The 57671-nt window shown below is 67.8% G+C and carries 39 protein-coding genes, 1 tRNA gene and 1 pseudogene; 22 read left to right on the forward strand and 19 right to left on the reverse strand.

The window, feature by feature from the left end:
- Window positions 1-287: 287 nt before the first annotated feature.
- From RISW2_RS05970 to RISW2_RS05995, 7 genes are all read right to left on the reverse strand, one after another.
- Window positions 288-2621: a heavy metal translocating P-type ATPase gene (locus RISW2_RS05970; protein ID WP_043767991.1), complete on the reverse strand. Its 2334-nt coding sequence runs from the start codon at window positions 2619-2621 to the stop codon at window positions 288-290.
- A 67-nt stretch (window positions 2622-2688) separates the two neighbouring features.
- A complete protein-coding gene (locus RISW2_RS05975) occupies window positions 2689-3999 on the reverse strand; it encodes an APC family permease (RefSeq protein ID WP_043767993.1) in 1311 nt (436 codons plus the stop codon).
- Complete coding sequence (locus RISW2_RS05980; protein WP_043767996.1) at window positions 3996-4670, reverse strand: TVP38/TMEM64 family protein; 675 nt, start codon at window positions 4668-4670, stop codon at window positions 3996-3998. Before RISW2_RS05980 ends, RISW2_RS05975 begins: the two co-directional genes overlap by 4 nt.
- 1 nt (window position 4671) lies before the next feature.
- The gene (locus RISW2_RS05985) at window positions 4672-5058 is read right to left on the reverse strand and encodes a DUF302 domain-containing protein (RefSeq protein ID WP_043767999.1); all 387 of its coding nucleotides are present in this window, start codon (window positions 5056-5058) and stop codon (window positions 4672-4674) included.
- 16 nt (window positions 5059-5074) lie between these two features.
- Entirely contained in the window at window positions 5075-5200 is a 126-nt protein-coding gene (locus RISW2_RS25800) for a hypothetical protein (RefSeq protein ID WP_280113159.1), read from the reverse strand.
- Window positions 5201-5327: 127 nt separating this feature from the next.
- Window positions 5328-6857, reverse strand: coding sequence for a multicopper oxidase family protein (locus RISW2_RS05990; RefSeq protein WP_043768002.1), 1530 nt, complete (start codon window positions 6855-6857; stop codon window positions 5328-5330).
- Window positions 6858-6929: 72 nt separating this feature from the next.
- A complete protein-coding gene (locus RISW2_RS05995) occupies window positions 6930-7328 on the reverse strand; it encodes a hypothetical protein (RefSeq protein WP_043768004.1) in 399 nt (132 codons plus the stop codon).
- Window positions 7329-7463: 135 nt separating this feature from the next.
- Between RISW2_RS05995 and RISW2_RS06000 the strand changes: the two genes are divergently transcribed.
- The 5 genes and pseudogenes from RISW2_RS06000 to RISW2_RS25915 all read left to right on the forward strand — a co-directional run.
- Window positions 7464-7871, forward strand: a complete 408-nt coding sequence (locus RISW2_RS06000; RefSeq protein WP_051491831.1) for a c-type cytochrome — start codon at window positions 7464-7466, stop codon at window positions 7869-7871.
- A gap of 116 nt (window positions 7872-7987) precedes the next feature.
- Window positions 7988-8293: an IS66 family transposase gene (locus RISW2_RS06005; RefSeq protein WP_084615270.1), complete on the forward strand. Its 306-nt coding sequence runs from the start codon at window positions 7988-7990 to the stop codon at window positions 8291-8293.
- Between the two features lie 698 nt (window positions 8294-8991).
- Entirely contained in the window at window positions 8992-10125 is a 1134-nt protein-coding gene (locus RISW2_RS25620; RefSeq protein ID WP_244437511.1) for a LysR family transcriptional regulator, read from the forward strand.
- Window positions 10126-10581: 456 nt separating this feature from the next.
- Window positions 10582-10722: a hypothetical protein gene (locus RISW2_RS25455; RefSeq protein WP_211238674.1), complete on the forward strand. Its 141-nt coding sequence runs from the start codon at window positions 10582-10584 to the stop codon at window positions 10720-10722.
- Between the two features lie 558 nt (window positions 10723-11280).
- A pseudogene (locus RISW2_RS25915) lies at window positions 11281-12279 on the forward strand (recombinase family protein); the annotation flags it as partial.
- A 502-nt stretch (window positions 12280-12781) separates the two neighbouring features.
- Here RISW2_RS25915 and RISW2_RS06015 read toward each other — a convergent pair.
- Window positions 12782-12871, reverse strand: a tRNA-Ser gene (locus tag RISW2_RS06015).
- Between the two features lie 222 nt (window positions 12872-13093).
- Here RISW2_RS06015 and RISW2_RS06020 point away from each other — a divergent pair.
- The 8 genes from RISW2_RS06020 to RISW2_RS06055 all read left to right on the forward strand — a co-directional run bounded on the left by RISW2_RS06020 (window position 13094) and on the right by RISW2_RS06055 (window position 20389).
- Entirely contained in the window at window positions 13094-14071 is a 978-nt protein-coding gene (locus RISW2_RS06020; RefSeq protein WP_043768009.1) for an SPOR domain-containing protein, read from the forward strand.
- A 93-nt stretch (window positions 14072-14164) separates the two neighbouring features.
- Complete coding sequence (locus tag RISW2_RS06025; RefSeq protein ID WP_043768010.1) at window positions 14165-15343, forward strand: D-alanyl-D-alanine carboxypeptidase family protein; 1179 nt, start codon at window positions 14165-14167, stop codon at window positions 15341-15343.
- On the forward strand, window positions 15343-15981 hold the full coding sequence (tmk, locus tag RISW2_RS06030; protein ID WP_043768011.1) for a dTMP kinase: 639 nt from the start codon (window positions 15343-15345) through the stop codon (window positions 15979-15981). Before RISW2_RS06025 ends, tmk begins: the two co-directional genes overlap by 1 nt.
- The gene (locus RISW2_RS06035; protein WP_043768012.1) at window positions 15981-17117 is read left to right on the forward strand and encodes a DNA polymerase III subunit delta'; all 1137 of its coding nucleotides are present in this window, start codon (window positions 15981-15983) and stop codon (window positions 17115-17117) included. The genes tmk and RISW2_RS06035 overlap by 1 nt, the downstream gene beginning before the upstream one ends.
- 99 nt (window positions 17118-17216) lie before the next feature.
- Window positions 17217-18020 carry a TatD family hydrolase gene (locus RISW2_RS06040; RefSeq protein ID WP_211238675.1) on the forward strand — a complete coding sequence of 268 codons (804 nt, stop codon included), beginning with the start codon at window positions 17217-17219 and terminating at the stop codon, window positions 18018-18020.
- A complete protein-coding gene (locus RISW2_RS06045; protein ID WP_043768013.1) occupies window positions 18017-18817 on the forward strand; it encodes an MBL fold metallo-hydrolase in 801 nt (266 codons plus the stop codon). Before RISW2_RS06040 ends, RISW2_RS06045 begins: the two co-directional genes overlap by 4 nt.
- Before the next feature lie 19 nt (window positions 18818-18836).
- A complete protein-coding gene (locus RISW2_RS06050) occupies window positions 18837-19766 on the forward strand; it encodes an AEC family transporter (protein ID WP_043768014.1) in 930 nt (309 codons plus the stop codon).
- Between the two features lie 149 nt (window positions 19767-19915).
- Window positions 19916-20389: a hemerythrin domain-containing protein gene (locus tag RISW2_RS06055; protein ID WP_043768015.1), complete on the forward strand. Its 474-nt coding sequence runs from the start codon at window positions 19916-19918 to the stop codon at window positions 20387-20389.
- A gap of 98 nt (window positions 20390-20487) precedes the next feature.
- Here RISW2_RS06055 and RISW2_RS06060 read toward each other — a convergent pair whose 3' ends face one another.
- On the reverse strand, window positions 20488-21405 hold the full coding sequence (locus RISW2_RS06060; RefSeq protein ID WP_084615271.1) for a formate/nitrite transporter family protein: 918 nt from the start codon (window positions 21403-21405) through the stop codon (window positions 20488-20490).
- A 194-nt stretch (window positions 21406-21599) separates the two neighbouring features.
- Here RISW2_RS06060 and glgB point away from each other — a divergent pair, with 194 nt between their 5' ends.
- Window positions 21600-23792: a 1,4-alpha-glucan branching protein GlgB gene (gene glgB / locus RISW2_RS06065; RefSeq protein WP_043768018.1), complete on the forward strand. Its 2193-nt coding sequence runs from the start codon at window positions 21600-21602 to the stop codon at window positions 23790-23792.
- A gap of 85 nt (window positions 23793-23877) precedes the next feature.
- Here glgB and RISW2_RS06070 read toward each other — a convergent pair whose 3' ends face one another.
- Window positions 23878-39468 (reverse strand): carbohydrate-binding protein, encoded by a 15591-nt coding sequence (locus RISW2_RS06070; protein ID WP_043768022.1) that lies wholly within the window; start codon window positions 39466-39468, stop codon window positions 23878-23880.
- A gap of 577 nt (window positions 39469-40045) precedes the next feature.
- Here RISW2_RS06070 and RISW2_RS06075 point away from each other — a divergent pair.
- The 5 genes from RISW2_RS06075 (at window position 40046) to RISW2_RS06095 (ending at window position 45616) form a co-directional block, all read left to right on the forward strand.
- Complete coding sequence (locus RISW2_RS06075) at window positions 40046-41119, forward strand: ABC transporter ATP-binding protein (protein ID WP_084615272.1); 1074 nt, start codon at window positions 40046-40048, stop codon at window positions 41117-41119.
- 4 nt (window positions 41120-41123) lie between these two features.
- On the forward strand, window positions 41124-42011 hold the full coding sequence (locus RISW2_RS06080; protein WP_043768028.1) for an ABC transporter permease: 888 nt from the start codon (window positions 41124-41126) through the stop codon (window positions 42009-42011).
- A complete protein-coding gene (locus tag RISW2_RS06085; protein ID WP_043768030.1) occupies window positions 42004-42804 on the forward strand; it encodes an ABC transporter permease in 801 nt (266 codons plus the stop codon). Before RISW2_RS06080 ends, RISW2_RS06085 begins: the two co-directional genes overlap by 8 nt.
- Before the next feature lie 53 nt (window positions 42805-42857).
- The gene (locus tag RISW2_RS06090; protein ID WP_043768033.1) at window positions 42858-43883 is read left to right on the forward strand and encodes an ABC transporter substrate-binding protein; all 1026 of its coding nucleotides are present in this window, start codon (window positions 42858-42860) and stop codon (window positions 43881-43883) included.
- A gap of 65 nt (window positions 43884-43948) precedes the next feature.
- Window positions 43949-45616: an amidohydrolase gene (locus tag RISW2_RS06095; protein WP_043768036.1), complete on the forward strand. Its 1668-nt coding sequence runs from the start codon at window positions 43949-43951 to the stop codon at window positions 45614-45616.
- Window positions 45617-45626: 10 nt separating this feature from the next.
- Here the strand turns inward: RISW2_RS06095 and RISW2_RS06100 are convergent, their stop codons facing one another.
- From RISW2_RS06100 to RISW2_RS06125, 6 genes are all read right to left on the reverse strand, one after another.
- Window positions 45627-47120, reverse strand: coding sequence for an amidase (locus RISW2_RS06100; RefSeq protein WP_043768039.1), 1494 nt, complete (start codon window positions 47118-47120; stop codon window positions 45627-45629).
- A gap of 75 nt (window positions 47121-47195) precedes the next feature.
- On the reverse strand, window positions 47196-47888 hold the full coding sequence (locus RISW2_RS06105) for a fumarylacetoacetate hydrolase family protein (RefSeq protein WP_043768042.1): 693 nt from the start codon (window positions 47886-47888) through the stop codon (window positions 47196-47198).
- A 137-nt stretch (window positions 47889-48025) separates the two neighbouring features.
- Window positions 48026-48817 (reverse strand): FAD binding domain-containing protein, encoded by a 792-nt coding sequence (locus tag RISW2_RS06110; protein WP_043768045.1) that lies wholly within the window; start codon window positions 48815-48817, stop codon window positions 48026-48028.
- A 102-nt stretch (window positions 48818-48919) separates the two neighbouring features.
- Complete coding sequence (locus tag RISW2_RS06115; protein WP_043768048.1) at window positions 48920-51283, reverse strand: xanthine dehydrogenase family protein molybdopterin-binding subunit; 2364 nt, start codon at window positions 51281-51283, stop codon at window positions 48920-48922.
- A 127-nt stretch (window positions 51284-51410) separates the two neighbouring features.
- The gene (locus tag RISW2_RS06120; protein WP_043768051.1) at window positions 51411-51896 is read right to left on the reverse strand and encodes a (2Fe-2S)-binding protein; all 486 of its coding nucleotides are present in this window, start codon (window positions 51894-51896) and stop codon (window positions 51411-51413) included.
- A gap of 75 nt (window positions 51897-51971) precedes the next feature.
- Window positions 51972-52499 carry an SRPBCC family protein gene (locus RISW2_RS06125; RefSeq protein WP_043768054.1) on the reverse strand — a complete coding sequence of 176 codons (528 nt, stop codon included), beginning with the start codon at window positions 52497-52499 and terminating at the stop codon, window positions 51972-51974.
- A gap of 191 nt (window positions 52500-52690) precedes the next feature.
- On the opposite strand from RISW2_RS06125, the gene RISW2_RS06130 reads away from it, so the two are divergent.
- Entirely contained in the window at window positions 52691-53461 is a 771-nt protein-coding gene (locus RISW2_RS06130) for an ABC transporter ATP-binding protein (protein WP_043768056.1), read from the forward strand.
- Complete coding sequence (locus RISW2_RS06135) at window positions 53458-54249, forward strand: ABC transporter permease (protein WP_043768058.1); 792 nt, start codon at window positions 53458-53460, stop codon at window positions 54247-54249. The genes RISW2_RS06130 and RISW2_RS06135 overlap by 4 nt, the downstream gene beginning before the upstream one ends.
- A gap of 94 nt (window positions 54250-54343) precedes the next feature.
- Here the strand turns inward: RISW2_RS06135 and RISW2_RS06140 are convergent, their stop codons facing one another.
- The 3 genes from RISW2_RS06140 to RISW2_RS06150 form a co-directional block, all read right to left on the reverse strand.
- Window positions 54344-55471, reverse strand: a complete 1128-nt coding sequence (locus RISW2_RS06140) for an aminotransferase class V-fold PLP-dependent enzyme (protein WP_043768061.1) — start codon at window positions 55469-55471, stop codon at window positions 54344-54346.
- Between the two features lie 72 nt (window positions 55472-55543).
- Window positions 55544-56005, reverse strand: coding sequence for an Lrp/AsnC family transcriptional regulator (locus RISW2_RS06145; RefSeq protein WP_043768062.1), 462 nt, complete (start codon window positions 56003-56005; stop codon window positions 55544-55546).
- On the reverse strand, window positions 56002-56457 hold the full coding sequence (locus RISW2_RS06150; protein WP_043768064.1) for an Lrp/AsnC family transcriptional regulator: 456 nt from the start codon (window positions 56455-56457) through the stop codon (window positions 56002-56004). The genes RISW2_RS06145 and RISW2_RS06150 overlap by 4 nt, the downstream gene beginning before the upstream one ends.
- Window positions 56458-56614: 157 nt before the next feature.
- On the opposite strand from RISW2_RS06150, the gene ilvC reads away from it, so the two are divergent.
- Complete coding sequence (ilvC, locus tag RISW2_RS06155) at window positions 56615-57637, forward strand: ketol-acid reductoisomerase (protein WP_043768067.1); 1023 nt, start codon at window positions 56615-56617, stop codon at window positions 57635-57637.
- The last annotated feature ends 34 nt before the right edge of the window (window positions 57638-57671 follow it).

The following is a 57671-nucleotide window of genomic DNA, read 5'->3' on the forward strand; positions in this document are numbered from 1 at the left end:
AGGCGTTTTTCAACGGCATCGGCCGGAAGCGACAGTAGACTTGGCCAAGACAGTCGGAATTGGTTGCCGCCCCGCCGCATGACCGCTTCGACCCCATTGCAGAAGTGCCAAATCCTTGCTGCGTCGCAGCAGCGAACACTTCGGACATTCACGCGGCGTGGCAGCTGCACAAGATGATAGGTTCGCGCAGAACTCTGGAGGCCATAATGACCGATGAGCCGAACGATCATTGGGAACGCGTCTACGCAACGAAAAACGAATCCGAAGTCAGCTGGTGTGCTGTCGGGTCAAAGATCGATCCGGCGCAGCCGCAGGGCGTTGGTGATCACTGAGACCGACGACAGGCTCATCGCCGCCGCCGCGATCATCGGCGAGAGCAGCAGGCCGGTCACGGGGTAGAGCAACCCGGCAGCAATGGGGACGCCAAGGGCGTTGTAGGCGAAGGCGAAGAACAGGTTCTGCTTGATGTTGCGCAGGCTGGCGCGGGCCAGCTTGCGCGCCCGGACTATGCCCATCAGGTCGCCGCCCAGCAGGGTAATGCCGGCGCTTTCCATCGCCACATCCGCGCCCGTGCCCATGGCGATGCCGACATCGGCGGCGGCAAGTGCCGGTGCGTCGTTCACCCCGTCGCCGGCCATCGCGATCTTGTGGCCCTCTCGGCGCAATTGGTCGATCAGCTCCTTCTTCGCCTCGGGCAGGATGCCCGCGCGCACTTCGTCGATGCCAAGCTTGCCCGCCACCGCCTGTGCCGTGCGCTCGTTGTCGCCGGTCGCCATGATGACCCGCAGACCTTGGGTATGAAGTTCCCTGATGGCTTGCGCGGTGCTGTCCTTGATCGGGTCGGCGACCGCCACGATGCCAACGAGCGCGCCGTCAAGAGCGACGAACATTGCCGTCTTGCCCTCGGTGCGCAGGGTGTCGGCGTTTGCCTCGGCCTGCGCGGTATTAAGCCCCATCTCCTGCATCATCGCCGCGTTGCCGAGCGCCACCGCGCGCGCGCCGACGCGGCCCTGCACGCCCTTGCCGGTGACGGCTTCGAAGTCCGTGGCCTCTTGGCGCGCGGCGCCCCGTGTCTCGGCTCCCTCGACGATGGCCTCGGCCAGCGGGTGTTCCGAGCCGCGCTCGAGCGCCGCAGCCAGCGACAGCAGTTCCGTCTCGGTGATGTCGCCAAGCGCCACAACCTCCGTCAGCTTCGGCTTGCCCATGGTCAGCGTGCCGGTCTTGTCGACGATGAGCGTATCGACACCCGCCATACGCTCCAGCGCCTCGGCGTCCTTGATCAGCACGCCCGACTGTGCGCCGCGCCCCGCGGCCGTGGTGATGGAAATCGGCGTCGCAAGGCCAAGCGCGCAGGGGCACGCGATGATGAGGACGGACACTGCAGAGGCGATGGCGAAGACCAGCGCGGGTTCCGGACCGAAGATCATCCAGACGATGAAGGCGATGATGGCGATGGCGACCACGGTCGGCACGAACACCGCCGACACCTGGTCGGCCAGCCCCTGGATCGGCGCGCGCGAGCGTCGCGCGTTCGACACCATGGCGACGATCTGCGCCAGCACGGTGTCGGACCCGACCTTGGCCGCCTCCATCACGAGGGAACCGTTCTTGTTGATCGTGGCGCCGGTCACCGCATCGCCCGGGCCCTTTTCTACGGGCATCGACTCGCCGGTCAGCATGCTTTCGTCCAGCGACGAGCGGCCCTCGATCACCGTGCCGTCGACCGGAACAGCGTCGCCGGGACGGACGCGCAGCCGGTCGCCCTCCATGATGTTCTCCAGCGGCGCATCGTATTCAGTGCCGTCCGGCAGGATCCGCCGCGCGGTCTTCGGCGCCAGATCCAGAAGCGCGCGGATCGCATCGCCGGTGCGTTCGCGGGCGCGCAATTCCAGCACCTGGCCCACGAAGACCAACGCGACGATCACCACCGCCGCCTCGAAATAGGTGCCGACGCCGTGGCCCATCCGGTACTGTTCCGGAAACACCCCCGGCAGGAACGTCGCGACGAGCGAGTAAAGGTAGGCCGCCGCCACGCCGATGCTGATCAGCGTCCACATGTTTGGGCTGCGGTTCACAATGGAGTCCCAGCCGCGCCGGAAGAAAGGCAAGGCGGCCCAGAGGATGATCGGCGTTGCCAGCACGAACTCGAGATAACTTGCGGTCTGATGCCCGATCCAGTCGCGCACTGGCAGCGCGACCAGTTCACCCATCGTCAGGATGATGAGCGGCACCGCCGCCGCCGCCGAAATCCACATCCGACGCGTGAAGTCGGTCAACTCCTCGCTGGGTTTGTCCGATGGGACCATCGGCTCCAGCGCCATGCCGCAGATCGGGCAGGACCCTGGCGCATCGCGAACGATCTCCGGATGCATCGGGCAGGTGTACTGGACGTTGGCCGGAGCAGCCTTCTTCTGCCGGGCGGCCCGGCCCGAAGCGTAGAACCACGGATCCGCCTTGAACTTCGTCTGGCACTTCTCTGAGCAGAAATGAAAGGTCTCGCCCTGGAACGCGGCGTGACGCCCGTCCGGTTTGACCGCGACCGTCATCCCGCAGACCGGATCCTTCGCCGTCTCGGTCCCCGCCGGAATGTCGGGCGCCGCGTGATGATGATCGTGCTCCATGGTCTGCCAGCCTTTCGGTATCTCGTTTCAGCTTGCGGCCTCCAGCCGTTGGAAGCTCAAGCCCTTTTCAATGGTGGTCGTGAGCGCCTTCCGGGGCGGGATTGCGTGCGAGGAAGATCCCGACGAACAGGAACACCAGCGCCATGCCGATCGCACCCAGGACGACGATCAAGGGGTCGGACTGCCATTTCATCGCGGCGAAGGCGGCCAGCACCACGGCATCAAGTGCGATTGCCGTCAGCAACACCCAGCCCCGAGCGCCGATTTCTTCGCGCAGATGCCGGAACACGCCGAAGTGGATGATCATGTCCATCACCAGATAGAAGAAGGCCCCGAGCGAGGCGATGCGGCTGAGGTCGAAGAAGACCGTCAGGAAGCCTGCGATCACGACGGTGTAAACGAGCGTGTGGTCCTTGATCGTGCCTGGCATCCCGAAATGGCTGTGCGGGATCATCTTCATGTCCGTCAGCATCGCCAGCATCCGCGAGACGGCAAACACGCTGGCGATCAGGCCCGAGGCAGTTGCCACCAGCGCCAGCGCCACCGTCAGGTAGAAGCCGGTTTGCCCGAGGGCTGGTTGGGCCGCTTCAGCCAGCGCGTAGTCCTTCGCCGCCACGAGGCGATCGAGCGGCAGGCTGGAGCCGACCGCGAATGCGACCAGCAGGTAGACGACGACGCAGATGGCGATGGACAGGACTATGGCCCGGCCCACGTTCCGATGCGGATTGGTCACCTCGGCGCCGCTGTTGGTGATGGTCGTGAACCCCTTGAAGGCGAGAATGGACAGCGCGACCGACGCTACGAACCCACCCGCACGAAAATCTCCGCCCGACGCTTCGAACGAGATGCCGCTGGCCCACAGACCGGCCGCCCCGAACAGCGCAATGCCGCCCACCTTGAGAATGGCCATGATAACGGACAGCAGCCCGACCGACCGGTTGCCAGAGACGTTCACGAGATAGGCGAAGACGATCAGCCCCACGCCGAGGACCGGCACGAGAATGCTGTCCGGATCGCCGCCGAAGGCTCGCAGGGTGTAGGTTCCGAAAGTGCGAGCGACGAGGCTTTCGTTGATGACCATCGACAGCGCCATCAGAAGGGCTGCGCCCGCCGCGACCGTCGTCGGTCCGTAGGCTTTCTTCAGGATCATCCCGATGCCGCCCGCAGAAGGGTATACGTTCGACATCTTGATATAAGTGTAGGCGCTGAAGGCGGTCACGATGGCGCCGACGACGAACGAGAGCGGGAAGAGAGGCCCGGCGAGTTCGGCGATCTGGCCGGTCAGCGCGAAGATGCCCGCGCCGATCATCACGCCGGTGCCCATGGCTACCGCACCAGGAAGGGTGATGCTGTTCTTCTCGTAGTCGCTTTTCTTCATGGGTTTCCCTTTTCAGGCTCTTGCCGCAGCGCCAGCCAGAGCAGCGGCAACCCCGTCAGAAACCCGAGTCCGAGCACCGCCCATGTCGCGCGCCCGAGGTCTCCGCTAACCGCCTCACCGCCGAAATGCGCCAGCAGGAAGCTTGCCGGTATGATCCCCGCCAGTGTTGCGACGGCGAAACGCCAGGCGTGCAATCGGCTCAGTCCGGCCGCGTAGCTGATCATGTCGAAAGACACGAAGGGCATCAGGCGGCTGGCAAAGACCGTCGCCGTTAGAGCGTTCTGCGAGCCGAGCAGCCCGGCATCGACGCGGGCGCCGAACACCCGCCGCAGAGCGTCATGCCCCAGAACCCGCGCCAGCCCAAAGGCGATCAGTGCCCCGAGCTCGGCGCCGATGACAACCTGCACGGTTCCCCAGAGATGTCCGTAGGCCGCTCCGGCCGCCAGTGCGATCGGCGCGCTCGGGATGGGGCTGGCCACGACCGCGATGGTCATAAGCGTGACGATCAGGACCGGCCCCCAGAGACCCGCACGCGCCACCAGCGTTTCCAGACGTTCGCCGTCCAGAAGTCCGCGAGCCTCGGCGAACACCGAGGGCGCGACCAACCAGATGCCGAGCAGTCCGATCCCGAGGATCGCAAGGCCCGTGAGGATGGCGGCGCGCAGGCTCATCTCAGATCGCCTCGACGGCTTTCGCCAGGAGGGCGCGCACCTCGCCCGCCACGGCCGTCAGTTCGGCGTTCTCGATCGCCTGCATCGATGCCACAGGATCGATGGCGCTGACTTCCACGCCACCGTCGACCTCGCGCAGGATGACGTTGCATGGCAACATCGCACCGACGCGCGGCTCGATCCCGATGGCCTGATGCGCCATCTTGGGGTTGCAGGCGCCGAGGATGCGATAGGCTGGCATCTCGACATCGAGCTTCTTTTTCATTGTCGCCTTGACGTCGATCTCTGTCAGGACACCAAAGCCATGATCCGCCAGCGCCTTTCGTGTGCGAGCGTCGATGTCGTCGATACCCGCGTCGGCGATCATTCGATTGATCGTGTAGGTCATTTCCAAGTCCTTTTTCTCACTTCCGAAGGTATTTGATCAGTGCCGCTATGGCCAAAACCACCAGCACGAGGATCAGCAGGCCGAAGAGCCAGCCAAACCCCATTCCGAAACCCATTCCAGAGCCCATGTCGTTCCAGGTCATCATCTCATCCTCCTGATTTTCACCCGCAAGGTGCGCCTTTTGACCGGCCCTCACGACAACCTGGGGCAGGACAGCACAGGATCGGTGTCGGGACGTCGGGGCGCCCTGTCTGGACGCCCCGCCCGGATCAGACCGACGCCGTGACCGCGAACTCGGTCATCATCCCCGTCGCAAGGTGCGGCATGTGATGGCAATGCAGCATCCAGCGCGCGGCTTCGCCCGCGTCGAGCGCCACGTCGACCATCGACATCGGCGGCACGTGAACCGTGTCGCGCAGCGCACCGGCGACACGCCGTCCGTTCAGGCCGACGACCTGGAACACATGCCCGTGCAGATGCATCGGGTGGGCCATCATCGACATGTTGTGGAACGACAGCACGACCCGCTCGCCCCTGCGCGCGGCGACTGGCTGGTGTTGGCCCCAGACTGCCCCGTTTATCGTCCAGACGTACGGCTGCATCGAACCGCCCAGCATCAGCATCTGGCTGCGGTCCACGGGTCGATCCGGCAGGGCGTCCAGCGCGATGAGGCGCGCCTCCTGCGCAAGATCGGTGTCGAACGCGGGAGCCGCGGTCTCCGCCATGTCATCGAGGCGCCGAACCTCGGCACCCTGCGTGGCGAGGATAAGGCCGGTGCGCTCCCGCGCGCCTTCGCGCAGTGCAAGGATCGGCCAGGCGCCGCCTTCGTTCGGCAGGTCGATCTCGATGTCGAGCCGCTGGCCCATCGCCAGCCCGAACCGCGTGCCCGATAGAGGCTGGACAGCGTGCCCGTCCGCCGCAACCAGGCGTGCCTCGGCACCGCCGGTGTCGATCCAGAACACGGTCGCTGCGGCGGCGTTGATGACCCGGAGCCGGATGCGCCCGCCACGCTCGACCTGCACCACCTCGGGGTCCGACAGGGTCCGGTCATTGGCGAGATAGGCGTCCCAGTCGTAATCGTTCAGGTCCATGGCCATGCCGCCCATCTGGCCGCCCATGCCCATCATCCCACCCATGTTGCCCATGCCGCCATGGCCCATCGCGCCATGATCCATGCCCTGCATCGCCCCCATGCCTCCCATGGGAGCGCCTTGATCGGGTTGCACACCTGCACCGTGGCCAGCGCCGTGCCCGCCGCCATGGCCCGCGCCGATTTCGGCGAGAACCTCCTCGGGAGCCTTGAACGAGAAGTCATGCAGGAACATCACGACGTCCTGCCGGTCGGCAGCAACGTCCTCGGCCGAGCGCACGATTAGCGGCGCGGCGAGCAGCTGCATCTCCTGGGTGGGCACATGGCTGTGCATCCAGTGGGTGCCCGGCCGTGCCTCGAAGTCATAGGATCGGGTTTCACCCGGTGCGAGAAGGGGCATCGGCATGTCCGGCACGCCGTCCTGCGCATTCGGCGGGATCTGGCCGTGCCAGTGGATGATGGTGCCGACATCGAGATCGTTGGTCAGATCGATCCGGAACCTCTGGCCGGGGTTGAGGATCAGTCCCTGACCGCCGAGGCCGGCAAGGCCAAAGACCGTTGCCGCGCGCCCGTCGATATCGAGGGTCCGGGTCGCGGCGGAGAGGCTGATCGGCGCCATCCCTTGCGCGAAGGCGATGTGGGGCATCTGTGCCGCGCCAAGGGCGGCGGCGCTTGCGGCAAGAAAGCCGCGGCGTGAAAGCGTGTTCATTGTCGTCTCCTCGGGACTTATGTCCCGTTCATCAATACCGATGGGACGCCGCGGGCGTCGGCCCGGGCGCGCTCAGAGGAGACGGAGTTTCGGAGGGCGTTCGTTCAGTCCCGGCGCACGGCTGACGTGGATTGCCGCGGACGGGACGTCATGACTGGCGGCGCCGTGAGCTTGCCCGGCTTCCCCGCCTGCCGAAGTCAGGAAGGCCGAGAGGCCTGCGCAGACGAACTCGCACATCTCGGCATCGGCCGACCCAGAGTGCTCTCCAGCTTCACAGCCGAGGCCCGAAATGACCGGCGAGTGCATCATGTCGGCGACATGCACCGCGTGATCCACACCGGAATTCATGCTCATGCGTGTCGCATGCGCGGAGGTCACCGTCGTCACCACGGTGATCGCGAGTATGGCAAGCATGGTGATGACACGTGCGATCATGCTGCAAAGATAGGCATTGCTCACGAGAATGTCCATTGTGACAGGCGCCTCGCCGCTGGCACAACGTGGTCTCGACCAAACGCGAATGTTATTCCGCAGTGATCGGGGACAGACGTCTTGAAAAAAGCTCTCCGAAATACTGTCGGGATCGGTCTGGTCGTCGGAGGTGTGATCTTCGCGGTCTTTGCTGGCTGGCGTTATGCCGGTACCGCATCCACCGCCGTGGCGTCGGCGGACATCATCGCGCAAGGACGCCAGATCTATGCGGATCAGTGCGCCGCCTGCCACGGCGCGGACCTGGAGGGCCAGCCCGACTGGCGTACGCCGCTCGCATCCGGCCGGTTGCCCGCACCGCCGCACGACGAGAGCGGCCACACATGGCACCATCCCGACGAGGTCCTGTTCCGGATCGTTAAGGAAGGCACCGCCGCCGTGGTCGGTGGCGGATACGAGAGCGACATGCCCGGCTTCGCAGACGTACTGAGCGATGCGGAGATCCGTGCCGTGCTCGACTACATCAAGAGCACATGGCCGGAGCGCGAGCGCACCTATCAGTTGGAAGTCTCGCGCTCCGGATGAGGGGGGCACGAAACGGAGGCCGCATCCGGTATCCTTCTCGTCCGGTTTCAAGGACAAGAAGGGGCCCTGTAACGTTACTTGGAACAACGGATTTGTAACACTGAACTTCAGTCGTAATTGGATCTTTTGCGGTCTTCGACCGCGACGAACCGGAGTTCGCCGCCAAGAGACTGCACCGGATTGCCGAGCCTTACCGCATTGAGACGGAGATCCGTGGCATGGGTGTCTACCAACGACTGTCCGCTCGTGACGCCCGTAGCGGACTCTTCGTCGCTGAGTTCGGAGCCTGGCTGCAGGCACAACGTCTCCGAATTTCGGCCAAGTCACGCCTCGGCGAGAAGCTGACCTACATCCATCGCCAGTGGGGCGGTCAGCAGACATTCATCGATGACGGCCGCGTCGACCCCGACGCCTACCTGTAGGCCTGCCTCGAAGCCATCTCTGCTGACCACCCGGCGAGCAGGATTGGCTCACTGCTCCCCTGGGATGTTAAGCCGTCTGCTGATCCCGCGTGAGGCGGAGACATCGCTTGCGAGGCCGAAATCTAAGAGCGTCCGTTCGTTCAATTGCGGAGAAAGCTCGCTTTGCCCGTATGGGCGGCGCTGCGACGAGGCGCAGCGAAAGGTGGGATTAGGTTCCTTGGTCCGGCGCAGCCTTCAACGACCGCTTCCGTGATCTGCGCCGCGGCGCAGAACCCTGCGTGCTGCGGCTGCGAGCGACTCCATCGTCAAGCTGCAGTTGCATCGGTAAGTCGCCGAACGACCGGAAAGTCCGCACTGCTGACCTTGGGCTGCCAGAACATGCTGCACTTGGCCGCGAATGACTGGTTCGGGGTAGCTGCGCGGCAGCGATGGGCCGGCCCTCGAGCGGCAGCTCAGGGCCGTTCTTGATGAAGTGGCGGCCCACAGCCTCGACAGCGGCCACTGGATCCAGCAGGAGAAGCCCAACGAGACCATTCGGGCGATCCTGCACTGGCCTACGGTTCGGCAGGCGGCCTGGCCGGCAGTCAGGGTCTTTCGGCGGGCGGGGACGCAATCCGTTCGCGCCTTGCCGTGCCCGTGATAGGGTCGGGGTGCATGCGACCCTCAAGGGGCGCTCGCGCGAGAAACGACCGAGACGAATGGACAAACTTTCCGTCATGCACGCCTTCCGCCGCATCGTCGAACGCGGCAGCTTCGCGCGTGCGGCGGAGGATCTTGGCGTGTCGCCTGCGCTTCTGAGCCGCGAGATCAAACTGCTCGAAGAGAGTCTTGGCACGACGCTGCTCACCCGCACGACCCGCTCCATGTCGCTCACTGATGCCGGGCGGCTCTACTACGACGAGGCGACAGGCATTCTGGATGCCGTAACCCAGGTCGAGACGCGCATCCGAGATGGCGCCGGGGCCGTGCAGGGGCACCTCAAGGTCAACGCCTCCAGCTCCTTCGGGCAGACGGTGATCGCGCCGATCCTGCCCGGATTTCTCGACGCCTATCCCGATCTGCGTCTGACGCTGTCCATGGACGACCGGGTGGTGGACATGGTCGAGGGCGGGTTCGACGTCTCGATCCGTATTCGGCCTGCCATGCCCGACTCGGCGCTGGTGGCGCGGAAGGTCGGGACGATGCGGCAGCGGATCTTCGCATCCCCCGCCTATCTGGACCGGGCGGGCGTGCCGGTTGTCCCGCAGGACATCGCCCGGTATCGGGTGGTCGGCTTCCTGCTCGCGGACCACCTGACTTCATGGGCGCTGACTGGCCCTTCCGGCACGATCACGATCGACCTCGATCCGCCGGTTCGTGTCGGCAACAGCCTCGTCCTGCGCGACCTCCTGATCGCGGGCCAAGGCATCGGCACCTTGCCGGACTTCTTGCTCATAGGGACGTCCACGCCGTTTTTGCGCACTACGGCCGCGACGCTGGCCACGCTGCGGACCGAGGTCTTGGCGTTCGGAAACTTGGCCACGACCCTATCCCCAATAGGCAAGTACCCGAGGTCGGGCTCTACAAGGATTTCGTTCATCGGCGAGCCGATGGTCCGCCTCGGCTCGAGGCCGTGCATCTTGGTCGCCGCCGCAAATTTTCTTGGGGGTGTTCTTCGACGCCGGCCCGCAGAACGGCTTGACGAACCTGTCGTAACGTGTGCGCAGCGAGTTGACGTTGTGAATGTGGTAGCAGCCTGCCGCGACGCGGGTGCCTGGATCGCTGCCCACGACAAAGTGCTCCACGCCGCGCGCCGCTGCGAGATCCTTGTATCCATTGCCTCCAGAGTCTGACGGCCCATCAGGCATCACCGACCTTGCCGCTAATGAGACCAAGGTGTGGGCGCAACCCCATCAAGGCCAGGGCCCGCGAACCGATCAACAGGCCGGATACATATGAGCGATTTCCGATGCCGCGCCGCTTTCTCGATTTCGAACAGCAGCCGGCACATGCAAATGGGCCGAACGCGACAGGCATGCCATGCTGCAACTACGGAGGCTACTACGGCCAGCGCGGTCGGTGTGGGGTTCTTGACCTGGCTACAGTTATTTCGTCCTGCCACATCAATTTGCCAAAGCACTGATGACCGACCTCCAAGCCAATCACCTTCAGTTTTTTCCGTCATCCGAGGTCACCCATCCGGACAGGCATTTCAACATCAAAGCGTCATCATCTTCGACGAACGACCCCGTTGCGAGAAAATCAGGAGTTGGCGAAATTTTCTTCTTCGTCAGTCGAGAAGACGGCCAATGTCCAACTCGACCGGCCTGAAAGACCAGCCCTTTGCTCAAGGCGCATCACGCTCGAAGGAACATCCTATGACGATCTTCTGGAAATTGCCCCCCGGGATGCTTGCGGAAAAAACTTCGAATCGCCTGTCGAACACATGACTGACAGGGTGAAACCCGGTGCCTCGGAAAAAACTATCTCATGATCATGCTACTCGAGGTAGTAATTGAGGGGAAACCATATGCTTCGACGTGAATTTCCCTTGACTCTGCGTGGCTGCCGTTCGCTCCATTATGTCAGATCGTCCGCATGAAGCTTGAAGAGGTTATGAGCGCCTCATCTCGGCAAGGAGATGTCTCCGTGCTGATCTGGAATATTTGCTTTTGGAGGTCCAACTCGTGGATTACTCAGATACTTCACGTGACAATATAGATTCTCAAATTCCCTCAAGGGAGTCCAGTCCAAAAGTAATTGAAATAGACTGGGAAATCTATGCAAGGCAATTAGACGATTCAAATCTCAGCGAGGCGCGGAAAGAAGAATTTGTCTCGGCACTCTGGTCCATCCTCATCTTCCTATGGGGCGCGGGCTACACTACAAAAGCTGTGGACTTGGAAGACGGCGTTGATCAGGACGCGTAGATGGAGTGCTGTGCAACATCTCGCTAAGAAAATGGCCCAAAATTCTCAATAGTATAAGCAAATCTAAGGAGGTAAGCGATGAGGACGGGTTCAAAGGCAGCCATCTACGCCCGTGTTTCCACAAAGCGACAAGTACAACAGGGCAACGGTCTCAATTCTCAAATTAGCTCCTGCCGAGAGTATTGTCGTCAGAATGACTTTGAGGTCGTTGAGACATTCACTGACGATAGCACCGGCGGGTCAGACAATCGAGAGGGTTTGAAAGATCTGAAAAACTGGATCAAGAAAAATAGGAAAGACAGTATTGTAATTGTCGTCGACGCTATCTCACGTGTGGCTCGTGATGTCGCGATCTATCAAAATATCAAAAGATATGCGACTGACCATGGAGCGATTTTTAGGTCACCCACATTTACATTCGAAGATTCTCCTGCTGGCCGCTTCATGGAGACGATCCATGTTGGGATGGGCCAATTTGAGCGAGAAGACAATGCTGCGCGTGTTAAACGTTGCCAGAAGGCACGACTGTCTGACGGCTACTGGTGCCTGGCGGCCCCGATCGGCTATCGGTCAGCCGGAAAAGGCAAACCCATAGAACCCGATGGCCTCTCTGGCATTGTCCGCGAGGCACTCGAAGGCTTCGCCAGCGGTCGCTTCGAGACCGCTGCATCGGCAAAGCGGTTTGTTGAAGCTCAACCGGAGTTCATAGCGACCCGAAAGAGCCCCGTACTCGGGAACGGAAGAATGGAAGGGATGCTGCGCAATCCACTCTACGCTGGATACATCGACTATCCAAAATGGTCGATTTCCCTTCGAAAAGGCAAGCACAAGCCCTTGATCAGCTACCCGACTTTTCAGCTCATCCAAGAGCGGCTCGACGGAAATTCGCGCGTACATTCTGGGAAGGAGACAAGCGAAGATTTTCCTTTGCGCGGCTTCGTGCTGTGCGATGATTGTGGCCGACCGCTAACCGCAGGCTGGAGCCGGAGCAAGAGCGGCAAAATGTACCCCTATTACCGGTGCTTCAACAAGCGTTGCGACAGGCAGGGCAAATCAATCAACGGCGACAAACTTGAGGCGAATCTTGTCAGTCTCCTATCCGAGTTACAACCGCATGAAACCGTGGCCAAAGTTATGAAAAGGATGTTGCGTGACCTCTGGGAGCATAATCAAGCCGCTACCTTGGATCGGCGCCGTGACTTGGAGAAGCAAATCAAGCTTCTTCAACAAGAGCAGGAAAAGCTCCTCGATCGGATCGTCGAAACCGAAAACGACTCGGTCGCCTCAGCATACGAGAAGCGCATAGCACAATGTCAGAAGAAACAGGTGATCTGCAAAGAGAAGCTCTCAGATCTTGGCAAGAGTATCGGCAGCTTTGATGAGATGTTTGAACACACTTTGAAAGTAATCTCAACCCCCTGTGATATATGGAAAAAAGAGAGCTATGAGTGGAGGATTGCGGTCCTGAAAGTCGTGTTCTCTGAAAGGCTCAGGTACTGCCATAAATCAGGACTTAGAACACCGGAAACCACCTTTCCCTTCAAAGTGTTACGGGGTGAAGAGACCGCAAAAGATAATCTGGCGGAAGCGGTGGGATTCGAACCCACGAACGGCTTGCACCGTTGCTGGTTTTCAAGACCAGTGCCTTCAACCACTCGGCCACGCTTCCCTGCCTTCCCTGCGGGCGGGTTCCGGACACCTAGCGGGCCGCGGTCGATTCTGAAAGCGGCCGGCCGCCGAAATGCCGCGCCCGGGTCCAAGAGACTTTCCTCGGGAACCGCCAGCCGCTACACTCCCGCGCAAGCGGCAGCGCGGGTCGGCCCGTCGCTCGGATGCGGCGGAGCCGGCGAGCGACGAGGACGCGTCAAGAACCGTAGAGGCAAGGGCGAGCATGAGCAGACAGGTGGGCTTCGTCCGCCGGAACGTATCCGGCTTCCGGCAGGGCATCTGCATCCCCCGCCGCACCGCGCGGGGTGCGGGGCTTGCCGCGCTCTGCCTCGCGATCGCGCTTGCCGGGTGCGGCGAGGGCGGCGGCAGGCCGGGCTTCCTCAAGGGCGGGACGGACGGCGAAGAGGCCACGCTCGATTCAGGCGGCGCGCGCGGCGGCCGCATCGTCGAGCGCGACATCGAGGCGCCCGAGGTCTTCGAGGCGTCCGAGAACGGTCTCTGGGACGGCCGGCCGTCGCTCGGCGGCGTGTGGGTCGCCCATCCCGAGGTGCGCGAGCCCGAGCGTGTGATCATCCGCAACGAGACCAACGGCCAGTTCGTGATCGGCGCGCTCTTCAAGCGCGAGCGCGAGACGCCGGGCCCGCGGCTGCAGGTGTCCTCGGACGCCGCGGCGGCGCTCGACATGCTGGCGGGCCAGCCGGTGCCGCTGAGCGTCGTGGCGCTGCGCCGCGAGGAGGTCGACGGGGACCCCGACGCGGTCCCCGCGCCCGACGCGTCCGCCGGCGCGGCGAGCGCCACCGCCAGCGACGTCGAGAACACCGAGACAGGAACGCTCGCCCCCGCGGGCCAGGTCGACGCGGCGCCGCTTGCGCCGGCGGTGCCCGACCCGCGTCCCGAGCCCGCGCCCGCCGCGTCCCCCGTGCCGACGCCGGCGCCGGTCGAGACCGCGCAGCGCGCGGCCTCGCCGCTGTCCCGGCCCTACATCCAGATCGGCATCTTCAGCGTCGAGGAGAACGCCGAGAACACCGCGACAGCCATGCGCCAGGACGGGATGGTGCCCACGGTCAAGCGCCAGAGCTCGAGCGGCAAGACGTTCTGGCGGGTCCTCGTCGGCCCCGCCCAGTCGGCCTCCGAGATCGACGCACTCTTGAAGAAGATCAAGGCGAACGGCTTTACTGACGCCTACGCCGTGACCGATTGACATGGGCCCCGTGACGCTGCGGGGGCTTTGACGACCGGGCGCGGATCTGCAAGTCCGCGCCCGTAATCCTTCGAGCGACCCGAGGAGCTGCCGATGATCCCCTTCCTGCGTTCCTGCCTCGCCGGGCTGGCCGCGAGTGCCCTGCTCGCCCTGCTCGCCCTGCCCGCCGCTGCCTTCGACACGAGCGCCAGCGCCGCCTTCGTGCTCGACCAGAAGACCGGCACCGTGCTTCTGGCCAAGAATGCCGACGAGGCGCTGCCGCCGGCGTCGATGTCCAAGCTCATGACGCTCTACATGGCCTTCGAGGCGATCGAGGAAGGCCGGCTGTCGCTCGACGAACGGCTGCCGGTGTCGAGCCACGCCGCGAGCTACGGGGGATCGACCATGTTCCTCGACACCACCGACCGGGTGCGCGTCGAGGACCTGCTGCGCGGCATCGTTGTGCTGTCGGGCAACGACGCCTGCGTCGTGCTCGCAGAGGCGCTGAGCCCGAACGGCACGGAGGCGGGCTTTGCCGAGCTGATGACGCGGCGGGCGCAGCAGATGGGGCTCACGAACTCGGTTTTCAAGAACTCGAACGGCTGGCCCGCCGAGGGGCACGTGATGTCCATGCGGGACCTCGCGCTGCTCGCGAACAGGCTGATCCTCGACTACCCCGAATACTATCCGATGTTCGCGGAGCAGCGGTTCGAGTTCGACGGCCGCGCGCCCGCAAACGTCAGCAACCGCAACCCGCTCCTCGGGCTCGGGATCGGTGCGGACGGGCTCAAGACCGGGCACACGCAGGAAGCGGGCTACGGGCTCGTGGGTTCGGCCAAGCAGGGCGACCGGCGCGTGATCTTCGCGCTGACCGGCATGGATTCGACCCGCGTGCGCGCCGAGGAGAGCGAGTCGATCGTCAACTGGGCCTTCCGCCAGTTCGCCGAGAAGACCATCACCACCGCCGGCCAGCGCGTGGCGACCGCCGATGTCTGGCTCGGCGCCACCGAACAGGTGGGTCTGGTCGCGCAGGAGGACCTGACGCTGCTCGTGCCGGTCCTGACCGGCGCGCCGCTCGAGGCGGAGGTGGTCTATACCGGCCCGCTCGAGGCGCCCATCGCGCAAGGCCAGCAGCTGGCAGAGCTCATCATCCGCCCCGAGGGCCTGCCCGAGCACCGCGTGCCGCTCGTGGCCGAGAACGCCGTGCAGGGGGCGGGCTTCGTTAACCGGGTGATGACGGTTGCGGGGGTACTGCTGCGGAGGTTCGGGACGAGTCCGCAGGAAGTCATGTGATGGGAACTGCCAGACGCTACGGTGCCTTCCTCACGTTCGAGGGCATCGACGGAAGCGGCAAGTCGACGCAGTCGCGCCGGCTGGCCGAGGTGCTGCGCCAGGACGGGCACGACGTCGTCCTGACCCGTGAACCGGGCGGCAGCCCGGGGGCGGAGGAGATACGGTCGCTGCTTCTGCACGGCGCGCCGGACCGCTGGTCGGCCGAGACCGAGCTCCTGATGTTCACCGCGGCCCGGCGCGACCACGTGGAACGCACGATCCAGCCCGCGCTCGACGCGGGCAAGGTGGTGATCTGCGACCGCTTCGTGGACAGCACCCGCGCCTACCAGGGCATCACCCGCGGCGACCTGCGCGCCAAGGTCGACACCCTGCACGCGCTGATGATCGGCCTCGAGCCCGACCTGACCTTCCTCATCGACATGAACCCGGGCGTCGCGCATGCGCGCGCCACGAAGCGTGTGGGCGCCGAGGCGCGGTTCGAGAATTTCGGCATCGAGCTGCACGCGACCCTGCGCGCGGGTTTCCTCAACCTCGCGCACCGCTCGCGCCGGTTCCGCGTGATCGACGGCAACAAGTCCGAGGACGAGGTGTCCGGCAACATCGTCGGAATCGCGCGGAAGTTTCTCAAGGAATCCTGATGGCCGAGGTCGAGCTGCCCGAACCGGACCGCGTCGAGGGCGCACCGCACCCGCGCGAGACGCGCGCGCTCGTCGGGCAGGCCGCGGCAGAGGCCGCGTTCCTGAACGCCTGGGCGACGGGGCGGATGCACCACGGCTGGATGCTGACCGGGCCGCAGGGCGTGGGCAAGGCGACGCTCGCCTGGCGGATCGCGCGGTTCCTCGTGGCGACACCGCCGCCCGCGGACGACGACGGCCTCTTCGGCGCGCCCGAGCCGCCCGCGACGCTCGACATCAGCGAGGACCACCCGGTGGCCCGGCGCAGCCGCGCGCTGTCGGAACCGGGCATCCTGCTGTTGCGCCGGGGCGCCAACGACCGGGGCGACCGGCTCGCCGCCGAGATCCGCGTGCAGGACGTGCGCGACCTCAAGCGACGCATGACGATGTCCGCCGCCGATGGCGGGCGCCGCGCGATCATCGTCGACGCGGCCGACGACATGAACGTGAACGCGGCGAACGCGCTCCTCAAGCTGCTGGAGGAGCCGCCGGCGAACACGGTCCTGCTGCTCGTCTGCCACCAGCCCGCGCGGCTCCTGCCGACCATCCGCTCGCGCTGCCGCGAGCTGCGGCTTTCCCCCCTCGGGCCCGACGACATGGCGCGTGCGCTCGGCGGCGCGGGCGCCGACATCGATCCCGCCCGCACCGACGCGCTGGCCGAGCTCTCGGCGGGATCGGTGGGCGCGGCGCTGCGGCTTCTGAACCTCGACGGGCTCGCGCTCTATGCCGAGTTCATGGACATCCTCGGCGGCATGCCCGACCTCGACCGCCCGCGCGCCCTGCGGCTGGCGGAAGCGGTGTCGGCGCGGGGCCGCGAGGCGCATTTCGACCTCCTCCTCGCGCTCGCGGATCTCGCGCTCGCGCGCCTCGCGCGCACCGGCGTCACCGGCGCGCCGCCCGATCGCGCCGCCCTGCCCGACGAGAAGCGCACGCTGAGCCGGCTCGCCCCCGACCTGCGGGCGGGCCGCGCCTGGGCCGAGGTCGCGCAGGTGACGGCCGAGCGCGCGCGACACGGCCGCGCGGTGAACGTCGACCCCGCGAGCCTCGTCTTCGACATGATGGGACACCTGCGCGACACCGCCGCCGCCGTCCTGCGCTGAGGCGCGCGGGCGCGCGCGGCGCGCCGCCTTGACCCTCCCCGCACGATGCTGGATACCCGGGTCGCGCACGCCCCCTCAGAGAGCGGAGAGATCGCACCCTTGGCCGACACCCGCATCACCGACAGCCACTGCCACCTCGACTTTCCCGACTTCGACGGCCGGCAGGCAGAGATCGTCGCGCGCGCGGGCGAGGCCGGCGTGCACCGCATGGTCACCATCTGCACCCGGCTCCGGAGCGAGCCCGCGGTGCGCGCCATCGCCGAGGCGCACGCGCCGGTCTTCTACGCCGCGGGCACCCATCCCATGAGCGCCGCCGAGGAGCCGATGGCCAGCGTCGCGGACCTCGTGGCGCTCGCGCGGCACCCGAAATTCGTGGGCATCGGCGAGACCGGGCTCGACTACCACTACACCGCCGACAGCGCCGCGGTGCAGAAGCGCTCGCTCGAGATCCACATCGAGGCGGCGCAGGAAACCGGCCTGCCGCTCATCATCCACGCCCGCGACGCCGACGACGACGTGGCCGCGATCCTGACCGAAGGCTATCGCCGGCAGCCCTATTCCTGCGTCATGCACTGCTTTTCCTCGGGGGCCGAGCTTGCGCGCATCGCGCTCGACCTCGGCTTCTACCTGTCGATGTCGGGCATCGCCGCCTTCCCGCGGTCCGAGAACCTGCGCGAGATCTTCGCGGCCGCCCCGCTCGACCGCGTGCTCGTCGAGACCGACAGCCCCTACCTCGCGCCGCCGCCCCATCGCGGCAAGCGCAACGAGCCGGCCTATACCGCGCACACCGCGCGCGTCGGCGCCGAGGTCTTCGGGCTGAGCTATGCCGACTTCGCCGCCGCGACCGAGGCCAATTTCGAGCGTCTCTTCGCCAAGGCCGCCGCCTGGTCGGAGGCCGCATGACGGGCGAGCTGCGCCTGACCATCCTCGGCTGTGGATCCTCGGGCGGCGTGCCGCGACTCGGCGGGCTCTGGGGCGCGTGCGACCCGCAGAACCCCCGCAACAGCCGCCGGCGCTGTTCGCTGCTGGTCGAGCGCGAGACCGAGGGCGGCGTCACCCGCGCGCTCATCGACACCTCGCCCGACCTGCGCGCGCAGCTGCTCGATGCCGGGATCGGGACGCTCGACGCGGTGCTCTACACCCATGCCCACGCCGACCACGTGCACGGCATCGACGACCTGCGCATGATCGTCTTCAACCGGCGCGAACGCCTCGCGGTCTGGGCCGACGGCCCGACGCAGGACAGCCTCTATTCGCGCTTCGGCTACGCCTTCGTGCAACCCGAGGGCAGCCCCTATCCGCCGATCCTCGACATGCACACGATCGACGGCCCGGTGACCGTGGACGGCGCCGGCGGCCCCATCCGGCTGACGCCGTTCCGGGTCCATCACGGCAGCATCGACGCGCTCGGGTTCCGCATCAAGGACGTGGCCTATGTCCCCGATGTCGTTCAGATTCCGGATGAAGCCTGGAAGCATCTCGAGGGCCTCGACTGCTGGATCCTCGACGCGCTCCGGCGCGATCCGCACCCCACGCATACCCATCTCGCGCAGTCGCTCGACTGGATCGCGCGGATGGCGCCGGCGCACGCGGTGCTGACCAACATGCACATCGACCTCGACTACGACGCGGTCGCCGCCGAGACGCCGGACAACGTCGTGCCGGCCTATGACGGGATGGTGCTGAGATACCCGCTGTGACCGCCCGCGCGGCCCCGCCATGCAGTCGCTGATCGAGGTCATCCTGCCGGTCTTCCTGCTGATCGGCGCGGGCTACGCCGCGGTCTGGCGCGGGCTCTTCGCCGACAGCGCGGTCGACGGGCTCATGGTCTTCACCCAGCAATTCGCGATCCCCTGCCTGCTCTTCCGCGCGATCTGGACGCTCGACATCGGGCAGAGCTTCCACCCGGCGCTCCTCCTGTCGTTCTACGCCGGCTCGGCCAGCTGCTTTGCCGCCGGGCTTCTCGCGGCGCGCGTCGTCTTCGGGCGCGACTGGGAGGACGCGGTCGCCATCGGCTTCTGCTGCCTTTTCGCGAACTCGCTGCTGCTCGGCATCCCGATCACCGAACGCGCCTACGGCCCGGACGCGCTCGAGGCGAACTACGCCATCATCGCGATGCACGCCCCCTTCTGTTACGGCCTCGGCATCACCGCGATGGAGATCGTCCGTGCCCGCGGCGCGCGCCTCACCTCCCTGCCGGGCAAGGTCGTGGGGGCGATGTTCCGCAACGCGCTGGTGATCGGGATCGCCTTCGGCGCGGTGTTCAACCTCTTCGGGCTGGGCCTGCCCGGCCCGGTGACGGACGCGCTCGACATGATGATCCGCACCGCCCTGCCCGCCGCGCTGTTCGGCCTTGGCGGGGTGCTCTACCGCTACCGTCCCGAGGGCGACCTGCGGATCGTGGGCTTCGTCTGCGCGGTCACGCTGCTCCTGCACCCGGCGATCACCTGGTCGCTCGGGCGCTCGCTGGCGCTCAGCACGGTCGATCTGCGCTCGGCGGTGGTGACGGCAGCCATGGCGCCGGGCGTGAACGCCTACGTCTTCGCCAACATGTACGGCCGTGCCCGCCGCGTCGCGGCGTCCTCGGTGCTGCTGGCGACGGCGCTCTCCATCGTCACCGCGTGGTTCTGGCTCTCGGTCCTGCCCTGAGGCGCGCGCGCCGGGAACCCGGCGCACCGGTCGCGCCTTGTGCTCTGGGGCACCCCCGACAGCCGACCGTCCCGCCCGCGCGCGGTGGTCCGCCCGCGGGCGTCCCGGCTCCTCGGGCGACCGACCACAAGGGTGAAAGGAAAGCTTACATGTCCATCTACGACGCCATCCGCGCCGACCACGCACGCCACCGCGAGCTCCTCGCCACGATCGCAGATACCGAAGGGGCGAGCGAGGCGCGCAAGGACGCCTGGTCCGAGTTCTTCCGCGACGTGAAGAGCCACGCCGCAGCCGAGGAGGAGACGTTCTATTCCAAGCTCATGTCGAAAACCTGGGGACAGGACGCCGCGCGCCACTCGGTCGAGGAGCACGCGCAGATGGACGACATGATGGAGGAGCTGCACGGGATGGACATGTCGAGCCCCGAATGGCTCAAGACCTTCAACAAGCTGCGCGACGAGTACGAGCACCACATGGAGGAGGAGGAGGACGAGGTCTTCGGCCGCGCCCGCGAGGTCATCCCCGAGGAAGAGATCGAGGGCTACGGCGAACGCTTCCGCGCGCGCAAGGAGCGCGAGCTCGACCTCGTCGAGGCCAAGCGCGAGGACCAGCTCGAGGATTGACGCCTCCGCGGGTCCCCGACGGGCCCGCGTCGCCCAAAGGAAAGCCCGGACCGGTCTCCCCGGTCCGGGCTTTCTTCATGCCGCGAGGCGGCGGCGCGTCAGACGCTGCGCCCGCCCCCCGCGCCGCGCTCGGCGGCATGGGCGCGCAGGCCCTCCTCGGTCGGCGAGGCGCGCGCGGGCCCGATTTCGGCCGCCACCTGCCCGTAGGCCAGGAGCGCGAAGAGGCCCGTACCGCCCAGCACGTTGCCGGCAAAGCTCGGCAGGATGAGCCCGAGCCACGCCTTGCCCGCGCCGATCTCGCCGCTCATCCACAGCAGGAACGCCTCGTGCGAGCCCGCGACCACGTGGGTGAAGTCGCCCATGGCGATCAGGTAGGTGAACAGAAAGATCACGAAGATCTCGAAGCCCTCGGACGAGGGCAGCATCCAGACGATCGCCGCGATGAAGAAGCCCGCCGGCACCCCGTACTTGAAAGCTTCGGCCGCGCTGTTCTCGGCGAAGTGGCGGCCCACCTCCTTCATGCCCTCGACATATTCGGGGCCGACCGTGCCCCCGTGCACCGTCAAGAGCGCGACGAAGGCCGTTCCGAGAAGATTCGCCGCGAAGACCACCGCCCAGAGGCGCGCGGCGCATCCGAAGGTCGTGAGCGACTTCTCCTTCAGCACCGGCAGGACCACGGTGATGGTGTTCTCCGTGAAGAGCTGCAGCCGCCCGAGGATCACCAGGATGAACCCGACCGTGTAGCCCATGTTCTCGATCGCGCCCCGGTAGGGATGGTCGAGGAAGGTCTGGTGCAGGATGCCCTCGGACAGGACCGAGGCCGAGATGCCGATGCCCGCGGCGATGCCCGACCACCAGAGCGACCAGAGCGGGCGCAGGATTTCCTCCCGCCCCTCCTGGCTCACCACCTCGTAGACGGCGCGGGGAGACAGGCTGCGGTGGCGGTCGATCTGCTGGACTTCCTTGTCCGAATACCCGGACTTCTCCGGCTCGGCGTCCTCGGGACGTTCGGTCATGCGGTGTGATCCTCGTACACTGCCTGCGCCGTGAAGGGTCCGACCCGCGCGCAGGTTTACATGCAGCAACGTCGATCATGCCGCCGCGGTTCCGGCGCGGAGCCGCCCGCCGACGCGGCAGCGCGGTCGGCTCCGCGCGGTCGCGGCAGGTGCCGGCTATTGAACCACGGGCGCGCGCGCCTAAGCTGTCGGGCATGGCACAGAACCCCGACGTCCCCCCGCTCGAGCTCCTGAAACGCGTTGCCGACGGCACCTGCGACGATCCCTTCGCGGCCCTCGGACCGCACTGGTCGGGATCGGGCCGCACGGTCACGGCCTTCGATCCGGGCGCCGCGCGCCTCGCCGCGGTGATCGGCACCGACGAGTTCCCGCTCGACCCGGTCAAGGGCGCGCCGGGCGTCTTTCGCGGGCCGGTCCCCGGGGACGCGCCCTACGGCCTGCGCGGCCGCTCGGCCAGGGGACAGAGCTGGGACGCCGAGGACCCCTACCGCTTCGGCCCCGTGCTGGGCGAGATGGACGAGCACCTCCTCGGCGAGGGCACGCACCAGCGGCTCTGGCAGGTGCTCGGCGCCCACGTCATGACCCACGAGGGCGTCTGGGGCACGCATTTCGCGGTCTGGGCGCCGAACGCGCGGCGCGTTTCGGTCGTGGGCGAGTTCAACCAGTGGGACGGGCGGCGCCACGTGATGCGCCGGCGCGGCGCCACCGGCGTGTGGGAACTGTTCGTGCCGGGCCGGGGCGAAGGCACCGTCTACAAGTACGAGATCATCGGCGCCCACGGCGCACCGCTGCCGCTCAAGTCCGACCCGGTGGGCTTCGGCTCGCAACATCCGCCGGAGAACGCGAGCGTGGTGCGCGACATCTCGGGCTATGGCTGGTCGGACGAGGGCTGGATGCAGGCGCGCGCCGAGCGCAACGCCCGCACGGCGCCGATCTCGGTCTACGAGGTCCACCTCGGCAGCTGGACGCGCAAGGCCGACAACCGCCGCATCTCGTATGTCGAGGCCGCGACCGAGCTCGTCGACTACGTGCGCGACATGGGCTTCACCCATATCGAGTTCCTGCCGCTCTCGGAATTCCCGTTCGACGGGTCGTGGGGCTACCAGCCGGTGGGCCTCTTCGCGCCCACCATCCGGCACGGGCCCCCGCACGAGTTCCGCGACCTCGTGAACGCGGCGCACAAGGCGGGGATCGGCATCCTGCTCGACTGGGTGCCCGGGCACTTCCCTTCCGATCCGCACGGGCTCGGGCAGTTCGACGGCACCGCGCTCTACGAACATGCCGATCCGCGCGAGGGGTTCCACCAGGACTGGAACACGCTCATCTACAATTACGGGCGGCGCGAGGTGATGAACTACCTGACGGCCAACGCGCTCTACTGGCTCGAGGAATACCATGCCGACGGGCTGCGCGTGGATGCCGTCGCCTCGATGCTCTACCGCGACTATTCGCGCCGCGAGGGCGAGTGGGTTCCGAACAAGGACGGCGGGCGCGAGAACTACGAGGCCATCGCCATGCTGCAGGCCATGAACACGCAGACCTACGGCGCGTGCCCGGGGATCATGACCGTGGCCGAGGAATCCACCTCCTATCCGAAGGTGTCGCGGCCGATCTGGGACGGCGGGCTCGGCTTCGGGTTCAAGTGGAACATGGGCTGGATGAACGACACGCTCGAATACATCAAGAAGGACCCGATCCACCGCAAGCACCACCATCACCAGATGACGTTCGGGCTGCACTACGCGTTCTCGGAGAACTTCATCCTGCCGATCAGCCACGACGAGGTGGTGCACGGCAAGGGCTCGATGCTGACGCGGATGCCGGGCGACGACTGGGAGCGCTTCGCAAACCTGCGCGCCTATTACGGCTTCATGTGGGGCCATCCGGGCAAGAAGCTCCTGTTCATGGGACAGGAATTCGCGCAGACGCACGAGTGGAACTTCGAGACGTCGCTCGACTGGGACATGGCGGCGCGTCCGTCGCATGCGGGCGTGCGGGCGCTGGTGCGCGACCTGAACCACCTCTACCGCGACACGCCCGCGCTCCACGCGAAGGATGCCGAACCCGACGGCTTCCAGTGGATCGAGGCGAACGACGCCGCGCGCTCGGTCTTCGCCTGGATCCGGCGCGGCGCGCCGGGCGATCCCGAGGTCGTGGTCGCCGTGAACTTCACCCCCGTCACCCAGGACGCCTACCGCCTGGGCTTCCCGTCCGCGGGCCGCTGGCGCGAGGCCCTGAACAGCGACGCCGAGATCTACGGCGGCGGCGGGCGCGGCAACATGGGCGCGGTCACCGCGGGCGACACCCCCTCGCACGGCCAGCCGGCTTCGGCCTCCGTGGTCCTGCCCCCCCTCGGCGCGGTCTTCTGGATCAAGGAAACGGACTGACGCGCGGCACTGCAGGGGCAGCACCGCGCGTCGGAAGCGCCTTTCGGAACGGGGCGCGCGGCAATACCGCGCGCCCCGTCCGTTGTCAGAGCAGGCCCGTGTCGTCGTAGAGCAGGCCCTCGTTCAGGCCGACCCAGCCCACGACCTCGCTCGTGTGGCCGATTTCGGCCTCGCGCGACTGTTCCTCCTCGATGAACACCGACGCCTGACTGTCCGTAAGCCCGGCGAGGCGGACGGTCGCCGGATCGGTCCCGTCCTCGGTCTGCATGTCGGCAAGGAAGACGAAGGAGTCCTCGAAGGTCTTGCCGAACGGGATCGTGCTGGTGCTCTGGGTGACGCTGTTGCCCGTCAGCCCGGACGCCGCCCCGACCGCGGCCGATCCGCCCGACGAGACCGCGACCCAGTGCAGGGCCTCGGACCCGTGCGGAAGCGTCTCGATCTCATCGTTGTCGAGCGCCACGCCGAAGCCCGTCGTGGTCACGCCGTCGATCCGGTCGACCACCGCGCCGTTGCCGTTGTCGGAGGCCACCTGCGCCAGCACCACCGGCGCCGCGGCGAAGTTCTGGCCGAAAGCGATGGTCGACAGGCTGTCACTGGCTGTGCCCGCACCCGCGGCGATCGTCAGGCCGCTGATCTGGTGACTGCCCTGTTCGACCGCCAGCCAGCCCACGGTGGCGCTGCCATGGCTGCCGTCGAGGTAGTCCCACTCGTCCAGCTGGTACTCGAAGCCGGTGTCGGTGACGTTGCGCACCCGCATGACGCCGGGGGCCGCGTCGCCGGAGAGGATCGGCCCCATGACGACGGACGGGTTGTCCAGCGCCTGGTCGAAGGTGACCGAGTTCCAAGAGCCCGCATTTGCCTGGGTGAACGTCACGCTGCCGGCCTGGCCGACTGCGTCCTGCACCGGGTCCTCCACCTCGGAGAGCGTGAACGACCGCATGTCCAGCACGTAGCCGTTGTCCGCGAGCGTTCCGTCGAAGGTGAAGCGCAGCGTCTGCTCCCCCGCCGCGAGCGCGATCTGCTGCGTCCCGGTCGAGGAGAAGGCGGTTCCGCCGAACGAGTTGTTCACCGCGGTATTGGCATCCTCCAGCGTGAACTGGGTGAGCGGCGTGCCGTCCTCGAGCGAGACCGTGATCGTCGCGCCCGGGGTCGGTGCCTTCGCCACGAGGCTCAGGTCGTAGGTCCCGGCCTCGGCCACGTCGATCGTGTACTCCACCCATTCGCCCGGCAGCACGTGGCCGATATCGCCCTCCGCTCCGACGGTCTCGACATCCGTGCCAGGCCGGGCGGCGGAGCCGCCGTCCTTGCCGGGATTGTCGTTCCAGGAGACGCCCTGCCCGCCCGTGTCGAAGTTGGTGGCATCGACCGTGAGCGTGCCGTCGAGAACCGGGGCGTCCGGCCCGGGGAACGGGTTCTGCACCGGCGTGACGACCGGGACGTCTTCGACAGTCAGGCTGAAGGTCTCGGAAACCGAGAGCGTGCCGTCGCTGGCCGTGACCGTCACGTCATAGGACGTGTCGCCCGTCACCAGCGGAGCGGTGCCGCTGATCGTGCCGTCCGAGCCGATCGTGAGCCCCGCCAGGCCGCTGACCGTGTAGCTCAGCGCGTCGCCGTCCGGATCGTCGAAGGCGTCCGAGACATCGAGCGCGATGGCCTGGCCCTCGGTCACCACGACCGGCGCGATGTCCGACGCGGTCGGTGCCTGGTTGACCGGTGCCTGCTGGGTCAGCGTGAAGGACCGGAAGTCCTGGCTGCCGCCCGCAAAGGTCACCCGCACCACCTGTTCGCCGGCCTCGAGCTCGATGCCGTCGGCCGAACGCGCCACGAAGTTCGACCACGTCCCGGTCGAGGGGTTCGCGATTGCGCCGGTCGTGGCATAGGGCGTGTCGGCCCCCTGGGCGTAGAACTCCACCGTGGCGCTGCGCGCGCCGGTGCCGCCGAAGGCCAGGAGCAGGTCGAGGTCGTAGAGCCCCGCCTCCGCCACGTCGATGGTGTACTCGTACCAGTCGCCGTTCTCGATCCAGCCTATATCGCCGGACGAGGTCTGCTCGACGTCGCCATCGTCCCGCCCGCCGTTCGAGCCGCCCGTCAGGCCCGGCGCATCGTTGTACGCCTCGCCCTGCCCGCCCGTGTCGTAGTTCGACGCGTCGACGGTCAGCGACCCGTCGGCGAAGACCGGCGCGTCTGGTCCCGGGAACGGCTGCTGGTCGGGCTGCTCGCCCTGGAGGCCGCCGCCGGGATTCGCCGCCGACTGGTAGATGGTGATGGCGTTCAGCGCGGCATTGTCGATGCCGTCCGCGCCCAGGCTCTCGAGCGTGACCGTGAACGACCCGCCCGAAACCTGCACCAGCGCCTCGATCTCTACCGGCGTATCGCCGTTGCCGCCGGCCGCCGCGAAGGGATCGATGTTGTTCGCGACCTCGACGCCGTCGATGTCGATGTCGAACTGTCGCTGGCCGGCGCTGTTCCAGTAGGTCTCCTGGGTGTGCAGCACCACCACGTACTCCCCGTCGACCAGGCCCGAGACCTCGACCGTCCAGCTCGTGCCGTCGCGGTAGGACTGGAAGGCGCCCGGCAGCGCGTTCGCGCCGTTGGGGTTGCCCGCCCCGTCCAGACCAGGCGCCCGCGTCGCCCCGTCGCCCGCATAGGCGATAAGGGGATCGTCGTCGGCGCGCAGCGCGACACCGCCGAGGCCCTGCTGGCTCGCCACCGCGGCACCACCGACGTTGAAGCCCACCACGTAACCGCCACGATCGAGCCCTCCGCCGGTATCCGGCGTCTCGTCCGGATCGAAGAAGCTCGCCAGACCGTCATTGTCCACGTCGCTCTCGAGCGCGTCGATCACGCCGTTGCCGTTCGCATCCTCCGCCCCGGTCGGGTCATAGGCCGCGACGTTGCGGATGATGAACATGTGGTCGTTGTAGTCGTAGTTGCCGGCGCCCGGGTAGTCCTGGATCGCGATCAGCGTCCCGGGAATGTCCTGGCCGTTCGCATCCTTCGCTTGGAAGAACCGGATGAGGTGGCCGGCATCGTCGCCGACGAGCTGCCCGAACTGCGGATCGACCCGGTTGATCTCGGGGTCGGTCCACGAGGCATAGGTGGGCCGGCCGTCGACCGTCACCTTCAGCCCGAACGGACCCGACGGATCGAAGGACGCCCGCGCAACGCCGCCTGTATCGCCGGGTCCGGTGACGAGCCCGTCGGGAAGGACGGTCTGGCCCTGCTGGTCGTCGGCCGCGAAGAGCTCGGTCAGTTCCGCGCTTTCGAGACCGTGAAGGCTCAGTCGCGCGACGTTGGTCTGCTGCAGGAACGCCGCAAGCTGGATCACCTCGACGGGCTGGCTGCCGTCAAGGGCGGTCAGGTAGGGCGCGATCACCTCGTCGCCCACCGCCTCGACCTGCCCGCCGTTGGCCAGCTGGCCCTGGGCCATGTCGGTGGAGTAGCCGAACGCCTGAACCACTTGCGCGACGGTCGGTTCCTCCCCGCTCTCCGACTGGAGCTGGGCGAGACCGGCAAGCGCGATGGTCCGCGCCGCGCTGCCCTCCGGCGTGACCACGAGGCGCGCGTCGTCGTGCAGCACCGCCGCGTTGTCGTCCACGCCATCCGCACCGGTGAAGGCGACGGTGACCTGGATGGACTGGCCCGCACCGATCGTGAAGGCGCCCGAGGGCCCCGAAATGATCTCGAATGCACCGGCATCCGCGCCCTCGATGGTCAGCGCGGCCACGTCGAGCGCCGCGATCCCGTCGTTCGAGAGCGTGAAGGTTGCCTCGTTGCGGAAGGTCTGCGTCAGGCCCCCCACGTTGTTCGGGTTCTCGATGTTCGTGAACACGAGCCGATCGTCCGCCGCCGCGTCGTCGAGCCCCGAGACCGCGAGCACGCCGCCGAAACCCACGGGCGTCACGCCCTCGATGACGAACATGTTGTCGTTGTAGTCGTAGTTGATGCCCGTGTAGTCCATGATCCCCAGGAACGTGTTCTCGATCACGTTTCCGTCCTGGTCGACCGCCTGGAACATGCGCACCGTGTAGCCGTCCGTGACCCCCTCGCCGTCCGGCCCGGTGACGACGCCGCCGGTGACGGTGTAGCCCGGGTAGCGGGCATCGAGCTCGGCTTGCGTGACGGTTCCGCTGCCCGACGGGTTGAGCCGCGGATCGGTCGACAGCCCCGCCATGGAGATGCCGAAGATGTCCGAGCCGAGCCAGCCGTCGGGAATGGTGCCCCCGTCGAAGGTGGACGAGGCGAAGCTGCCGTTACCGAGGAGCGGGAACAGCGTCTGGTTCTGGTCTCCCGCGTGGTTGCTGAAGGTGATCCCCTGGCCCTTGTTGCCCGGGTTGTGGATGCCGAGCGTCGCGCCCGACGGCCCGTGGAACGCGGCGATCTGCGTGAGGCGCGCCTCGTCCACACCTTCCGCGAGGCGCCAGTACGGCGACAGCACCTCGGTCTCGTCGACCGGCAGGTAGAGGTCGTAGAAGTCGAGCTCGTCGCTCTCTCCCCCGCCCTGGAAGGTCAGGCCCTCGATCGTGTTGCCGAAGCCGAAGAGCTGCCACACCTCGTTGACGTTGGGCTCCCATCCGCCCTCGTCGCGCGCCTGCCAGAAGCCGGCGAGGTCGACGGAGACGATCGGATCCTCCGCGTCGTTGGTGGTCAGCGTCAGCTCGCCGAACCGCACCCCGTTCTGCCCGTTGCCGGGCTTGGGCTGGATCTCGGTCGCGTCGAACAGGACGGTGACATCGATCGACTGGCCGGCCGCAAGCGTCAGCCCGTCGAAGACCGTCGGATCCGCGAGATCGTAGGGTCCGGTGATCTCGGCCGCTGCGAACTCCAGCGCCTCGGTCCCGGTGTTCGAGATCCGGACCGTCGCACTGTCCTTGTAGGCCCTGTCGCCATTCGACGGATCGGAGACGTTCGGATCCTGCAGGAACGAGAAATGCAGACGGTCGGACAGGAACACGGGGTCGAGGCTCTGGATCGCGATGTCCGCGTTCGGGTTGCCGTCAGGGCTGACCGCGAAGGACGCGTCGGCGGAGGCGATGTTGGCCGCGTCGTCGACGACCGTCAGCACCGCGTCGACCGTGCCGAGCACGATGCCGACATCCGCGGTGAACTGGCCGTTTCCGTCGAGCGTCACGGTCTGCGGCGCGCCGCCGTTGAAGGCGACCTGCAGCGTCTCGATGTCGTCGTCGAGCCCGGTGACCTGGAACAGCACGGCCTGTGCATCGGTCTGGTCGAGCACGGTCAGCGCGAGGTCGTCGCCCTCGTCCGCGTCGAGGTCGAGCGGCTCGGACAGCGGCGCGGAGGTGATGCGCAGGTAGTCGATGTTGGGGCTTGCCGAACCGGTCGCCGTCAGCGTCAGCGTGTGCACCCCGGGCGCCAGGTCAAGCTCCACGATGGCCGGCGTCCAGATGGTCTCGTCCTCGTTCGAGTTGGCCGGGAAACCCACGACCTGCGCCGGCGTGCCATCGACGGACAGCTGCATCGGCCGGTCGGCCTTGCTCGTCGCGAGCGCATAGAGGAAGTCGACGCGGTAGCTGCCAGCCTGGCTGACCTCGACCGTCCAGGTGATCGAGACCTGCCCGTCGCCGTCGAAGTCGACGAAGGCGCCGCCGCTTTGCCCGCGGTTGTCCTCGGCCGTGGTCACGAGGTCCGTCGCGCCGGTGAGCGCCGCGTTCTCGGCCTCGTAGATCGTGAACGGCACGCCACCCACGGTTTCGGTTCCGTCGTTCGGCACACCGCTCGCATCGAGCGTGAAGCTCGCCGTCTCGGTCGCCGTGTTCGTGCCGTCCGAGACGGTCAGCGTGGCGGTCACCGCACCCGTCAGCGCCGACAGGTCGGCGGTGAAGGCACCGTTGCCCGTGGGCGTCGCCGTCACCGTGGTCGTCCCGTCGTCGAAGATGACGCCGAGGTCCACGAGGTCGGCATCCGCTCCGCTGATGGTGAACACCGCGTTCGCGGGATCGCTCAGGTCCGTCGCCACGAGATCGAGGTCGCCGCCCGCATCCGCAGTGCCGTCGGCCACGTCGAGCGGCGTGATGGTCACGCTGTCGATGTTGGGCGCGTTGGGTCCGGTCTGGCTGATGACGACGGTGTTGGCTCCCGCCGCCATGGTCAGCACCACGTCGTAGGACTGCCAGGTCAGGAAGCTGCCCGTGTTGACGGTGACCGTCTCGCTGTCGCCGTTCGCGCCGAAGGTGATGGACCGCGCCTGCTGCGCCGCCATCCGGAAGCTGAACGTGTAGGTGCCCGCGGCCGGGGCGTTGAAGGCGAAGGACGCCTTGTCCTCGGGCCCGCCGTTCGGGTCGAGATAGGCCACGCCGTCATAGCCGTCGTTGAGGCCGTCCACCGGGTCGATGTCGTAGGTCTGTCCGGCCTCATGGGTCGAGGGGAGGTTGACGTTGCGGATGACCGTCGCATCCGTGCCGGTGAGCGTGCTGAGCACGGTGAAGGCCGTGGCGTCGAGGAACACGCTGCCGCCGGTCTCGCCGATCGTCGCCTGCGCGCTCGCCGTGGCGGTGAAGCCGCTGTCGTCCTCGACGGTGAGCGTGGCCGAAACCGGCCCGCTCAGCGCCGACAGGTCGACCGCGTAGGTGCCGTTGCCGGTCGCCGCCGCTGTCACCGTGGTGGTTCCGTCGGTGAAGCTGACCGAGAGCGAGACGAGGTCGCTGTCCGCTCCGGTGATCGTGAAGGCCGCGTTCTCGGGATCGGCCACGGCGATGGCGAGCGCCAGGTCGTTGCCCTCGTCCGCGGTGGTGTCGACCACCACGCCGCCCGGCGCCGGGTTCAGCAGGACAATCCGGCTTTCGCCCGTGCCGCGGTTCAGCGTCATCATGTAGAGTTGGCCGGTCAGAGGGTTCTCGATGATGTCGAGCGGGTCGATGTACTCGTCGATCACGTCGCCGCCCGGACGCCGCAGCACGTCGTCACCGGTGACGCGGCCGGTGACCGGGTCGACGTTGATGACGCGGACGTTGTCGCCCACCGAGAACTGCGCGAACAGGATCGCGCCCTTGAGGTTCGAGCCGAACAGGTTGCCCGTATATTCGGTCGCACCGTTCGGCGACTTGTTGAAGCCGAGCGAATAGGATCCGTCGGCATCGTAGTCCTCGTCCCGCACCACGCCCGGGGCATATTCGTTGCCGCCGTCGGGCGTGTTGGCGCTGTTGTCCGAGCCGTAGATGTTCTGCGGGCCTCCGGCGCCGCCGTTCACCACGTAATGGCCCAGCAGCGAGTTGGGATGGCCGTAATAGCCGCCCTCCTGCACCTGGAAGAGGTAGTCGTACTGCTTGTCGAGGCCCGTCACGGATTCATTGATCGGCGTGTTCGGATCATCGAGCGTGTTGCCCCCCCGCGCCGTGCCGTTCGTCGGCACGTAGAGGTTGCCGTTCGAGTGCCACACGAGGTCGTAGGCGTTGCGGATGCCTTCGCCGAAGATCTTGAGCACCGCGTCCGAGGCGAAGGGATTGTAGAAATTGTCGACCGTGCCATCCGCGTTGAAGGTCGCGTTGGGATCGCGGTAGGTCGGCGCGTTCTGCCCGGCTTCGTAGGGTTCGGTCTGCACGTCGAAGCCGCCATCGGGCGCATCGCGCCGCGGGTCGATCTCGAGCGCCGCGGCGTTCAGCAGCCGCTCGGGACGGAAGCCCCATGCATTGTCGGGTCGCCCTGCCGCGGAGTTCGAGCCCTGCATGACATAGAGCAGGTACTCCGGGTCACTCTCGGTGCCGATGTTGCGGAACTCGAGGCTGTTCGTCACGTGGTCGCCGCCCGATCGCGGCAGGCCGGTGATGTAGGTCTCGGCGCTCGCGCCCTCGAAGGAACCGCCCGCACCGAGCGTGATCTTCGACACCTGCCCCGAGAACTCGGGCGTCTCGTCCGCCTTGCCCTCGCGCGGGACCGGGGCGTTGTCGCTGACCCAGATGGTGTTCGGGTCCTCGGGATCGAAGGCAAGCCCGATGATCGACCGGCCGGTATCCTGGAAGTAGTCGAGGCTCAGCGTCTCCTGCGACGCCTTGTCGAGCGTGCCGTCGGCATTGATGTCCCAGCGATGGATCTCGCCCATGATGGTCGAGACATAGAGCCTGCCGTCCGGACCGATATCGATCGACGTGTAGGCGGCGCCGCCGTCGGCAAAGCCGTCGAGCACAACGGTATCGGTGAAGGCCACCTCGCGGGCGACCACCTCCGGCGCCTCGCCGGTCACGAAGGACGTGGAATAGTCCTGGAACTGCCGGAGCGGCAGGTCCGAGTCCGTCAGGTTGCCAAGGTCGAGCACGTCCTGGATGTCGAGCGTGTAGCTCGTGAACTCCTTGAGATCCTGGAGCGGCCGGATCGTCAGCGAATCCGCCCCGCCGGTGACCTGCACATTGATCGCCACTTCCTCGCCCGTCAGCGTCTCGTAGAGCCGCACGCCGTCCACGTAGGCCACGTTGGGCCCACGGTGGTCGATGGCCTGGAGGTCGACGCCCACCACGATGCTGGAGGTCGGATCGATATCGAGCGGCACCGTGCCGTCCGCACCGATCTCGATCGACACCTGTCCATCATCGGTCGAGGCCGCGACCGCGCTCACGAACTTCGAATAGTCGAGATCCGCAGACCGGCCGTCATCCGGCGTGAGGTCGGGCACCCGCTCGATGTCGAGCCACTGGATCTCGACGTTGTCGCCGCCGATGCCGTCGAGGGTCAGCCGGCCGTCCGTCACCTCGACCATGCCGGTGTAGAGGTGCGAACGGTATCCCTCGCCGTCGAAGGAGTCGTTGTAGGCGCCGCCCACGAGTTTCTCGCCGTCGAGGTTCACCGGGTCCCATGCGGGACCGAACTGCTGGCCCTCGACGTTCAGGACGTAGCGCGAGTCGTACTGCCCGGCGGTGTCGCCGACGGCGACGCTGACCTGGTAGACGCCGTCCTCGAGCGCGATTTCCCATGCGCGTTCCCGGTCGCCGTCAGGCGCGCCCGGATAGTCGAAATGGGCATAGGTCTTCTGCAGGTCGGACGCCTCGTCCGCCGCGTTCTTGTAACGCATGGACCCCGTGGGCTGCGCCAGCGGCGTGCCGGTCACGGTGCCGTTCGCGTCGTCCACGTCGACCCACCCGTAGGTGAAGCCGTTGCCGCGGTCTCCGAAGGCAGCGCCGGTGTCGGCCTCGAAGCCCTCGGGCGTGGTGTAGCCCGCGGGTGCGTTGAAGCTGCCATTGCCCGAGGTCGGCGCCTCGAAGTTGACCTTCACGACCTCCTCGAACGTCTGCGCGTCGGCGGGTTCGCCCGTGCCCTCCTCGAGGGTGAAGGTGATCTGGTCGATGTTGGGCCCGTTCGCCACGCCCCCATTGGCTTCGGTCGGGATGGTCAGGGCGACGGTGTTGGTGCCCGCCACCAGTTCGAGGGTGACATCGAGGTCGGTCCAGCCTTCCCAGCCGGTCAGTTCCGCCGTCGGGGCAGTGGTCGGCACGAAGGCCACGTTGGTTGGCGCCGCGCCGTTCAGCGAAAGCTCCAGCGGGCGCACGTCCTCGCTGCCGTTCGCGTAGCGGATGGTCGCGGTGTAGGTGCCGGCGACCGGGACGTCGATGCTGAAGGTGATCGTGTCGCCCGGGTCGGTGCCGAAATCGATGTAGGCGTCATCCACCGCGCCTTCGCGGAAATTGTCGAAGGCATCGGGGTTCTGCGCGTTGACCTCCCGCGTCACGTTCGACCCGGTGGCGTTCGGCGCGCCGGCGTCGGCGACGGTCACCTGCGTCTCGTCCTCGGCCTGAACCACGATCGGATCGACCGTGACCGCGCCGCCGATGGCGAAGGACAGCGAGCTTTCCGCCTCGTTGCCTGCCGCATCGGTGACGATGATGGTCGCGGTCTGCGGACCGGCCGCGAGGCCCGAGCCGTCCACCACGAAGTCGCCGTCGCTGTCGACGATGCCGGTCACGTCCTGGCGCGTCGCGCCGCCGTCGAAGCTGATCTCGAACGTCACGATGTCGTCGTCGACACCGCTGACATTGAAGTTGATCGAGGCCGCCTGCGTCGGCGTGAGCGTACCGGTGTCGCCGTCCAGCGTCAGCGGCAGTCCGTCGGCGTCCGCGCTGTCGTCGACCGGGATCGGTCCGGTGCCCGCCTCGGTGATCTCGATGCGGTCGATGTTCGGACCCGAGGTGAGGCCCGCGGGGATGGCGAGCGAGACCGTGTTGCTGCCGGCCTCGAGCGTCACGGTGACGGTCGAGTAGAGCCAGATGTCAAATCCGTCCGCCGGCCCCGACGGCCCGTCCGGATCGGTCGACACGAACGGCATCGTGGTCGCCGTGCCGCCGTTCACGCTCAGGTCGAGCGGCCGATCGGTGCTGCTGGCGTAGCGGACGTTCAGGTCGTAGCTGCCCGCGGCGGGCACGTCCACGGTGACCGTGAACGTATCGCCCGCATCGTTGCCGAAATCGAGGTAGCCCGTCCCGGTGAAGTCCGGCCGGAGACCGGTCTCGAGAGCCGGGTTGCTCTCGATGTTGTCGGGGTCCCGAACCTGCGTCGAATTCTGGTCGGGTGCCTGCGCCAGCGTGATCGAGGTGAGCGTTTCGTCTTCGGCCTGGATCACGAAGGGCGTGAAGGGATCGGGCGCACCGATCGTCACGATGAACGAGACGGAGTCCGAGTCTGCCGTGCCGTCGGTGGCCACGACGGTGACCTCGTAGCTGCCGGCAGGCGCGGATGCGGGCACGTTCAGCGTGGTGCCGTCGGCCGCGACCGCAAAGCCCGCGGCAAGCGCCGCCTCGCCCGAGATGGCGTAGGTCACCGCGTCGCCCGCGTCCTCGTCAGTGGCGGCCAGAGCCGCGAGGTCGATGCTCGCGCCGGCATTGGCCGCGACGCTGACATCCGGAAGCGTCGCGTCCTCGGGCAGGACCGGCGCGTCGTTCGCGTCGGCCACGGTCACGACCACCTCGCCCGTGGTCTGCGTGCTGCCGTCGTCGGCGGTCACCGTTACGGTGACCTCCGCGCCCTCCTCGAAGTTCAGGGCGGTTCCGTCGACCAGTTTCAGCTCGTTGCCGTTCACCACCTCGAAACGCGGGTCGGAAACCGTGAAGGTCACCGCACCGGCGTCGTCCGGGGCGGACAGCGTTCCGATGATCGCGCCCTCCGTGTTCTCGGCCACTGCCGCCTGCTGGTCGAGGCTCGGCGCGCCGGGCGCCTCGTCGACATCGGTGATCGTGACGGTCAGCGTCGTGACCGAAGTGCCGCCCAGTGCGTCGGTCGCGGTCACCGCGACCTCCACCGAAGAGCCGTCGGTCTCGAAATCGAAGGCGGCGCCGGCCTTGAGCCGGAGCGTGTCACCCACCACCTCGAACGGCGACGCCGGATCGACCGAGTAGATGATCGCGGAATCGTCGCCGTCCGGGTCGGTCGCGGACAGGATGCCGATGGCCACGTCCTCGGCGTTCTCTGCCACGCTGGCCTGAGACAGGCTCACTTCGCCCGGCGCCACGTTCGGCGTCTCGATCCGGGTAAAGGTGAAGCGGTCGGTCCGCAGCAGCTCGCCGTTGGCAAGGCCCGAAAGGGTCAGGATCGTGCCCTGCGAGACGTAGACCGGCACGTCGAAGGCGACGGTCTTGAGGTTGCCGGCCTGCCCGGCATTGCCGCGGGTCCCGCCGGTGTCGAAGGTGCCGCCGGCGTCGAAGGCCGCGTTCTCGGCCAGCACGGTGTCCCCGACACTGAGCGAGAAGGTCGCGCTGCCATCGGTTTCGTCGTAGCGGGTCATCGTGACGGTGTACCAGCCCTCGACGAGGCCGTTCTGCGACAGGTCGGTGGTGATCGAGGACGGCGTGCCCTCGACGCCTGCGCGCAGGATCTGGTCGTTCGATGCCCCGGCTTGACCCGAGACGAGGAAGTTCTGCGCCTCCCCGAGGCCGGTGAAGTCTTCGGCCTCGACGGTGACCACGTCACCGATCTGCGGCCCGTCGACGCTGAGCAGGATGGTCAGCGTGTCGGACAGTCCCGCGAGATCGGTGGCGCGGATGACAACCTCGTAGTCGCCAGGCTGCGTCGGCGTGCCGACGATCACGCCCTCGTCGTTGACCGTCAGCCCTTCGGGCAGGTTCTCGGCGGTGAGCGTCAGCACGTCTCCCTGTGCGGCGTCGGGATCGACGAAGAACTGCGCAAAGTCCGCAAGCTCGATCCCTGCCATCATCTCGCCGGCGGAGACCATGTAAGGCTCGAGCGCGGGGTCGGTCGAAACCGGCGCGTCGTTTGCCCAATCGACGGTCAGCGTGAAGCTGTCGCTCGTGGTGTCGGTGCCGTCGCTCGCTGTCACCGTCACGGTGAACGTGCCTGGGACCGCGGGCGCGGGCCCGGTCAGAACGCCGTTCACGATGGCGAGGCCCTCGACGTCGACCGGCACGCCGTCCGCGTCGGTCACGGCCAGCGTGTAGCTCAGCGCATCGCCGTCATCGTCGACAAACGGCAGGTCGACCTCGAGCGGCGCGCCCTCGAGCACAGCGAAGTCGGCCATGCCACCGCCCACCACGCGCGGCGCCACGTTGCCATCAGCCTCGTCCTCGAAGAGCGAGATGTTCGAGAACGTGACCTCGCCCAGGCCGTTGCCGGGAGCGTCGTCGTCGGCGACGAAGACGAGCGACTGGATCGTCTTGCCCGCATGGGCCGAAAGGTCGATGACGAACGTGCGGCTGCCGTCCGCGTTCTCGGTTCCCGCCTGCTGCGACTGCACGAAGTATGCCTGCGGCTGTGTGCCGCCCAGCTGGTAGACATCCATCGCACGGTCGAAGGGCCGGTCGTCCGCGTCGATGCCGATGGCGACGATCTCGGGCGGAAGCGTGCCAAGTGCAAAGGTCACCTCGAGGCGGGTGTCCTCGGTGATCGTGTAGGCCCCCGAGAGCGGCGCGCGTTTCCACAGGTTGCCCGACAGCGTCAGGGAGGCGCCGTCGTCGCCGACGATGGCACCCGCCCCGCCGTCCGCCGGCTTGTCCTGATTGGTCGTGTAGGAGACGAGCGAGCCCGCGTCGAACACGACGACACCCGGATCGACGTTGTCCGAGGTGTCGTCGGACACCGTGACGGTGACGTCCTGCGTGACGGACAGCCCGCCTGCGTCAGTGGCCGTGACCGTCAGCGTGACGCTCGGTTCCGTCTCGAAGTCCAGCGCCACACCGTCCACGAGCTTGAGCGTGCCGTCCGCGACCTCGAAGCGCTCGTCACTGACCGTGAAGCTGTGCGTCGCGTCGTCGTCGCTGACGTTCAGCGTTCCGATGACCGCGCCGGCCGCGTTCTCGTCGACACTCGGGGTGTCGAGCGTGATGGCCTCGGGCGCAGCGTTCAGCAGCGTCACGGTGACCTGGTCGAGGTTCGGGCCGTTGGTGATCGTGTTGGCAAGCCGGAGCGTGTTCACACCGGCTTCGAGCACCATCTCGACCGACAGCTCGCCCCAGCTGCTCCACCCTCCGGTGCCGACGAAATTCAGTGTCTCTGTCTGTCCATTCGCGGTCAGGAGCATCGGGCGGTCGGGGACCGTCGGCGAACCGATCGCGTAGCGGAACGTGATGGCGTAGGTGCCGGCGGAAGGCACCTCGACCGCGACCTCGATCGCGTCGCCGACATTGCCCCCCATGTCCATGTAGCCGGTGCCGTTGAAGTCGTTCCAGAGCTCGTCCGCGCCCTTGCCGTCGGTCGTGTTGCCCTCGGTGTTCTGCGCGTCGCGGACCTGCGTCAGGTTCGCGTTGTTCGTGCCACCGGCGGTGTCGTCGTCGATGGTGACCGGACCGTTCCGCGTTTCGAGCTGAATGGTGGTGCTGAAGGCGCCGGGCGCCTCGACCGTCACGGTGACAGCCACCGGCGCGGAGAACAGCGCGCCGTCGGAGGCCACGATCTCGAGCGCCAGTTCGCCGGGCTCGAGGTTCCCGGGAATGACGAGGTTGCCGTCCCCATCGATCTCGACGCCTGCGGGCGCCGCCCCGCCGCCGGCCAGCCGGACGGCAAGGGTCGTCGGGTCATCCTCGGGATCGGTAACGGTCAGGGCCGCAAGCGACACCAGGCCACCGCCGCTCGGCACGCTTACGGGGCCGACGCCGCCCGTGATCTCGGGCGCATCGTTGGGATCGACCGTGACCGTCACGGCCTGCTCCACGACGTTTCCGGCCGCATCGGTCGCGCTGACCACGACCTCGTAGGCCGCCTGCACGGCCGCATCCGCGGGCGAAACGAGCGACAGCGCGCCGGATGCCGGATCGACGGTGAAGGCGGCTGCATCCGCCCCGCCCACGATGGCGAAGGTGACGGGTCCCGGCGCGTCGTCGCCGTCGGTGGTGTCGTCATCCACATCCGTGGCGACGACGAAACCGGCGGCCGTCTCGCCATCCTCGACCGTCAGCGCCCCGACGGTGGTGAAACGCGGTCCGAAGTCCGGCTGCTCGCCCGGCGCGGTGATCACCATCGCATCGATGTTCGGACCAAGGCCGTCGAAAAGCGCCATGGACAGCGTGTTCTCACCTTCGACAAGGGTCACAACGACGCTGGTGACTCCCCAATCGTCGAACGGATCCCCGCCCCCCACGGCCGTTCCGGCGAAACTGACCACCTGCTCCGTTCCTGCGCCATCGGTCAGGGTCGCGAAGCGCACGCCACTCGACGCATAGCGCAGGTGCAACTCGAACGTCCCCGCGACCGGCGAGGTGAACGTGTAGGTCGCACTTTCGCCGCCATTGTTAGAGCCGCCGAAATCGAGGTAGCCCGACCCGCTGTAATCGGGCCGAAGGTTGAAGACGTCGTTGTTGGTACCGCTCGTGCCTTCGTTCGCCGCGTTGGTCTGCGTCAGGACGCGCGTCGCTGCCCCTGACGTGACCGCCGACTCGCCCTGGATCACGATGGGCGTGAAAGGATCGGCCGCGGCTTCGGTCACCGTCACGCTGACCGCCTGCGTCGTGGTCAGCTCACCGTCACTGGCGATGATCTCGACGGCGTAGGTGTTGGTGCCCGCCTCGTCGAAGGCCGGTGCCGAGACAAAACTCAGCTCGCCCGCGGACGTGATGGTGAAGAGCGCGGCGTCCGTGCCGCCCAGCGTGTAGGCCACCGTATCGGCGTCGGCGTCGGACGCCACAATGCTCCCGACCGCGGTCTCGTTCTCCTCGACCGCGAAAACGGCCGGGACATCATCGAAGGTGGGCGCGGTGTTCGCAGGCGGGAAGACCGCGGCTTCGCCCTGCGAAGTGACAATGAGTGCGTCGATGTTCGGGCCAAAATTGCTTCCTGCGATGGCCAGCGCGAGGGAGTTCTCCCCCGCGTCGAGCGAGATCGTCAGGGTCTTGACCACCCAGTTCGCAAAGCCCGTGCTCGCGAAGGACTCGGAGCTGACCTGCTCCGCGCCGTTCACGAGGATATCGAGCGGCCGCGCCTGTGATCCGTTCGCGTAGCGGATGTGCAGGTCGTAGGTCCCGGCTTCCGGCACGGTCAGCGTCCAGTTCAGGACTTCGTCGGAGTCCGCTTCGTAATCGAGATAGCCGGTGCCACTATATCCGGACCGCAATCCATATGCATCGAGAGGATCGCCGTTACCGGTCGTGCCATTCGAGGTGCCCTCTGCAATTCCGTCGACTGTGCCATCTGACAGGTCATCGAGCGCGGCGCCTTGCGTGCGGGCGAAGCTTTCGCCACCGGCGGAGATAATTGCGTTTTCGCCCTGCAGAATGATTTGATCGATCGGGTCCATGAAGACACTCCGTTGTATTATCTCAATAAATATCCTGCTCCGGCACGCGGTCGCGCCGAATTGAAGCCGGACAATTCATAACTGTTGGCGCCGTGAAAGACGGCGAGACACGGCCCCGATCAGGGCCGATAGGTTTTATGGTGAATTAGGTTTGGCAGCCTATTTTCATGCCACCCCCCGATGGCGTTCGATATTTTCAGCTTAGACAGCGGAAAACGATTTCATCAAGAGGAAATGAATTCCGGACAGAAGGTCAAATCTTTCACTTCATGGTTGTAGTGATAAAATATAACCGCAACTCGGGAAGTATAATTGCAATCGCAGAGGCATCTATTTCCCAAGTTTACACCCCCTGTGGATTGAATCGGCTCGACACAATCCCGACCAACTTACTTCACGTTTCCGTGATAATCTCGCCCCACAGCCGCCACAATCGCGCCGCCCGACCCGCGACTCGTCCATGCCGGGCGGCGCGGGCGTGGCCGTCAGGCCCCGCGGGAACAGCTTCGGCAGGAAGGGCTTGCCTTGTCCGGGCCCACACGGTTCGATCCCCCTGCGCAAGATGGGGACAGGCCGCATGATCGACATCCGAGAGGTGACCAAGGTGTTCGGCGCGGGGAGCGATGCGTTCCGCGCGCTCGACCGCGTATCGGTCACGATCCGGCAGAACGAATTCTTCACGCTCCTCGGGCCATCGGGCTGCGGAAAGACGACTCTGCTCCGCATGATCGCCGGGTTCGAGGGGCCGACCGAGGGCACGATCCTGCTCGACGGGGACGACCTCGCCGGCAAGCCGCCCTACGAGCGGCCGGTGAACACGGTGTTCCAGTCCTACGCGCTCTTCCCGCACATGAGCGTGGCCGAGAACGTGGGATTCGGGCTCAGGATGCTGGGCCGGCCGAAGGACGAGATCGCCGCGACCGTGCGCGAGATGCTGGCGCTCGTGCGCATGAGCGAGCTCGCGGAGCGGCAGACCGCGCAGATCTCGGGCGGGCAGCAGCAGCGCGTGGCCCTGGCCCGAGCGCTCGCGCCCCGGCCCAAGGTGCTGCTCCTCGACGAGCCGCTGTCGGCGCTCGACTTCAAGCTGCGCAAGGAGATGCAGCTGGAACTGAAGCGCCTGCAGAACGAGACCGGCATCACCTTCGTCTTCGTCACCCACGACCAGGAGGAGGCGCTGACCATGTCGGACCGGATCGCGGTGATGAACGCGGGCCGCATCCGCCAGATCGGCGTACCGCGCGAGATCTACGACCACCCGGCCGACCGCTTCGTGGCGGACTTCATCGGCGACACGAACTTCCTGTCGGCCGAGCTGACCGCCCGGACGGGCGACACCGCGACGCTGCGCCTGCCCTCGGGCCGGACCGTCGAGGCGCGCGCGCAGGGCGACGGCACGCCGGGCAAGGTCACGCTGGCCGTGCGCCCCGAACATGCCGAGCTCGCCCCGCCCGAGGAGGGTGCGCTCACCGGCACGCTGACCGAGGTGGTGTATTCCGGCACCGACACGCATTACCACGTGGCGCTCGACCAGGAGGCCGGCCTGTTCGTGCTGCGCCGCCAGAACCGGCCCGATGCGGGACCCGCGCACCAGCGCGGCGACCGGGTCGGCATCCGGCTCGGCGCGGTCGCGGGCCAGGTCCTGAGGGACTGACGCCATGGATGCCACGACCCGCAGCCGCGCGCTCCTTCTCGCCCCCGCGCTCTTCATCCTGACGGTGGCCGCGTCTGGCCCGCTCCTGATCGTGTTCGTCTACTCGTTCCTGACCCCCGGCGACTACGGCGGGGTCGTCTGGGACTTCTCGACGCAGGCCTGGTTCAACGTGATCGCCGAGCGCGACTTCTTCACAGAGGAACTCGGCTGGGCGGACGCCCATCTCGCGGTCTTCTGGCGCTCGATCAAGCTGTCGCTCCTGACCGCGCTCCTGTCGTTCCTCGTGGGCTTTCCGACCGCCTACTTCATCGCCACGCGGCCGAGGCGCAGCCGGGACATGTGGATGCTGCTCATCATGATCCCGTTCTGGACCAACCTCCTGATCCGAACCTTCGCGATCATGGAGCTCATCCGCAACGAGGGCACGATCAACACGGTGCTGATCGCCATGGGCCTCGTCACGGCGCCCGTGCAGATGCTCTACACCGAGTTCTCTCTGCTCGTCGGCATGACCTACGTCTACCTGCCGCTGATGATCCTGCCGATCTACGCCTCGATGGAACGCTTCGACTTCCGGCTGGTCGAGGCGGGCTACGATCTCTACGCCAGCCGCTGGCAGGTGCTGCGGCGCATCATCTTTCCGCTGGTGAAGCCGGGCGTGATCGCCGGGTCGATCCTCGTCTTCGTGCCCTGCCTCGGCGCCTACGTGACGCCGCGGGTGCTGGGCGGCGGCAAGCAGATCATGCTCGGCAACCTGATCGAGCTGCAGTTCGGGCAGCTGCGCAACTGGCCGCTCGGGGCGGCGCTGTCGCTGACGCTCCTGGTGATCGTGATGGTCGCGCTCCTGATCTATGTGCGCGCCGCCGGCGGAGAGGAGGCGCGTCATGGCTAGGCCCTTCGAAGTCACCCGCCAGCCGGGCTTCAGCGCCATCGCGATCGCGTGCTTCGTGCTGCTCTACCTGCCGATCGTGCTCCTGGTGATCTACTCGTTCAACGCGGGCGAATCGATCTCGCAATGGGAAGGCTTCTCTCTGCGCTGGTACGCGTCGGCCTGGGAGAACGAGCAGATCCAGGCCGCCACGATCCGGTCGGTGGTGATCGCCACCGGCGCGTCGCTCATCGCGACCTCCGCGGCGGTGCTGGCGGCGCTCGCCACCACCCGCACGGCGCCCTGGCGCGGCCGCACGATCGTCTTCGCGCTGGTGAACCAGCCGCTCATGGTGCCCGAGATCGTGACCGCGGTGGCGCTCCTGATCTTCTTCTCGATGATCAAGGTGGCGACCGGCTATACCGGCCTCTGGTACCTCATCCTCGCGCACGCGGCGTTCTGCATCCCCTTCGCCTACATGCCGGTGCGCGCGCGGCTGCAGGGCATGGACCTGAGCCTCGAGCAGGCGGGGGCGGACCTCTACGGCACGCCGGTCAAGGTGTTCCGGCACATCACCCTGCCCCAGCTCTGGCCCGGCATCCTTGCCGGGGCGATGCTGGCCTTCGTGATCTCGCTCGACGACGTGGTCATCACCGAGTTCGTGAAATCGGCCGGCCAGGACACCCTGCCCACCTACATGCTGGGCCAGATCCGGCGCACCATCACGCCCGAGATCAACGCGATCTCGACCGCGCTGCTCGCGGTGTCGATCCTTCTCGTCACCGCGTTCTTCTTCATCAGCCGGACCCGCAAGTGATCCGGCCCTACCACGCCCCGCTGCGACGGGGCCAACATCCAGGGAGTTCGACCATGATCCGCACCATGACGACCGCCAGCGCGCTGGCGCTTCTGGCCGGCGCCGCATCGGCCGAGGGCAGCCTCAACATCTACAACTGGGGCAACTACACGAGCCCCGAGATGATCGAGAAGTTCGAGGCCGAGTACGACGTCGACGTGACCGTCACCGACTACGATTCCAACGACACCGCGCTCGCCAAGCTCAAGGCCGGCGGCCACGGCTTCGACATCGTCGTGCCCTCGGGCAACTACGTGCCGATCTTCATCGCCGAGGGACTGCTGATGAAGTCGAACCCGAACGAGATGGAGAACTTCTCGAACATGGACCCGCGCTGGGTCGACGTCGAGTTCGACCCGGGCCGCGAATACACCGTTCCGTGGCAGTGGGGCACCGTCGGCGTCAGCGTGAACACCGCAGTCTACGACGGAGACATCAACACCGCCGCGGTGATCTTCGACCCGCCGGAGGAGCTGAAGGGCAAGATCAACGTGCTGCCCGAGATGAACGACGTGATGGGCATGGCCATCCACTACCTGGGCGGCGAGCAGTGCACCGGCGACCGCGAGGTCCTGCGCCAGGTCCGCGACAAGCTGGTGGAAGCCAAGCCCAACTGGCTCTCCATGGGCTACAGCACCATCGAGCGGCTCGCGAACGAGGACATCGCCGCGTCGATCAACTGGAACGGCGCCTCGATGCGGGCGCGGATCGACAACGACGACATCGCCTTCGGCTATCCGCAGACCGGCTTCTCGATCTGGATGGACAACGCGGCCATCATCTCGGACGCGCAGAACGTCGAGAACGCCAAGCTCTTCCTGAACTTCATCATGGAGCCCGAGAACGCGGCGATGCTGTCGAACTTCGCCCGCTACGCGAACGGCATCCAGGGCTCGCAGGAATTCATGGACGAAACCATGGCCCAGGCGCCCGAGATCAACACGCCCGAAGAGCTTGCCGACGCGGGCTACATCTCGAAGAACTGCCCGCCCGAGGTGCAGAAGATCTATTCCCAGATCTGGACCGAACTGACCAAGTGACGCCGGCGCGGCCGGGGGCAGAAATGCCCCCGGCCCCCTCTCGAAGACCCCGAAAGGCATTTCCCATGACCGCCACACCCGACCTCGTCGTGCTGAACGGCAGCGCGCTGACCTTCGATGACGCCCGGCCGCGGGCCGAGGCCGTGGCGGTGGCCGGCGGCCGCATCCTCGCCCTGGGCGACACCGCGTCGATCCGCGCCATGGCGGGGCCCGCGACGCAGGTGATCGACGCCGCAGGCGGCAGCATCCTGCCCGGGTTCATCGACAGCCACGTGCACCTCTTCGGCGGCTCGGTGGAACTCGGGTATCTCGACCTCTTCGGCGTGGCCGGCTTCGACGCCGTGACACGCGCGGTGCGCGCACGCGCGGCGGCGGAACCCGACACGCCGCTCGTCTTCGCGGTGCAGGCGGACTACGCCATGTTCGGTCCCGGCCACCGCACCACGCGGCACGACCTCGACCGCGTCCTGCCCGACCGCCCCTTCGCCATGTTCGCCGCCGACCACCACACGATCTGGGCCAACACCGCGGCGCTCGAGCGGGCGGGCCTGCTGCATGGCGGCGCGACCGAGACCGGGTCCGAGATCGTGATGGGCGCGGACGGGCTTGCCGAGGGCGAGCTGCGCGAGCCCGGCGCCTATGCGCCCGTCCTCGCCCTGACGCCCCATGGCGGCCGCGACCTCGCGGGCCTCGTGACCGGCAAGAACCCCGAGCCCGCCGCGACGCCCGCGGAAAGGGCGCGCGACCTCGACGCGCTGCGGCGCGGTCTCGCCCATTGTGCGGCCCACGGGATCACGGGCCTGCACAACATGGACGGCAACTTCTACACGATGGAGCTCCTGGCCGAACTCGAGGCGGCGGGAGAGCTGATCTGCCGCACCGAGGTGCCCTTCCACTTCAAGACCGTGGACAGCCTCGACCGCTTCGAGGAGGCCGAGGAGATGCGCCGCCGCTGGGCGTCCGACCGGCTCTGGTGCAGGCGGGTCAAGATGTTCATGGACGGCGTGATCGAGAGCCACACCGCCCTGATGCTCGAGCCCTATCCCGGCAGCGACCATGACGGCGACGCGGTGTTCGAACCCGAGCAGTTCAATGCCGCCTGCATCGAGGCCGACCGGCGGGGCCTGCAGATCGCGACGCACGCCATCGGCGATCTCGCCGTGCGCCGCACGCTCGACGGCTACGAGGCGGCGCGCCGGGCAAACGGCGCGCGGGATGCCCGCCACCGGATCGAGCATATCGAGACGCTTCACCCCGACGACCTGCCGCGCTTCGCCGCGCTCGGCGTCGCCGCGTCCTACCAGCCGGGCCACGCGCCGGTCGGGCACATCTACACCCCCGGCGCCATCGCGCCGCACCTGCACGAGCGCCAGCACGCGCTCGCCTATGGCTGGCAGAGCCTGCGCGACAGCGGCGCCCGCGTCGCCTTCTCCACCGACTGGCCGGTGATCAAGGTCGACACCATGGCGACGCTGCGCGCCGCCGTGGCCCCGCTCCGGATGCCCGCGCCGTGGGTCGACCAGCGGCAGACGCTCGGCGACGCTTTGCGCTCGATGACGCTCGACAATGCCTGGCTCGAGTTCAACGAGGACCGCAAGGGCCGCCTCGCGCCGGGCTGCATGGCCGACATCGTCGTGATGCGCGACGACCTCGAGGCGATGGACCCCGACGGGTTCGAGAGCACGGGCACCGCGGTGACGATCTCCGGCGGCGCGGTGACCTTCCGAGCCTGAAGCCCTCCGCTCAGAGGTCGCGGAACCCCGCTGCCTCGGCGATGGGCGGCGCCGCCGCCAGCATGGCCAGGTCGGGACGCGGGCGGGCGAGCCCCTCGGTCCCGGCGATGGCCGCCTCGATCGCCGCGGCGACGGCGAGCAGCTTCCGGTCCCCCAGCCGCTGTCCGACGATCTGCAGCCCGAACGGCAGGCCGTCCGCGTCGACGCCGCAGGGCACGGTGATCGAGGGATGCCCGGCCAGCGTCGTCGCATAGGCGAGGCTCAGCCACTGGTAGTAGCTCTCGGTCGGCCGGCCGTCGATCTCGGTCGGCGCGAGTTCGTGCCAGTCGCGCGGCTGGATCGTCGCCGTGGGCGAGATCAGCACGTCCCAGCGGTCGAAGAAGCCGCGCCAGCGGTGCTGGTAGGCGGTCTGCCCGGCAATGGCGCGCGCGGCGTCCTCGGCGCTGTAGCCCTGCCCCTCGATCACGTTCGCGGTGACGTTCGGGCCGACCTGGTGCGGGCGGTCGCGCAGGAAATCCGAGAACGCGGCCAGGAAGGACAGCGCGCGCAGCACGGCGAACAGCCGGTCCGCGTCGTGGCTGTCGGGATGCGTCTCCTCCACCGTGCCGAAAAGCGACGAGAGCCGCGCGATGCGGTCCGAGAAGAGCGCGCGCACCGCCGCCTCGGTCGGCGCGACGCCGAAATCGGGCGTCACCGCCACCCGCAGCGAGGCCAGGTCGACCGGCGGCAGCGAGGCGAACCCGGACGGATCCCACGCGGTGCGCCCGTCCGCCGCCGCGGTGTAGACGTCGCGCGGATCGGGCCGCGCCATCACCGACAGGAGCAGGGCCACGTCCCCCACGTCCCGCGCCATCGGCCCCTTGAGCCCCAGCGGCAGGGCGCCGAGCGCGCGCTTGTCGTCGGGCACGATGCCGGGCGACGGGCGGAACCCCACGACCCCGTTATAGGCGGCGGGCGTGCGCAGCGACCCACCCATGTCCGACCCGGTGGCGAGGGGCGCATAACCCAGCGCCAGCGCCACCGCCGAGCCGCCCGAGGACCCGGCGGCGTTGCGGGTCAGGTCGAACGGGTTGGGCGTCGTGCCGTAGACGCGGTTGCGCGTGTTGGCGCCCGCGCTCCATTCCGGCACGTTGGTCTTGCCGAGGGGCAGCGCCCCCGCCGCCCGCAATCCGCCCACGAAGGCATCGTCGCGCGCGGGCACGTTTTCCGCGAAGATCTCGGACCCGAAGGTCGTGGGCAGGCCCGCCACGTCCTCCATGTCCTTGACGGCAAGCGGCAGCCCCGCGAGCGGCGGCAGCGGCTCGCCCTGCGCGATCGCCGCCTCGGCTGCCCGCGCGCCCTCGCGCACCCGCTCGAAGTCCCGTGCCACGACCGCGTTCACCGCGTGGTCCAGCCGCTCGACCCGCGCGATGCAGGCCTCCGCTAACTCGACCGGCGACAGCGCCCGCGACACGAAGAGGTCGCGCGCCGCGCGGGCGCCGAGATCGGCAGGATCGGTGGTCATGGGCGGCGCTCCTTCTCGGCTCTCTGCCCGCAGAAGACCGCCCGCGCCCCGGAATGGCAAGCGCCGGCCGGCCCCTCAGGCCTCGGACAGGGTCAGTTGCACCGAGGCGAGGCCCTCCACGCTGCCCGTCAGCACGTCGCCCGCGACCACCGCGCCCACGCCCGCGGGCGTGCCGGTCATCACCAGGTCGCCCGGCATCAGCGTGTAGAGCGTCGACAGGAACGCGACGCACTCGCCCACGCTCCAGACCATGTCGTCGAGCCGGCCCCGCTGCCGCGTCTCGCCGTTCACGTCGAGCACGATCTCCTGCGGCCCCGGCGCGCCGAACGCCTCCGCCCGCGTCAGCGGCCCGATCGCGGCCGACCCTTCCACGTCCTTCGCCGCGTCCCAGGGATGGCGCTTCTCCTTGGCCCGCGCCTGCAGGTCGCGCCGCGTCATGTCGAGCCCCACCGCGTAGCCGAAGACCCCCGCCATCGCCGCCTCGGGATCCGTGTCGCGCAGCTCCGCGCCGATCGCCGCGACCAGTTCCACCTCGTGGTGATAGTCCGCGGTGCCCTGCGGATAGGGCAGGATCGCGCCGGTCTGCGCCAGGTGATGGCAGGACTTCGTGAAGAAGAACGGCCGCGCGCGGTCGACCTCGTTGCCCATCTCGGCGGCATGCGCGGCGTAGTTCCGCCCGATGCAGAAGATGCGCGCCACCGGGTAGAGCGCGATCTCGTCTGAGACCGACAGCGCGGGCTGCGGGCGGGCGGGGAAGAGCATGTCCATTCTCGGGCCTTTCGCGTGGATGTCCGGCCACCCTGCCCGGCCCCGGCCGCGATGGAAAGCCCTGTGGCCCGCGCAGGAAAAAGGGCCCGGCGGCACGCCTGCGCCGCCGGGCCCTCGAGGCCTCCGGTCGCGGGCCGTCAGCCCGCCGCGACGACCGCGCGCTTGGTCATGACCCCGACGAGATGCGCCCGGTAGGCGCCGCTGCCATGCAGGTCCGAGATCATGTCGCTGCCGTCCGGCGCCGCGAGACCGGCCACCGCGTCGGCCGAGAACGACCCCGACAGCGCCTCCTCGGCCGCGCTCCAGCGGAACACCCCGTCGTTCGAGGCGCCGGTGACGGCGACGCGCACGCCGTCCGCGTATTTCGCCACGAACACGCCCACGAGCGCGAAGCGCGAGGCCGGCTGCTCGAACTTGGTGTAGGCCGCCTTCTCGGGGATCGGGAACCGCACCTCGGTGACGATCTCGCCCTCCTCGAGGGCGGTGGTGAACATGCCCTGGAAATAGTCGTCCGCGGCGATCTCGCGGCTGTTCGTCACGATGGTCGCGCCGCAGGCCAGCGCCGCCGCCGGGTAGCAGGCGGAAGGGTCGTTGTTGGCGAGCGAGCCGCCGATCGTGCCGCGGTTGCGCACCGCCGGGTCGCCGATCTTCGCGGCGAGCGCCGCGAGGCCCGGAAAGTTCCCGGCCGCCTCGCGCGCCACGGTCCCGTGGGTGGTGCCGCCGCCGATCTTCAGCACGTCGCCCTCGCGCCGCACATATCGCAGCTCCGCGATGCCCGACAGCGCCACCAGCTTCGACGGCATGGCGAGCCGCTGCTTCAGCGTCGGGATCAGCGTCTGTCCGCCGCCCAGCGCCTGCGCCTCGTCCGCGCCGAGCGCTGCAACCGCATCGGCCACGCTCGTCGGCCTCTCGATCTCGAATCCGTACATCTCGTGTCTCCTCGATCACGCCGCGAAGCGCCCCGCCCGGGGCTTCTTCTTGGCGAAAATATCCCGGGGGTCCGGGGGCTGGCCCCCGGACGCCCTCGCACCTCAGCCCTGCATGGCCGCCCAGACGCGCGACGGCGTCACGGGCATGTCCACGTGGTCGACCTTGTAACCGCCCGATTGCAGCGCATCGACCACCGCGTTCACCACGGTCGGGGTCGAGCCGATCGCGCCGGCCTCGCCGCAGCCCTTCACACCCAGCGGGTTGTGGGTGCAGGGCGTCCCGTTCGAATGGTCGACCGAGAAGAACGGCACGTCGTCGGCGCGCGGCATCGCGTAGTCCATGTAGGACGCCGACAGGAGCTGCCCGTTCTCGTCGTAGGACGCGTTCTCGAGCAGCGCCTGCCCGATGCCCTGGGCGAGTCCGCCATGCACCTGGCCGTCGACGATCATCGGGTTCATCACGTTGCCGAAATCGTCCGCGGTGGTGAACCTGGCGATGGTCACGCGGCCGGTCTCGGGATCGACCTCCACCTCGCAGGCATAGGCGCCGGCGGGATAGGTGAAGTTCGCCGGGTCGTAGAACGCGGTCTCCTCGAGGCCCGGCTCGATGTCCTCGAGCGGGTAGTTGTGCGGCACGTAGGCCGCGAGCGTCACGTCGCCCCAGGCCACCGACTTGTCGGTGCCCGCGACCGAGAACGTGCCGTCCCGGAGTTCGATGTCGCTCTCCGCGGCCTCCATGAGATGCGCGGCGATCTTCTTCATCTTGTTGATGATCTTCTCGGTCGCACGGACCATGGCCGAGCCGCCCACCGCGATGGACCGCGAGCCGTAGGTGCCCATGCCCATGGGCGTGTTCGCGGTGTCGCCGTGCGAGATCTCGATCATGTTGGCGTCGAGCCCCGTCATCTCGGCGATGACCTGCGGGAACACCGTCTCGTGTCCCTGCCCGTGGCTGTGGCTGCCGGTCATGACCACGAGGCCGCCGGTGGCGTTCACCCGCACCGTCGCGCTCTCGTAGAGGCCCGCGCGCGCGCCGAGCTGGCCCACGAGGTTCGACGGCGCGATGCCGCAGGCCTCGATGAAGCAGTTGATGCCGAGCCCGCGCAGGAGCCCCTTCTTCTTGCTCTCCTCGCGCCGCGCGGCGAAGCCCGCGAAATCGGCCCGCGCCTCGAGCTTGTCCATCAGCCGGTGGAAATCGCCCGAGTCGTACTCGACCGCGACCGGGGTCTGGTAGGGGAACTCGGTGACGAAGTTCTTGCGCCGGATCTCGATCGGGTCGACGCCCAGCTCGCGCGCCGCCTTGTCGATCACGCGCTCCAGCTGGTAGGTCGCCTCGGGCCGTCCGGCGCCGCGATAGGCGTCGACGGGCACCGTGTTGGTGAAGACCGCGCGCACGTTGCAGTAGACGAGCGGCGTCGTGTAGTTGCCCGCCATCAGCGTGCCGTGCAGCCAGGTCGGGATCGACGGTGCGAAGGTCGACAGGTAGGCGCCCATGTTGGCCAGCGTCGAGGTGCGGACCGCGGTGAACTTGTGGTCGGCGTCGAGCGCGAGCTCGATCTTGGTCACGTGGTCGCGGGCATGAGCGTCCGACATGAACGCCTCGGACCGCGTCGAGGTCCACTTGACCGGCCGCCGCAGCGCCTTGGCCGCGAAGGTGCAGAGCGCCTCCTCGGCATAGTGGTATATCTTCGAGCCGAAGCCGCCGCCCACGTCCGGCGCCACGACCCGCAGCTTGTGCTCGGGGATGCCCAGCACGAAGGCGCCCATCAGGAGCCGGATCACGTGCGGGTTCTGCGAGGTGGTGTAGAGCGTGGAATCGCCCGAGGCGGCGTTGAAGTCGCCCACCGCCACGCGCGGCTCCATCGGGTTCGGCACCAGCCGGTTGTTGATGAGCTCGAGCGTGGTGACGTGGGCGGCGTTGCGGATCGCCTCGTCCACCGCCTCCTTGTTCTCCTCGACGAAGCCCCAGTCGTAGCAGAGGTTGTCCGTAAGATCGTCATGCACCAGCGTCGCGCCCTCCTCGAGCGCCTTGCGCATGTCGACGACCGCCGGAAGCTCCTCGATGTCGAGCACGATCGCCTCGGCGGCGTCGCGCGCCTGGTCCAGCGTCTCGGCGACCACCGCGCAGATCGGGTCGCCCACGTGGCGCACCTTGCCGTGCGCGAGCACCGGGTGCTTCGGCTCCTTCATCGGCTGGCCGAAGCGGTCGGTGACCTGCCAGCCGCAGGGCAGACCGCCCAGCGCCTCGAAATCCGCGCCGGTGAAGATGCGCAGCACGCCCGGCATCGCCTCGGCCGCCGCGGTGTCGATACCGTTGATGCGGCCATGCGCCACGTCCGAGCGCAGGAAATGCACGTAGGCCTGGCCGTAGAGGTTGATGTCGTCGGTATAGTTGCCGGTGCCGGTCAGAAAGCGCACGTCCTCCCGGCGCTTCGTGCTGGCTCCGATGCCATTGTCCTTCGGCATGATGCCTGTCCTCCCTGGGATGGCGGCACGCGGCCGCCCTGTGCCTCGGTCACGGGACGCGCCCCTCCGGCGCCTCCCGAGTGCTGTCCCCCGCGGGGCCCGCGCCGGCGCGGGCCCGGCCGGCCGCTCACTCGGCGGCGATCGCTCCGACGTCCTGGCCGGACGCGGCCATGATCGCCTTGACGATGTTGTGATAGCCCGTGCAGCGGCAGATGTTGCCCTGCAGGTGGTGGCGCACCTCGGCCTCGCTGGGCTTCGGGTTGTCCTTGAGCAGCGCCGCCGCGGACATCACCATGCCCGGCGTGCAGAAGCCGCATTGCAGGCCGTGATGGTCCTGGAACGCCTGCTGGATCGTCGAAAGCGAGCCGTCGGCATTGGCCATCCCCTCGATCGTGGTGACCTCGGCGCCCTGCGCCTCGGCCGCGAACATGGTGCAGGCCTTCACCACCTCGCCGTTCACGTGGACGTTGCAGGCGCCGCACTGGCTCGTGTCGCAGCCGACATGCGTGCCGGTGAGCCGCAGCTGCTCGCGCAGGAACTCCACCAGCAGCTCGTTGCCCCGGACCGCGCGGCTCACGGACTTGCCGTTCACCGTCATCGTCACTTCGGTCATCTCAATCCTCCCGATCGAATGTCGTTTTGCGCACAGTTGGGACGGGCACCCCCCGCCCTGTCAAGCGGCGCGTGGTCACGTGGACATCATCCGCTTGAACCAGCCCTTCTTGGCCGCGCCGGGCGTCGCCTCGGCCTCGGGCGCCGCCGCCTCGTCCGCCGGGCCCTCGATGGCTTCCTGCAGACGGGTGAAGAACTGGTCCGCCATCTTCTTGGCGAAACCGTCGATGATCCGGCTGCCGAGCTGCGCGAGCTTGCCGCCCACGTTCGCCTCGACGTCGTAGGTGAGTTTGGTGCGGCCTTCGCCCGCCTCCTCGAGGTGCACGACCGCGCCCCCCTTGGCAAAGCCCGCGGCGCCGCCCTTGCCCTCGCCCGACAGCTTGAGCGTGGTTGGCTCGTCCATGTCGGACACGGTGACGTGGCCCTTGAAGGTCGCCTTCACCGGGCCGACCTTCTGCACCACGGTCGCCTCGAAGCCCTCCTCGGGCGTGCCGGTCAGCTCCTCGCAGCCGGGAACGCAGGTCTTCAGCACGTCTGGATTCAGGATCGCCGCCCAGACCGTGGCGCGGTCGGCGTCGATCTCGCGGGAATCGCTCATCTGCATGGGGTCGCCCTTTCCATTCGGACCCGACGTTAGGAGGTCGGGCGAGGCCACGATATTAGACCATTCTCCTAGATGCGACCGGCACGTGCGGCCGTCCGCGGGGTTTGCGGCCCGCCGCCGCCGCGGCTAGTGTCGGCCCGGGGGACGCGGGCGCGCCGGAGGGGCCGCCCGGCAAGGGGAGGTCGCGCGCCATGCCGGACACGGCCAGTCACGAACCGGGAGGTCTCGCCGTGCGGGACGTGAGCTTCCGCTACGGCAGCCGCACCGCGCTCGACGGCGTGGGCTTCGAGGTGGCGCCCGGCCGCTTCGCAGCGCTTCTGGGGCCGAACGGCGCGGGCAAGTCCACGCTCTTCTCGCTCCTGACCCGGCTCTTCACCACGCGCGACGGGCGCATCCTCGTGGCGGGCCACGACCTCTCCCGGCATCCGCGCGCGGCCCTCGCCCGCATGGGCGTGGTGTTCCAGTCCCAGACGCTCGACCTCGACCTCACCATCCGCCAGAACCTGTCCTATTTCGCGGCCCTGCACGGGCTCTCGGGACGCGAGGCCGCACTCCGCATCGACGCCGCGCTCGAGCGGCTCGCCATCGCGGACCGCGCCGGCGAGAAGGCGCGCAACCTCAACGGCGGGCATCGCCGCCGCACCGAGATCGCCCGCGCACTGGTGCACCGTCCCTCCGTACTGCTCCTCGACGAGCCGACCGTCGGGCTGGACGCCGCCGCGCGGGCGGCCATCACCGACCACGTCCACCGGCTCGCTGCCGAGGACGGGTTGACCGTGCTCTGGGCCACGCATCTCACCGACGAGGTGACCGACGGCGACCGGCTGGTCGTGCTGCACCGCGGCCGCGTGCTCGCCGACGGCGAATGCGGCGCGCTGCGCGGCGGACGGTCGCTGCGCGACTACTTCCTCGCCACGACCGGGGCCGATGCGCCCGAGGCGGTCCCGGGAGGCCCTGCATGAGCCATCACCTCGTCGCGCTCCGCGCCATCGTCCTGCGCGAGGCGCTGCGCTTCGTGCACCAGCGCGAACGCTTCCTCGCGGCGCTCGTCCGCCCGCTCGTCTGGCTCGTGGTCTTCGCCGCAGGCTTCCGCGCGGCGCTCGGGCTCTCGATCATCCCGCCCTACCAGACCTACATCACCTACGAGACCTACATCGTGCCGGGCCTCTGCGGCATGATCCTGCTCTTCAACGGGATGCAATCGTCCCTGAGCCTCGTCTACGACCGCGAGACGGGCTCGATGCGGCTGTTGCTGACCGCGCCGCTGCCGCGCGGCTGGCTGCTCTTCTGCAAGCTGCTCGGCTCGACCGCCATCGGCATCCTCCAGGTCTATGCCTTCCTCGCGGTGGCCTTCGCCTTCGGGATCGAGATGTCGGCCGCGGGCTACGTGGCGGCCCTGCCCGCGCTCCTGCTCGCCGGGCTGATGCTGGGGGCGCTCGGACTCGCGATCTCGTCGCTGGTGCGCCAGCTCGAGAACTTCGCGGGCGTGATGAACTTCGTGATCTTCCCGATGTTCTTCCTGTCGACCGCGCTCTACCCGCTCTGGAAGATGGCCGAGAGCTCGGACCTCCTGCGCGACATCTGCGCCGCGAACCCCTTCACCCACGCGGTGGAGCTCATCCGCTTCGCGCTCTACGGGCAGGTGAACGGCATGGCGTTCCTGTGGGTGCTCCTGTCCCTCGCGGCCTTCCTCGCGCTGGCGCTCTGGGGCTACGACCCAGCCCGCGGCATGGTGCGCCGCAAGGGCTGAGCGGTGCCGCGTCCCGGGGCGGCATCGGGGGGTCCGGGGGGCGCAGCCCCCCGGCGCGGCGCCGGCGCAGCCTGCGCAACACCTCGCCCGCGGGTCAGAGCGCCGCGTCGAGGCCGCGCTCGAGCCGCGCGAGCGTCGCGTCCACGTCGCGCAGCTTGTCGATCCCGAAGAGCCCCAGCCGGAAGGTCGAGAACCCCTCGCCCTCGTCCACCATCAGCGGCACGCCCGCGGCGATCTGCAGGCCCGCCTTCGCGAAGGCGCGGCCCGACTGGATCTCGGGGTCGTCCGTGTAGCTGACCACCACGCCCGGCGCGCCGTAGCCCTCGGCGGCGACCGACGCCACGCCACGCTGCGCCAGCGCCGCGCGCACGCGGCGGCCGAGCTCGAGCTGCGCCGCGCGCAGCCGCTCGAACCCCTCCGCCCGGCTTTTCGCCATGGCGTCGCGGAAGGCGCGCAGCCCGTCCGTGGGCATGGTGGCGTGGTAGGCATGACCGCCGGTCTCGTAGGCCGCCATGATCGCGCGCCACTTCTTGAGATCGTTGGCAAAGGAGTTCGACGCCGTCTCCTCGAGGCGCGCCGCGGCGCGCTCGGACAGCATCACGAGCCCCGCGGACGGCGTCGACGACCAGCCCTTCTGCGGTGCCGAGATCAGCACGTCGACGCCCGTCGCCAGCATGTCGACCCAGGCGCAGCCCGAGGCGATGCAGTCGAGCACCATGAGCGCGCCCACCTCGTGCGCCGCGGCGGCAAGCCGCGTCACGTAGTCGTCGGGCAGCATGATCCCGGCCGACGTCTCCACGTGCGGGGCAAAGACGACCTGCGGCCGGGTCTCGCGGATGCGCGCCTCGACCTCCTCGATGGGCGGCGGCGCGAAGGGCACGTGCACGCCGTTGCCGGTGCGGCGCGCCTTCACCACGCTGACCGCGCCGCCGAAGCCGCCGGCGTCGAGGATCTGCGTCCAGCGGTAGGAGAACCAACCGTTGCGCACGACCAGCATGTCGGCGCCCTGCCCGAACTGCCGCGCGACCGCCTCCATGGCATAGGTGCCGCCGCCCGGGACCACCGCGACCGCGTGCGCGGCGTAGACCTCGCGCAGCATGGCCGAGATGTCGCGCATCACCTGCTGGAACGCGGCGGACATGTGGTTGAGCGAGCGGTCGGTGAAGACGACCGAGAATTCCTCGAGCCCGTCGGGATCGACTGTGTCGAGCAGCGCGGCCATGGCAATCTCCCTTCCCATCGTGACGCGCCCCCCAGCTACTCTGCCGGGACGCGCGCGCCAAGGGTCGTCATGTCACGCCCCGAGCGGTCCCGGCCGCCGCTCCTCGGACAGGAGCACGTTGGCGTCGACGCTGCCCACGCCCGGCAGCGTCATGATCCGCCGGCGCAACACGCGCTCGAAATCGGGGATGTCGCGGGCAACCACGCGCAGGCGGTAATCGTACATGCCGAGCACGTGCTCGACCGTCTGGACCTCGGGGATCGCCTGCACCGCGCGTTCGAAGTCGCCGAGGCTCGTGCGCCCCTTGGTGGCGAGCCGGATGCCCAGGAACACCGTCACGCCGAACCCCAGCGCCTGCGCGTCGAGATCGAGCCTGTGGCCGCGGAACACGCCCGCCTCGCGCAGCCGCCGGACCCGCCGCCAGGCGGCCGGCTGCGACAGCCCGAAGCGCCGCCCGAGCGCGCCCGCCGAGAGCGTCGCATCCTCCGAGAGCGCGCGGATCAGCGCGCGGTCGGTGTCGTCGAGGTCGATCATATGGGCAGCGTCTCGTCGCCCTTGAGCCGCGCCACGTGCATCAGCGCCTCGATGTCGGTCATGTGCGGCAGCGCCAGGATGCGGTCGCGGTAGAGCGCCTGGTAGTGCGCGAGATCGCGCGCGATCACCGACAGCCGCACGTCCACCTGCCCGAGCAGCGTCTGGATCTCGAGCACCTCGGGCACCTCGCGGGCCGCGTCGACGAAATCCTCGAAGGCGCGCGGCACGCTCTTGTCGAGCGTCACGCGAAGCGAGACCTCGACCGAGTAGCCCAGCACCTGCCAGTCGATCACGCCCCGCGTCGCGCGCAGGATGCCGCGCGCGCGCAGCCGGTCGAGCCGCCGGCCGAGTGTCGTGGCGGTCATTCCGCAGCGGTCCGCGAGGTCCTGCAGTCCCGTCTCGGGTGCCGCCTGATACTGGCGCAGGATGCGCCTGTCGGTGTCGTCGAGCATGGATCCTGCACTATCCTGCAGATCGCCGCATGAAAAGTGCGGATGTGCCCGAATGACCGCGATCTTTGCCGTCCCCTTCGCGCGCAAGCGCCTATGCTGCGCCTCCGGAACATCCCGCCCTGTGCGGCACAGCGAGAAAGAAGAGGAAGGAACGACCATGCGCGTCTATTACGACCGTGACTGCGACATCAATCTCATCAAGGACAAGAAGGTCGCGATCCTGGGCTACGGCAGCCAGGGCCACGCGCACGCGCTGAACCTGCGCGATTCGGGCGCCAAGAACGTCGCCGTCGCGCTGCGCGAGGGCTCGGCATCGGCGAAGAAGGCCGAGGCCGAGGGTCTGCAGGTCATGGGCATCGCCGAGGCGGCCGCCTGGTGCGATCTCATCATGTTCACCATGCCCGACGAGCTGCAGGCCGAGACCTACCGCAAGTACGTGCACGACAACCTGCGCGAGGGGGCCGCGATCGCCTTCGCCCACGGCCTCAACGTGCATTTCGGCCTGATCGAGCCCAAGCCCGGCGTCGACGTCATCATGATGGCGCCGAAGGGCCCGGGCCACACGGTGCGCGGCGAATACGTCAAGGGCGGCGGCGTGCCCTGCCTCGTGGCGGTGCACAACGACGCCTCCGGCAAGGCGCTGGAACTCGGCCTGTCCTACTGCTCGGCGATCGGCGGCGGCCGCTCGGGCATCATCGAGACGAACTTCCGCCAGGAATGCGAGACCGACCTCTTCGGCGAGCAGGCAGTGCTCTGCGGCGGCCTCGTGGAGCTGATCCGCATGGGCTTCGAGACGCTGGTCGAGGCCGGCTACGAGCCCGAGATGGCCTATTTCGAGTGCCTGCACGAGGTGAAGCTGATCGTCGACCTGATCTACGAGGGCGGCATCGCGAACATGAACTACTCGATCTCCAACACCGCCGAGTACGGCGAGTACGTGTCGGGCCCGCGCATCCTGCCCTACGACGAGACCAAGGCACGGATGAAGGCGGTTCTGCGCGACATCCAGACCGGCAAGTTCGTCCGCGACTTCATGCAGGAGAACGCCGTCGGCCAGCCGATGTTCAAGGCGACGCGCCGCCTGAACGACGAGCACCAGATCGAGCAGGTGGGCGAGAAGCTCCGCGCGATGATGCCGTGGATCTCGGCCGGCAAGATGGTGGACAAGGAGCGCAACTGAGCGCGGGCGGCCCTGCCCGCCACCCTGCACCCAC

Origin of the sequence: Roseivivax isoporae LMG 25204 (assembly GCF_000521865.1) — a bacterium.
Classification (GTDB): Bacteria; Pseudomonadota; Alphaproteobacteria; order Rhodobacterales; family Rhodobacteraceae; genus Roseivivax; species Roseivivax isoporae.

Bases quoted from the DNA above. Each gene is read 5' to 3' on its own strand.
- RISW2_RS06050 (WP_043768014.1), top strand. From the start codon at position 18,837: ATGCAGTCGCTGATCGAGGTCATCCTGCCGGTCTTCCTGCTGATCGGC.
- RISW2_RS06100 (WP_043768039.1), bottom strand. From the start codon at position 47,120: ATGACCACCGATCCTGCCGATCTCGGCGCCCGCGCGGCGCGCGACCTC.
- RISW2_RS05990 (WP_043768002.1), bottom strand. From the start codon at position 6,857: ATGAACACGCTTTCACGCCGCGGCTTTCTTGCCGCAAGCGCCGCCGCC.
- RISW2_RS06020 (WP_043768009.1), top strand. From the start codon at position 13,094: ATGAGCAGACAGGTGGGCTTCGTCCGCCGGAACGTATCCGGCTTCCGG.
- RISW2_RS06140 (WP_043768061.1), bottom strand. From the start codon at position 55,471: ATGGCCGCGCTGCTCGACACAGTCGATCCCGACGGGCTCGAGGAATTC.
- RISW2_RS06045 (WP_043768013.1), top strand. From the start codon at position 18,017: ATGACGGGCGAGCTGCGCCTGACCATCCTCGGCTGTGGATCCTCGGGC.
- RISW2_RS06025 (WP_043768010.1), top strand. From the start codon at position 14,165: ATGATCCCCTTCCTGCGTTCCTGCCTCGCCGGGCTGGCCGCGAGTGCC.
- RISW2_RS06095 (WP_043768036.1), top strand. From the start codon at position 43,949: ATGACCGCCACACCCGACCTCGTCGTGCTGAACGGCAGCGCGCTGACC.
- RISW2_RS05985 (WP_043767999.1), bottom strand. From the start codon at position 5,058: ATGACCTACACGATCAATCGAATGATCGCCGACGCGGGTATCGACGAC.
- RISW2_RS06110 (WP_043768045.1), bottom strand. From the start codon at position 48,817: ATGTACGGATTCGAGATCGAGAGGCCGACGAGCGTGGCCGATGCGGTT.
- RISW2_RS06125 (WP_043768054.1), bottom strand. From the start codon at position 52,499: ATGCAGATGAGCGATTCCCGCGAGATCGACGCCGACCGCGCCACGGTC.
- RISW2_RS25620 (WP_244437511.1), top strand. From the start codon at position 8,992: ATGGACAAACTTTCCGTCATGCACGCCTTCCGCCGCATCGTCGAACGC.
- RISW2_RS06145 (WP_043768062.1), bottom strand. From the start codon at position 56,005: ATGATCGACCTCGACGACACCGACCGCGCGCTGATCCGCGCGCTCTCG.
- RISW2_RS06060 (WP_084615271.1), bottom strand. From the start codon at position 21,405: ATGACCGAACGTCCCGAGGACGCCGAGCCGGAGAAGTCCGGGTATTCG.
- glgB (WP_043768018.1), top strand. From the start codon at position 21,600: ATGGCACAGAACCCCGACGTCCCCCCGCTCGAGCTCCTGAAACGCGTT.
- RISW2_RS06085 (WP_043768030.1), top strand. From the start codon at position 42,004: ATGGCTAGGCCCTTCGAAGTCACCCGCCAGCCGGGCTTCAGCGCCATC.
- ilvC (WP_043768067.1), top strand. From the start codon at position 56,615: ATGCGCGTCTATTACGACCGTGACTGCGACATCAATCTCATCAAGGAC.
- RISW2_RS06090 (WP_043768033.1), top strand. From the start codon at position 42,858: ATGATCCGCACCATGACGACCGCCAGCGCGCTGGCGCTTCTGGCCGGC.
- RISW2_RS06115 (WP_043768048.1), bottom strand. From the start codon at position 51,283: ATGCCGAAGGACAATGGCATCGGAGCCAGCACGAAGCGCCGGGAGGAC.
- RISW2_RS25455 (WP_211238674.1), top strand. From the start codon at position 10,582: ATGTCCAACTCGACCGGCCTGAAAGACCAGCCCTTTGCTCAAGGCGCA.
- RISW2_RS06075 (WP_084615272.1), top strand. From the start codon at position 40,046: ATGATCGACATCCGAGAGGTGACCAAGGTGTTCGGCGCGGGGAGCGAT.
- RISW2_RS06130 (WP_043768056.1), top strand. From the start codon at position 52,691: ATGCCGGACACGGCCAGTCACGAACCGGGAGGTCTCGCCGTGCGGGAC.
- tmk (WP_043768011.1), top strand. From the start codon at position 15,343: ATGGGAACTGCCAGACGCTACGGTGCCTTCCTCACGTTCGAGGGCATC.
- RISW2_RS06080 (WP_043768028.1), top strand. From the start codon at position 41,124: ATGGATGCCACGACCCGCAGCCGCGCGCTCCTTCTCGCCCCCGCGCTC.
- RISW2_RS06070 (WP_043768022.1), bottom strand. From the start codon at position 39,468: ATGGACCCGATCGATCAAATCATTCTGCAGGGCGAAAACGCAATTATC.
- RISW2_RS06105 (WP_043768042.1), bottom strand. From the start codon at position 47,888: ATGGACATGCTCTTCCCCGCCCGCCCGCAGCCCGCGCTGTCGGTCTCA.
- RISW2_RS06150 (WP_043768064.1), bottom strand. From the start codon at position 56,457: ATGCTCGACGACACCGACAGGCGCATCCTGCGCCAGTATCAGGCGGCA.
- RISW2_RS06135 (WP_043768058.1), top strand. From the start codon at position 53,458: ATGAGCCATCACCTCGTCGCGCTCCGCGCCATCGTCCTGCGCGAGGCG.
- RISW2_RS05980 (WP_043767996.1), bottom strand. From the start codon at position 4,670: ATGAGCCTGCGCGCCGCCATCCTCACGGGCCTTGCGATCCTCGGGATC.
- RISW2_RS05995 (WP_043768004.1), bottom strand. From the start codon at position 7,328: ATGGACATTCTCGTGAGCAATGCCTATCTTTGCAGCATGATCGCACGT.
- RISW2_RS25800 (WP_280113159.1), bottom strand. From the start codon at position 5,200: ATGACCTGGAACGACATGGGCTCTGGAATGGGTTTCGGAATGGGGTTT.
- RISW2_RS05970 (WP_043767991.1), bottom strand. From the start codon at position 2,621: ATGGAGCACGATCATCATCACGCGGCGCCCGACATTCCGGCGGGGACC.
- RISW2_RS06055 (WP_043768015.1), top strand. From the start codon at position 19,916: ATGTCCATCTACGACGCCATCCGCGCCGACCACGCACGCCACCGCGAG.
- RISW2_RS06120 (WP_043768051.1), bottom strand. From the start codon at position 51,896: ATGACCGAAGTGACGATGACGGTGAACGGCAAGTCCGTGAGCCGCGCG.
- RISW2_RS05975 (WP_043767993.1), bottom strand. From the start codon at position 3,999: ATGAAGAAAAGCGACTACGAGAAGAACAGCATCACCCTTCCTGGTGCG.
- RISW2_RS06035 (WP_043768012.1), top strand. From the start codon at position 15,981: ATGGCCGAGGTCGAGCTGCCCGAACCGGACCGCGTCGAGGGCGCACCG.